Raw genomic sequence first — 57,671 nt, forward strand, 5'->3', positions numbered from 1 at the left:
CGACGTCGGAGTCCAGCCAGTGGACGACGTCGCCGCCGGAGGCTGCCAGTCCCGCGTTCCTGGCGTCCGCCCGGCCGGGCGTCTCGCACCTGATCAAGCGGGTGCCTGCGGGTCTCAGCTCGGGAAGGCGCAGCGCCGGGGTGGTGCCGTTGTCCACGACCAGGACCTCGGTGAGCTCCGCGGGATAGGTCTGGACGGCGAGCCCGGCCAGCACGAGGTCGAGCTTGTCCTGCCCGCCGTAGGCGGGGATGACGACGCTCACCCGCAGCCGAGGCGTCCAGGACCCCAGCTCGGGGGGCGTGAGGATCGAGTAGTCGTTCCCTCTGATCCGGGGGCGGGCCCCCGTACCGGCACTCTCGTCGATCAATGAGCCCGCTCCAGGATGCGGCTGGGCGTGCGGCCCCGCCATTGGTTGGTCGCGACCTTCAGGAAGTGCGCGAGCGGCAGCCGCCAGGTGTGCTGGGCCGCCGTCGACCGCCGGAGCATGTAGCCGAGGCCGTGTGTCCGGTAGATGCGGGCGCCCGCGGCCTCGGCCGCCTTGAGCATCCCCTCGTCGACCGCGCGCGGCACGGGCGGGAATCCGGTGAAGGCGGCGCGGTCGAGCAGGATGGTGCCGCCCGCGACGTGCCGGTGCCAGACCTCGCTCCTGTAGTCGGTGCGCCTGACGGTGAGGTTCAACGGTTCGAGGTAGAAGAATTCGGCCGTCGTGCCGACGATGTCCGCGCCCGAATAGGACCGGGCGAGCAGCAGGTCGGCGAGATGCTCGGGGCCGTACCAGTCGTCGTCGTCCCATTTGGCGAGGAAGTCTCCGCTCGCGCGGCGGGCCGCCTCGTTGAGCACGTCTCCGAACACGGTCCCTCCGTCCGCCTCGATCACCTCGACGGGGAAGGGCAGTCCCTGGGCCGCCCGCCGTACGACGTCGGCGGGATAGCCGTGGGCGGCGAAGACGACCTCGACGTCCACGTGCCGCTGCCCGGCGATCTGGGCCAGGGCCCACGCCGCCATCGACGGCCTCCTGCTGGCCAGGATCACGCTGACCGTCCCCGTCGTACGGTTCGCGGCGAGGGCGTGGCGGCGGAGCCGTACGCTGTGCTCCTCCCGGCGGAGGTCGGCGACGGAGACACCGGCGGTGTCGGTTTCCGGTTCCAGCCAGCCGGACGAGGTGAGCAGTCCGGCCAGCGCGGGGTCCTCGGCGGCGAGCCACCCCGGCACCGTCTCCGCGTGCAGCGGCACGCCCGCCGCCGCGAGCCGCGTCACGGCGTCAAGGGATCCGATGTCATACGGCTCGGCGCGGGCGGCTCCGGCGAGGTCGGCGTCGCCGCCGTGCGGGGCGCGTTCCGGCCAGGAGAAGCGGATGCCCTTGAACCCGCGCAGCCGCGTCACGGCCTCTCCGATCGGGCCGTCGGGAAAGGGAGTTCCGGCGATGAGCCACCGACTCCCGTCCCAGGTGGCGGCCGCCAGTTCGGCGTCTGCGCAGCTCAGGAACCCCTGGGGGCTCGTCATGGACCGTCCTATCAGCAAACTTTCAGGTATTACCCAAGATTTACCTACAAAGCACCGCTAGAACATACGTATATGCCGAAGATCGGATGATTCCGTACGCTCGGCATCAAAGAATTCCACTAAAGTTGTGACCACAACAGTCCCGTAGATCGATCGGGCACTGTTCCGCGGATCTGCCTCACGGGGCGGCGATCCCGCCGGATTCGCCGCGAGGGGAAGCGGATCCGAGGGGCATGGTCCGGCGCTCGCAGACGAGCTCTGGCGGCGTACCACGGAGGTAGACACCCGCATGCCCACCACCCGTCGGCTCGTCGTGGCCGCCGCGGCGGTCGGTGCGTTGACGCTGGCGGCGTTGACCGTGCTGATCCTGCTGGAGATCCTCGAACTGCTGGCCGGGCTGACGCTCGGCCTCCTCACCTGCGCGCTCGGCCTGATGCTCCTCGTCACCGTCGCCGTACGGCGGCTCGACGGCAAGGCCCTCCGGATCGACGGCCGGGTCAAGCGCCAGGAGGTCGTCCTCACCAAGGTCACGGACGCGCTGACCCGCGTCGCCGGAAGTCTGGACCAGGTCGCGGAGGCGACCGAGGCGCACGGCTCGCGGCGTGAGGAGGACCTGCGCGCGATCCGCGCCTCGCTCGGAGAGGACCGCGTCAACACGATGCTGGTCCGCCAGGAGATCGAGGGGGCCATCAGGGACCTCGGGGCGCTGGTGGACACCCGCCTCGACGGTGTCCAGTCGGCCCTGGCCAGGGAACTCAAGCAGGACTACCGCCAGATCGAGGCGTTCGTCGATCTCCGGTCGCTGATCGAGCCCAGGGCGCCCATGCCCGAGCTGAGAGGGTGGGCGGCCTCCCCCGACCTCATGCGACGGCTCGTGACGCACGTCTGCGAACACCGGCCCGGCCTCATCGTCGAGTGCGGCAGCGGCTCGTCGAGCGTCTGGCTCGGGTACGCCGTGGAACGCTTCGGGCGGGGCAGGGTCGTCTCGCTGGAACATGACGAGCGCTATCTGGCCCTCTCCCGCGACCTCGTGCGGGCGCACGGCCTGAGCCACATCGTCGAGGTACGGCACGCCCCGCTCCGCCCCTGGCGGCGCGGGGAGGAGTCCTGGGACTGGTACGACGAGGAGGCCACGCGGGACCTCGACGGGATCGGGCTGCTCCTGGTCGACGGGCCTCCCACGGCGACCGGGCCACAGGCACGCTATCCGGCGGTCCCCGCGCTGCTGGAGCGGTGCGCCAAGGACGTTTACATCCTCGTCGACGACGCCGCGCGGTCCGACGAACGGGCGGTGATCAGGCGTTGGCTGGAGGAGTTCCCCCTGGAAGCCGCCGACCACACCGCCGACCACAGGGCCGAGAAGGGTCTCGTGACCCTCACGCTCACCGCGCCATGACCGTTCCGCGTATCCGGCACAACGACTACGGCCGACTGCGACCGCCCGCGCCGGGCCGCTGGGAGCCCCGGCTGTCGGTCAGCGTCGTCATCCCCGCGTACGAGTGCCAGGAGGCGCTGGACCGGACGCTCGCCGGGCTGGCCGCGCAGACCTACCCGCGTCACCTGATGGACGTCGTGATCGCCGACGACGGCAGCAGCCCCGCGCTCCGCGTCCCCGCCATCGCCCCGGAGGCCACCCGGATCGTCCGCGTACCCGACGGGTGCTGGGGGCGCGGCTGGGCCAGGCAGACCGGCGCCGCGGCCGCGACCGGCGACGTCGTCCACTGGGTCGACTCCGACATGATCCTGGCGCGCGACCACGTCGAGGCGCACATGCGATGGCACCACCTGGCGAGCTACGTCGTGGTCCACGGCCGGGTCCGTTTCGTCGCCGACGACGTGCCCGCCCCCTCGCCCGAGGCCGTCTTCGCCGCGGAGTACGAAGGGACGGCGGCCTTCGAGGAGGCGAGAGAGCACCACTGGACCACCGAGGTGCTCCGGAAGACCCGGGAGTTGCGCGACGAGGTCAGCGGGGCGTACCGACTGCATTCGGGGGCGACCACGTCGGTACCGGCCCGGCTGCTGAAGGCGGCGGGCGGCGTCGACACGTCGCTGAACATGGCCGAGGACACCGACCTCGGGTACCGGCTCGCGCAGTCGGGCGCCGTGTTCGTCCCCGACTCCGAGGCGCGGGCCTGGCATCTCGGCACGTCCACCGTCATGCGGCGCGAGGATGACGTCCACCGGCACAACTGGTCGTTCCTCGGCGATCTGATCCCCGACCTGCGGTGGCTGCGCCGCCACCCCCGCCGCCAGTGGGCGGTGCCGTACGCCGAGTTGGTGGTCGACGCGTACGGCGCGTCGTACGAGCGGGTCCGGGCGAGCGTGGACGCCGCCCTGGCGGGGACCGTGGCGGACACCTCGGTGGTGCTCCTCGGGCCATGGAACCGGCTGCCCTCCGGGCGCCGCGCGTCGCTCGACGAGCCGATGCTCGACACGCGGCTGGCGTACAACCTGTACGCGCACGAGCCGAGGGTGCGCTTCGCCGAGGCGGCGGCGCGGAGCTGCGCGCCGACGCCGTTCCGGGTGATCTTCCCCGCCGGGTGGGTTCTCGGCCCCGACTCCCTCGCCCGGCTCGTCGAGCTGGCCCAGCGCGACGGGTACGGGCTGGTGTCGGTGGCCCTGGAGGAGACCCCGGCGGGCGTCACGGCGCTCAGGCTGGAACGGACCGCCGCGTTCGCGCGGGCCGCGCTGGTGGCCGAGGGTGAGCTGGGTGGCGCCGCGTCGCCGGACACACCGGTGGGCGAGCGCGGGCCGGGTGGCGCCGCGTCCCTGGACACGCTGGTGGACGAGATGTACGGGTCGATCTGGGTGGCGGCGGCCGAATACGGCATCGTCCCCGACGACCAGGCGGAACCGGTGGGCGGCGACCCGGCGAAGTGGCGGGCGAGCGCGAACAAGTGGCGGTCCGAGGCCACGAAACTGCGGGCGGAGGTGGCCAGGCTGGAGGCCGAACTCCGGCGCGACCGCACCGCCGGCACCGCCGGAGCCGCGGGCGATCCGCCGCGCAGGGGCAGGCTTCTTCGCGAGTTCAGGCGGCGGTGATGTTCGAGCGGATCATCGGGGAGGCCCTTGGGCGCGGCCCCGGCAATCGGATCGCCGTGTACTGCGCGGGCGTCGAGTCGCCGGAGAAGCTCGCCGCCGGCGGCGTACGTCACCTCGTCGACCTCGACGGCGACATAGGCGGCGATGACACCGGCGTCATCGGCGGCGCGCCGTCGCCGGAGGACCAGGTGACGGAGGTGCTCGTGTTGGCGCGCACCCCCACGGACCTGCGCCGCGCGGCCACCATGCACGCGCTGCTGCCCCGCGCCGAGCGGGTCGTCGTGGTCACGGCCGAGACCCCGCACTGGTATCCGGCGCCCGCGCCGTCGCTCACTCCGGCCCACCGCTGGCGCACGCTCGCGGAGTTGCGCGTGTACCGGCCGGCGAGCGGCGCCTGGGCGGTCGACGTCCGGTTCTCCGCCGCGACGCCCGCCGGCCGTACCGTCGCCGCGGCCGCCCGCGCGTTCGCGGGCAACCGCATCGACGGCATCGCGGCACCCGTGGCGGCGCTGACCGGGCCGGGCGCCGCGCACTGGCGGCCCGGGGACCCGAACGCGTCCCTGGTGGCGCCGGGCGGCCCGCTGCCCATCCGCGTCGGCGCGCCGGGAGGGGATCTCGTGCTGCGCACGTCCCTCGCGGACGGCCTTCCCGACTGGTCCGGGGACGAGATCCCCGTGGACCTCCCCGCGCCTGGCGAGCTGAGCTGGGAACGCCTCGGGGAGCCGGGAGGGGCGGTGAGCCTGACCATGGGCTCGGCCGTGGACGTGAACGACATACGGCTGGTGCCCCCGGTGGACGACCGTTCGGTGAACCCGATGGGTTTCGTCACGACCCCCACGCTCGGCCTCGGCCATCTGGAGCTGACCGACGGCCGGTGGAGCGTCGTGCACGCCGGGAAGGTCCTGACCCGCTTCGCCGACTCGGGATGCGTCACCGTCACGGACGTCGCGCGGCTCAGGCAGCTGCGCGGCCTGCGGCTCGACTGGCGGAACGGCCACACGGGGCCGCTGGCCGCCGTACGCGTGGTCGCGTCGCTGGCCGCTGCGGGCGTCCCCATGATCACCGATGAGCCGCCTCCGTGGGCGGGCGCGCTCGGTGACGGGCTCATCGGCCTGCTCCGCGCGGCGACGCCGGACGACCTGGACGACGACCTGCGGCGCGAGGAGCACAGCATCCGGCTGCGCAGGAGAGCGCTCCGCGACCACGGCGTCGAGGCCAGATGGGCGCAGCTCGGCACTCCCGCCCGTCCGCGCCCGCTCACGTCCGTGCTGCTGACCACCCGCCGTCCGGAGATGGTGCCCTTCGCGCTCGGCCAGGCGGCCCGCCAGCGGGACGCGGACCTGGAGGTGATCCTCGCCCTGCACGGGATCCCGCGCGACCATCCGGACGTGGCCTCGGCCGTCGCCGCGTTCGAGCGGCCGATCACGGTCGTGGAGGGCGAGGCGTCGCTCGCGTTCGGCGCGCTGCTCAACCGGGCGGCGGCGCACGCGTCGGGCTCGTTCCTGCTCAAGATGGACGACGACGACTGGTACGGCCCGGACTTCGTGGCCGATCTGCTGCTCGCGCACTCCTACTCCGGCGCGAACGTGCTGGGCACGGCCCTGGAGTTCGTCTACCTGTCGTCGATCGACGTCACCGTGCACCGCGAGCAGGTCACCGAGCAGATCACCAACTTCATCGCGGGCGGAACGATCTTCACCGAACGTACGGCGTTCGACGCGGTCGGCGGCTTCCGCCCGCTCCCCCGCGCGGTGGACACCCAGTTCCAGCACGCCGTGCAGAGCGCGGGCGGGCAGGTCTACCGCACCCACGGCCTGGGTTACGTCCTGCGGCGCGGCCCCGCGTCCCAGCACACCTGGCGCGAGCCGATCGGCACCTTCCTGCAGAAGAACAGGCGGCAGTGGCGCGGGTTCCGGCCGAGCGCCCTCATGGAGTCGCCGGAGGGCACGTCATGACCCCGTCGGCCCCGTTCACCGGTTCTGCCGCTCCGCGGATCCGGCGCAACGACTACGCGGTCCTCGACGTTCCCTCTCCGGGCGCGTGGGAGCCCCGCCTGTCGGTCAGCGTGGTCATCCCGGCGCGGAACTGCCAGGAGGAACTGGATCTCACGCTGGCGGCGCTGGCGGCGCAGAGCTACCCGGACCACCTTCTCGAAGTGATCGCCGTCGACGACGGCAGCGGCCCCCCGCTGCGGCTGCCGCGGATCGCGCCGAGCCGTACCCGCGTCGTGCCGGCCCGTCCCGGTGGCTGGGGCATCGCCTGGGCCCTCCAGACCGGTACGGCTCTCGCCGAGGGCGACGTCGTCCATCGCGTCGACGCGGACATCCTCCCTTACCGCGATCATGTCGAGTCGCACATGCGGTGGCACCACCTGGCCGACTACCTGGTCGTCCTCGGGACGCTGCGGTTCGCCGACGTGACGGGCGGGCTGCCCTCCCCCTCGGACGTACGGAACGCGGTGGACGCGCGGGACGAGGACGCGCTGTTCGACCTGCCGTCCAGCGCGGCGCACGACTGGTGGGAGGAGCTCGTCGACCAGTACGACGGCTTCAGGAAGGCCCCCAGCGCGGTCCTGCACCGCATCCACGTCGGGGCGACGGTGTCGCTTCCCGCGGACCTGCTGCGTACGGCGGGCGGGCTGGACACGTCGCTGGTCCTCGCCGAGGACACCGACCTGGGATACCGGCTCACCCAGACCGGGGCCGTGTTCGTTCCCGACCGAGCCGCCCGGAGCTGGCATCTCGGCAGGCCGACCGCCATGCTGCGCGGCGACGAGGTCCGGCGGTACAACTCGCCGTTCATCGCGGACCGCATCCCCTATCGGCGGTTCCTTCGCGTCGAGGGCGGGCGGCAGTGGCTCGTGCCGTACGTCGAGGTGCTCGTGGACGCGTCGGCGGGGGGCTACGAGCGCGTGTCGGGGACCGTCGACACGGCGCTCGTCAGCACCCTTCCCGACGTCCAGGTGACCCTGACCGGCCCGTGGGACACCCTGGAGAACGAACGGCGGGCGCCGCTGGACGACCCGCGGCTCGACCTCCGGCTCGTCCAGGGCCGGTACGCGAACGACGGGCGGGTCCGCTTCGCGGTGTCCGCGCCGCCCACGGCGGCCCCCGCGCCCTTCCGGCTGATCTGCCCGCCCGGCTGGGGCGTCGCGGCCGACACCCTGGACCGCCTGGTCAAGCACGCCGACGAGGGCGACCTCGGGCTGCTGTACGTGGCGCTGGACGAGGACGCCGACGGCGTACTGTGCGCCCGCCTGGAGCGGACGGCGTCCGTCGCGCGGGCGACGCGCCTGGTCAAGGACGGCGAGAACCTCGACGACGTGATCCACGAGACCTTCGGGTCCGAATGGCTCGACGGGGAGACCTGGGGCTTCACCCGGCTCGACCCGGCGGACCGGCTTCCCCGGAGCAGCCGCAACACCGAGGCCGCCTACTGGAAGGCCCTGGCCGTCCAGCGCAAGATCGACGGCGGGCGGTTGAAGTCGCGTCTGACGGCCCTCGAAAAGGAGATCGCCAAGCTGCGGAAGGAAGCCTCGAAGGGCAAGGGGGACACCGCGCGCTGGCGGGCCAAGGCGGAGCAGTGGCGGGTCGAGGCGGTACGGCTACGGCGCGAGCGGGATCTGACCATCCTGCGCCGGGCGGCCAGGAAGGCGCAGAACCTGCTCCGCAACCGCGACGAACCCCCATCACGCTGACATCCGGCCCGCCGATACCGCGCGCACGTCCTACGGGGTGACGCTTTCGGCGGGCACCGGGCGCACCTTGCCGCCCGTCACGTCCGCGATCGTGCGCACCGCGGTGCCTCGGCGCTCGCGCGTGGCCAGCCAGCCGAGGAACTGGTCGAGCACCTTCGTGCGGACCGAGTAGGAGCCGCATCCCTTCGCGCACACCATGTGGAAGGCGAGCGGGAGCAACCCGCCGCCGTTCTGCTCGGCACGGATCACATACCGCTTCATATCCGCGAGGCTCGTGTCGTCGTGCACCGATCCCGGCGTACGGATCTCATAGACCCTCTCGGGACGGGCCGGCTCGGCCACGACGCAGCCGCCGCAGGGCTTCATGGCGATGCCGCCGATCGTCCGCGCGGCGTTGTAGCCGCAGTCCCTGGCGGCCTGCCGGGCGCTCGCGTCCACCGCGCCGTACGGGTAGGCGAAGGTCCGCACCCGGTAGCCCATCCCGAGCAGGGCGCGCCGGTCGGAGCAGATCGTCGCCGCCTGCTCGTCCGGGCCGAGGTCGGTCAGCCGCTCGTGGTTCACGGTGTGCCCGCCGATCTCGTGGCCGGCCTTGGCGATCGCGCCCAGCTGGGCGCGGGTGAGCTTGCCCTTCTTCCCGAGGTCGCCGCTGTTGACGTAGAAGGTGCCGCGAAGCCCGTGCCTCTCCAGCAACCGCGCGGCCATCGCGTGGCTGCGGTCACCGTCGTCGAACGTGAGGGCGACGACCAGCTCGGGTGTCCTCGTCGTACGGGGCTTGGGGCGCGGCTCGGCCTGCGCGGCGGGCGCGTGCGGCAGCGTCGCGAGGACGAGCAGCGACACCAGCGACGACAGGCACAGCGTTCTCCCCAGGACCCTCATCGTGCGGACCTCCCCACAGGCGTTCCCGGACAGGAGATCTAGTTTGCCCTACTTTGAATGGCTTATGGGCGAATGTAGGTGCTCCACGTGGGCTCGGAGCCGTTCTTGCGGAGCACGAACCGCTGCCACTTCTCGGCTCCGATCGGGGGACGCTTCTTGGTGAGCACCGCGTAGACATGGCCCGGCTCCCGCTCGGGCAGGTCGTCCACCGACTCCCCCGCGCGCAGCGCGAGCGAGTCGCACCTGGCGATGAACGCCGCCGCCGGATTGACCTCCAACTGCCCGACGAGCGTGCACGGCTTGCGGACTCCGCGCTTCATCATGTCGCGCACCACGGCCGCCTGGTAGTTCCGTTCCTTCGCCTCGTCACCGGCCACCCGCGTCAGGGCGCCCCACTGCACCACGACGTGCGCCGCCAGGACCGCCGCCACCAGGATCGGCGCCACCGGCGCGGAGGCGGGTGACGCCCCACGGCTTCCCGCGAGGCGGACCAGGAACTCGGCGGCCGGGATCGCCAGCAGCGCGTACACCGGCAGCAGGAAACGGGAGGCGCTGTAGTCCAGCAGGAAGAGGTACGGCACGGCGACGCAGAACCCGGTGAGCGCGGCCACGGCGTGCGCGCGTTTCCTCGCGGCCACCACGCCGCAGACGGCCAGCACGGGCAGCACCAGCCACCAGAGCGCGAGATGCGGATCCTCAAGCGTGGGCGTGCACGGGCGGCAGAACGCGGGCCCGTTGGCCGTCTTGAACTGGTACAGGAAGCCCGGGGCCGGGGATATGCCGCCCTGGATCTCACCCGCCGCCCGCCAGCGGGCGATCGGCCCGCCGAAGTCCGTGTACGCCTCGATCACCCAGGGGACGAAGCCCGCCGCCACGGCCCCGGCGAGCAGGGCGATCGACCGGAGGTTCCTGCGCGCCACGGCCGCCAGCCCCAGGGGCAGGGCCAGCCACAGCGCGTCACCGGGCCGCAGCAGCGTGACGCCGGCGACCGCCAGAACGAGCCCGGCCCGGCAGAGCCATGCCCTCCGGCCGCTCGGACGGCGCTCCCCGGAGCCTTCCAGGAGGAGGAAGCACCCGGTCGCCAGCAGGCAGCCGTAGGCCACGTACAGGTTCGGCATGACCTGCGGGCCGTACCACACCGTGACCCACAGGGTGGCGAACAGGCCCGAGGCCAGCGCCAGAACGCCTCTGCGCAGGATCGCGCACCAGGGCAGGAACGCCAGGAAGAAGCCGGCGCCGGACACGGCGATCATCCACAGCCTGATGGCCGCGGGATCGACGGTGAACCGCACGACCGGCGCGACCAGCCAGGTGACGCCCCTGGCGCGCGGAGCGCTGAAGACGGCGTCCGGCACGCCGGGGGCGGCCTGGCTGGTGTAGACCGCCTCGTCCCATTCCAGTGGCAGGTCGTGCGGCACGGTGAGGAGCTGGATGACGACGTACGCGAGCGTGATCACGGCGAGCACCGTCGGTGCGCGCTGTGACCGCGCGGCCACAGCGCTCACTCTGGACCCGTTTGTACGGATATCGGCGATCACGTTGGGAGCATAGGTGAACCCCGCCCTGCGATCAGGGCGTCTCGTCTCCTTCGACGCGCATCACACCGGCCACCGCGCGGACGATGTCCATCTCGCGCAGGCTCTCGATCGTGGCCGAGAGAGCGGCGTCGCTGGCACGGTGCGTCACGAGGACGAGCTGGGCGTCGTCGCCCCTGCCCTCCTGGCGGACGGTCTGGATGGACACGTCGTGCTTGGCGAAGATGTCGGCCACCCTGGCCAGGACACCCGGCTTGTCCGCCACGTCCAGGGAGACGTGGCAGCGGGTGACACTCTCGCCCATCGGGTGGACCCGCAGGTCGGCGTAGGTGGACTCCTCGGGACCCCGGGTGTTCGCGATGCGGTTGCGCGCCACCGCGACGATGTCGCCGAGCACCGCCGAGGCGGTGGGAGCGCCACCGGCGCCGGCGCCGTAGAACATCAGGCGGCCGGCCGACTCGGCCTCCACGAACACCGCGTTGTACGCCTCGCGGACCCCGGCGAGGGGGTGCGACCTCGGGATCATCGCGGGGTGGACGCGGACGCCCACGGAACGGCCGTCGTCGGAGCGCGCGCAGATGGCGAGCAGCTTGATGACGTAGCCCATGGCCTTGGCCGAGGCGACGTCGGCGGCGGTGATCTCGGTGATGCCCTCGCGGTGCACGTCGGCCGCGGTCACCCGGCTGTGGAAGGCGATCCCCGCGAGGATCGCCGCCTTGGCCGCCGCGTCGAAGCCCTCGACGTCGGCGGTCGGGTCGGCCTCGGCGTAACCGAGCGCCTGGGCCTCCTCCAGGGCGTCGGTGAACGAGGCGCCGCTGGAGTCCATCTTGTCGAGGATGTAGTTGGTGGTGCCGTTGACGATGCCGAGCACCCGCTGCACCCGGTCACCGGCCATCGACTCGCGGAGCGGGCGCAGCAGCGGGATGGCGCCCGCGACGCTGGCCTCGAAGTACAGGTCGGCGCCGTTCTCGCGGGCGGCGCGGTGGATGGTCGCGCCGTCCTCGGCGAGCAGCGCCTTGTTGGCGGTGACCACGGACTTGCCCGAGGCCATCGCCGCGAGGATCAGTGACCTGGCCGGCTCGATGCCGCCGATCACCTCGACGACGATGTCCACGTCGTCGCGTGTCACCAGGCTCTCGGCGTCGGTGGTGAGGAGGGCCGGGTCGATCTCGGCGTCCCGCTTGCGGCCCGGCTTGCGCACCGCCACGCCGACGAGCTCCAGCGGAGCGCCCACACGGGCGGCGAGGTCGCTCTCCTGCTCGCGGAGGAGCCGGACGACCTGCGAGCCGACGACCCCGCAGCCGAGCAACGCGATTTTCAGAGGTTTAGTCACAGTTGTCCCCTCAGGAGGTCGTCCTCGGTCTCCCGGCGCACGATGACGCGCGACTGGCCGTGGGACACCGCCACCACGGCCGGCTTGGGCAGGTAGTTGTAGTTGTTGGCGAGCGAACGGCAGTAGGCCCCGGTCCCCGCCACGGCGACGAGGTCGCCGGGTGTGAGGTCGGCGGGGAACCACAGATCGCGCACGAGGATGTCGCCGCTCTCGCAGTGCTTGCCGACGAGGCGGGAGAGCCTCGGCTCCGCGTCGCTCTCACGCGAGGCGAGGACGGCCGTGTAGTCGGCGCCGTACAGGGCGGTGCGGATGTTGTCGCTGATGCCGCCGTCGACGCTGACGTAGCTGCGCAGGCTCTCCACGTCCTTGACCGTGCCGACCTCGTAGAGCGTGACTCCGGCGAGCCCGGCGATGGACCGGCCCGGCTCGACGGTCAGCCGGGGCACGGGCAGGCCGGCCGACTCGCACACCTTCACCACGATGTCGCGCAGACCGTCCGCGATGATCTTTACGTCGAGGACGTCGTCGCCGTGCACGTACGGGATGCCGTAGCCGCCGCCGAGGTCGAGCTCGGGGAGGACGACGCCGTGCTCCTCCTTGATCTCGACGAGCAGGGCGGCGAGGCGGCGCGCCGCGACCTCGAACCCGGCCGTGTCGGTGATCTGCGACCCGATGTGGGAGTGCAGGCCGACCAGTTCGAGCTGGGGCAGCGCCAGGATGCGGCGGACGGCCTCGGCGGCCGCGCCGCTGCTCAGCGACAGGCCGAACTTCTGGTCGTCGTGCGCGGTGGCGATGAACTCGTGCGTGTGGGCCTCGACGCCCACGGTGACACGGATCATGACCTTGGGCCGGGTGCCGTACTTGTCCGCGAGGAACCCGAGGCGGGCGATCTCCTCGTACGAGTCGACGACGATGTGACCGACGCCGACCTCGACGGCCCGCTCCAGCTCGGCGAGCGACTTGTTGTTGCCGTGCATGGTGATGCGCTCGGGGGGGAAGCCCACGCTGAGCGCGACCGCGAGCTCACCGGCGCTGCACACGTCGAGGCCGAGGTCCTCCTGCTGGATCCAGCGGGCGACCTCCTTGCACAGGAACGCCTTGCCCGCGTAGTGGACCTCGCCGTCGTGGAACGCCGCGCGGAAGTCGCGACAGCGGGACCGGAAGTCCTCCTCGTCGACGACGTAGAGCGGCGTGCCGTACTGCGCCGCGAGATCGCGCACGTCCACGCCGCCGATCGTGATCGCGCCGTCGATCCGGCCGGACGTTCGCGTCCAGATCGCCGGGTCGAGAAGGTTCAGGTCAGCGGGAACGTACGGCGGACGTTCCTCGGGCAGCGCTTCGGCATACCCGTCACCGGCGGAATGGGCGAATCGGCTCACCCGAACGAGGCTATCCGACCCCACCGGCACAGCGAGACGGATGACCAACTGGCGAGACACGCGACTATATGAAATGCGGAAATTCCATCGTTCCAACGAAAAATTCGTTGGAAAGCCTCGAAGATGACGAACCTCCTTTTCCGCGGCTCGGGAGCGCCCTCCCTCCCCCCGCGAGCTTCCCGACCGCCTCCGCCCCCGCCCCCGGCCGCGACGGCGATCATCCATCCGGTACGTCGCCGAGGAAGCACGGGCGAGCCGGCGCCCGACACCGTCACAACCGCTCGGGCAACTCGGGGGTGAGCACCGCGACGAGAACGGTCCGCACCGCCGTCGCCAGCCAGAGCCTGGCGGTGTGGACGCCGGTCACCGGCCGATCTCCCACGGGAACGGCCGGGGCGTGCTCATGGGCGTCGTGATAGGCGAGCGCGAGCTGCCCGGCGTACGACTCCCAGGCCGGGTCACGACCGGCCGCGCGCGTCGGGAGCTCGGCGAGCAGCCGGAGCACCGCCCGATCGTGCGGATCGTCCAGCAGCTCGGGCCGGAACCCCTCCTCCGGGACGCCGAGGTCACGCGCCCACCGCTGTACGGCCGCCGCCCGCGCGTGCGCGTACCGGACGACGAACCCGGGGTTGTCCCACGTACGGGGGAAGTCCGGGGCGAGAGCGGCACGCTCCCGGATCTCGGGTGGCCCCTTCCGCACGATCTCGCGGACGACCTCACCCGGACGGCCGACCGTGATCAGCAGGAAGCCGTCCGGCCGGACCCTGACCTCCTCGACGCCGCCGTGTCCGCGAAGCCGTACCGCGATCTCCTCGGCGACCTCGCGCGGCGGCCGTCCGGACGCGGTCCGGAACGCGACCGGCGAGCCGTACACCGCCTCCCGCGCCCACGAGCCCAGGGGGACGGGCGGCGCGCCGATCAGTTCGGCAAGCTGGTCAGGGGTCACCTCCGCAGCGTAGGCCGCCGGGGAGCGTCCGATGGAGCGTCCGATGGAATGCCGCGGAATGCCGCCGCTCACGGCCCCAGCCCCCGCCAAGCTGACGCGCGCCCGAGTGGGGGCAGCGGGTGGTCAGATCAGGGCGACGGGCTCCGGGGGGAAGTACCCCTGGAGCCGGGCGGAGCCGAGCAGGCGGCCGACCGCGGACTCGCGTACGCAGACGTAGGAGTACCGGTCACCGGAGTACACCCGCACACCGTCGGCGCGGCACTGCCGCATGAGCACCTCGTCCCATTCGTCGGAGACGTCGGCGAAGCCCAGGTCGGCGAGCACCTGGCGGCGGCCGAGCAGCGTCCCTCCACCGACCTCGGGCAGGAACCTGTGCTCCGCGCCCGGCTGGCGGAGGAGTGTGGCCCCCGACTCGGGCAGGTGCGCGTAGAACGACGCCTTCCCGACGATCTCGGCGTCGGTCGAGCCGAAGTAGCGGACGAGGTCGGACAGGTAGTGCTGGCCGTACACGTCCCGGGGGTCGACGACGGCGACGTAGTCGCCCTCGGCGAGCCGCAGCGCCCGGTCGAGCGCCGCACCGCGTGTCATCGGGACGTCCGCGACCCGGATGACGAGATCCTGCAGAACGCCCTGCGGGAGAGCCGGGCCGTCGGCCGGGTTCGCGGTGTCGCCGGTGACCCCGCCCGCGCCTCCGGCGCCGGAGGCGACCGATACGGCGGTCTTGAGCGGCGTGAGGATCTGGCGGGCGCTCTTCTCGACCAGTCCGGCGTCCACGCCCTCGGCGACGATGACGAGCTGCCCGGGTACGTGGGCCTGGCGTGCGACCTGGTCCAGGAGATGCTCCAGCTCGGCCTCGCCGTACACGGCCGCGATGACGGAGACGGTGCCGCTGTTGCGGACGTTCGGCAACCCGACCACGTCGAACACCGGGTCGAGCAGCGGGGTGACGGGAACGGTCCTGCGCCAGCCGAGATGGGCTTCGCGGTCGAGACCCCCGGCGTCCGCGAGCAGCGCCTCCGCCTGCGCGACCGTCACCTCCGGTTTGACGCCCGCGGCCAGCCGGAGCACGGGCGTGGCGCAGGCGGCGATCTCGGAGATGACGCGCGCGTCCGCGTCGGCCACGGCGACGACCAGCCCGGCCCGGCGATACGCGGTCAGGACGTCGTCATAGGACGTCTTGTCGTCGTCGTCCTGGCCGGGCAGCGGCTGCCAGACGCGCCCGCCGTGGAAGGACTCCGCGCCCTGCGGCTGCGGAGGGCCTCCGGCGGGGGCGGCACCGGCCCCCGCCGGAGCCTGAGCGGCGCCCGCCGGAACCTGGGCCGCGTCCGCGTCGGGCGCCTCGGCCGGCCGCGCGAGCGCGGGGAGGGCCACCGCGCCCAGCGTGAAGACCTCGGACGTACGGCCGCCGACGGCCGGGATCGGGTTGTGCACACGCGGCTGGACGGCAAGCGGCAGGATGCCGACCCTGTCGTGGCGCAGGGCGGCCTTCCATTCCCGGGCACGGGCCTCGGTCGTCGTCAGGACGTACTCGAAGTGCTCCGCCGCCGGGACCGCGCGCGAGATGGGGCCGCCGGAGTGCCAGAAGACGGTCTTGACGCCGCGCTTGCGACAGGCCTCCACGAGATCCCGCAGCGCCCGCGACTCTCCGGCCAGGGCCTCCAGCCAGCGGCCGCCGTTGCCCTGCCGGGGGCCGGGCCGTACGGACTCGACGAAGAGCAGGTGCGGCTGGTGCTGGTCGAGCATCGCGGCCCAGTTCTCCGGGCCGAAGTTCGTCACCTGCCGCCACTCGTAGCGCAGCAGCGCCTCGGTCTGCCGGTCCACGATCGCGGCGACGGTGAGGTACGGCCTGGCCAGCGGCCCCTTGGGTACCTCGAAGCCCTCGGCCATGGGAGCGGAGACCCGCGGCGCGTTCGGATCGGGCACGGCGGCGGTCGCCGGGGCCTCGGAGACCTCGGGAAGCTCCGGCTTGAAGTCCGAGCGCTTGGGCGCGGGCCGCTTCTTCACCGGTTCCTTCAGGGTCTTGGCGACCGTGCCGGGATTCTTGGTGTGCAGCGCGTCCCCCAGCTTGAGCCAGCGGCTGTCCTGCACCGACGCGAGCTTCCAGTTGGCGACCTCGGTCTGGTAGCGCTGTTCGGCCAGGTGCTTGGCGAGCTGGGTGTTCTGCCGTTCGGCCGTCCTCGCCCGGACCTCCGCCTCCCGCATCCGCGTCAGAGCCTCGGCCTCCGAGCGCGCCGCCTCGTCGAGCCGCCGCTGGTAGTCGGTGAGCAGCCGGGCCAGCTCCGCCGCCCCGGCGGCCTCCTCGACGGCCTGCGCCAACGCGCGCTTGACGCTCTCGAGGTCGCTCGTCTCGCTCATGGGTCACTCCGCGGTAGTCCGAAAAGGCGCAAGCCACAATATTCGCAGATCACCCGGATCGATCTCCGCTCCTCGAAGCGCACCGGAACCGCCGGCGCCGCTCGCCCCGGCGCATCCGGTGATCCACCCGCTCACCTGGGACCGATGAGCCACAGATCGCGCGTCGGATGCGCCGTCGAGTGGCGACGGACACGCCATGGAGTCGGCGCCCATCTGTCCATCCACCTGTCCGTCCACCTGTCCGGACGCGCCTCGGCCGATTCCGGGAGGGATTCGTCCTCATGAAGATCGCGGTGAGTTAGCCGTGGGAGATCGCCGGACCCGCGTGACGGGTGGCGGCGTCGCGGGTTTCGCGCGTCGTCTGTTGGGGGCGCGGATCCGTAGACTCTCCGGTCGAGGTAGAAGGAGGGCAAACCGGTGCGCAAAGGTGAGTGGCCGCGATACCAGGCCAGGCCGTACGTGTGTGGTGCCATCGGGCCCTTCGACCCCGCCAGGCTGGACGTCCTCGCCCGCTCCGGCCCCGACGTCCGCGTCGTGCACCGCGCCCAGGAGGCGGCACTCCTCAGCTCGGCGCCCATCACGCCGTACGGCCCGCGGACCACGGCGGGAGACGGCGCGGGAGACAACCTGGGAGGCGGCCGGGAACGCGCGGTCGCGGGCGTATCCGGCCCGGCGGCCTTCGCCTGGGGCGGGCGGGGGGCGTTCGCGGGCGCGCCGTCCGGGACGGGTGCGCGTCCGGGCTGGCTGACCGTCGCCGAGACCTACGAGACGCCCGGCCTCATCGACGAGCCGGACGACGTGACCCTGCACACCGGGGCGTTCGGCCTGGACGACGTCTACTACCTGACCGACGGGGACGCGATCTACTTCGCGGGTCTCATCGAGCCCCTGCTGGCCCTGGCGCGCACGCCGTACGAGGTGAACTGGGACGCCTGGGCCGCGATCCTGAAGCTGACCTATCCACTGCTGGAGGACACTCCGTACCGGCAGATCAAGCGGTTGCCCGGCTCCTCCGCGCTGATCTGGTCACGGAAGGACCGGCGGGCGCGCGTGGACCGGGCGGCCCCGCGCTGGGTGCGCGAGGAGCCGTTCGACCGGGGCGTGACGGGCGGTGACCTGGTCGCGCTGCTGCACGACGCGCTGAAGCCGTACGACAGCGTCCTGGTTCCGGTGAGCGGCGGGTACGACTCGCGGCTCCTGGCCAGCATCGCGGTGGCCAGGAAGATGGACGTCGAATCGTGGACGACCAGTCCGGACGACGGGCTGGACAACGACATCGACTTCGCCCGGTACATCACCCGCGAGCTCGGCCTTCCGCACCGGATCGTCCCGCAATATCCGGAAAAATACCCGGAAGAGGCGCTGTGGGCGGCGCGACGGCTCGAGTACCTCACCAGCCACCACGCCTGGTACTCCCCGTTCGCCCGCGAGGTCCACCGTGCGGGGAAGCCCGTGGTGGACGGCCTGGCCGGCGGACCGCTGATGAAGAACTTCCTCATCACCGCCGACGCCGTGGACGCCGGGACCGGCGCCTCCCGCCGCGAGGCGCTCCTGGCCGCGCTGGCGACCGGCGAGCCGCACCTGCCCGTGCTCGGCGAGTCCGCCCTGGCCTGGATGGACGACCGGGTCCGTACGGCCTTCGCGCGGGCGACGTCGATGCTGCACGGCCACCGCTCCGAGTTGCCGCTGAGCGTGCTGCACACGCGCACCGCCCGGGGCATCGCCCGTTCGCCGGTCAACCTGGTGGGTCCCGAGGCCACGCCGGTGTTCCCGTTCCTGCACCCGGAGTTCTTCGACGCGGCGCTCTCGGTGTCGGTGACCCGCAAGGAAGGCGGCAGGTTCTACCGGGAGATCCTGAAGGCGGCCGATCCCAAGGTGGCGGCACTGCCGTCCACGAACGGCGCGCTCCCCCACCGCCGGGTGCCGCTGCGTTCGAACGGCCCGGTCGCCCGCGAGTGGAACCACCGCATGCTGCTGCGGGCCGCGACCGTCCCCGGCCTGATGTCGCCCCAGATGCTGGAGGTCGTCTCCCAGGGGCCCGACGCCCTGGCGTCGTTCGGCTCGTGGAACTCGCGGTTCTGGCTGCGCGGCCTGGTGTTGTTCGGGGCGTGGCTGAGCGACTACGAGGACGTCCTCGGCGATCTCACTCCCCCGTGGTCCCCGCAGGGATGAGGCAGGCGCTCGGGCCCGAGCACCCGGCATGACCGTCCCCGCTCCGCACAAGTCGGATCAGCGACAGTGAGGTAACTGCGCGCGACCGCGCGGCAACAGACGAAAAGCACTTGTCAGGACGGAGTAACGACTCCTTGTCAGAGCCGGGTGGGTGGTAGTTTCTTGTTATGTATATGGCATGAGCTGGCATACAGCTGCGGAGTGTGACCAGGCCACCCCACCCCTTCCCTCATCAAGCGAGACCAGATGAACGCTGCTTCGCCATGCCCGGAATCCGTTTCCGAGGCTGCCGGCGATCTCACCTCGGAGATCACGGCGCCCAGCAACCTCATCCCGGCTTCAGAGCCGACTGCCGAGACCGCGAGCGACGGCGCCCCCGTGCCCGCTCGCGGGACCTCCAGTCATGGCACCCTCATGCCGACTTCCGAGATCGCGCGTCATGGCGATCTCATGCCGACTTCTGAGATCGCGCGTCATGGCGATCTCATGCCGACTTCTGAGATCGCCGACGACTTCACCTCCCAGGACCCCCACTGGTACAAGCGGGCGGTCTTCTACGAGGTGCTGGTACGCGGTTTCAAGGACTCGAACGGCGATGGCACCGGCGACCTGCGCGGGCTCATCGAGAAGATGGACTACCTCAAGTGGCTGGGCGTCGACTGCCTGTGGCTGCTGCCGTTGTACGAGTCGCCGCTGCGCGACGGCGGATACGACATCTCCGACTACCTGAAGATCCTCCCGGAGTTCGGCGACCTCAGCGACTTCATCCAGATGATCGAGGCGGCCCACGAACGCGGCCTTCGTGTCATCACGGACCTGGTCATGAACCACACCAGCGACAAGCACCCGTGGTTCCAGGCGTCCCGGCACGACCCCGAGGGCCCCTTCGGCGACTTCTACGTCTGGACGGACGACCCGACGCGGTACCCCGACGCCCCGATCATCTTCATCGGCGCCGAGGAGTCCAACTGGACCTACGACCCGGTCCGCGGGCAGTACTACTGGCACCGGTTCTTCCACCACCAGCCGGACCTCAACTACGACAACCCGGACGTGCAGGAGGCCATGCTGGAGGTCCTGCGCTTCTGGCTCGACCTCGGCGTCGACGGGTTCCGGCTGGACGCCGTGCCGTACCTCTTCGAGAGTGAGGGCACCTCCTGCTCCGGGCTGCCCGAGACGCACGCGTACCTCAGGCGGGTACGCGCCGAGGTGGACCGGCTCTACCCCGACCGGGTGCTGCTGGCCGAGGCGAACGGCTGGCCGGAGGACGTGGTCGAGTACTTCGGCGACCCCACGACCGGGGGCGACGAGTGCCACATGGCCTTCCACTTCCCGCTCATGCCGCGCATCTTCATGGCCGTGCGCAGGGAGAACCGGGAGCCCATCTCGGAGATCATGTCGCGCACGCCGAAGCTCCCGGAGAGCGCCCAGTGGGGCATCTTCCTCCGCAACCACGACGAGCTGACGCTCGAGACGGTCACCGAGGAGGAGCGCGACTACATGCACGCCGAGTACGCCAAGGACCCGCGGATGCGGGCCTACCTCGGCATCCGGCGCCGCCTGGCCCCGCTCCTGGAGAACGACAGGGACCAGATCGAGCTGTTCACCGCGCTGCTGCTCAGCATGCCGGGCTCGCCGGTCATGTACTACGGCGACGAGATCGGCATGGGCGACAACATCTGGCTGGAGGACCGCGACTCGGTCCGCACGCCGATGCAGTGGAGCCCGGACCGCAACGCCGGGTTCTCCCAGGCCGACCCCGGCCGGCTGTACCTCCCCGTCGTGATGGACCCGATCTACGGGTACCAGTCGGTCAACGTCGAGGCCCAGCTGAAGAGTGAGTCGTCGCTGCTCCACTTCACCCGCCGCATGCTGCAGATCAGGCGGGAGCACCCGGTGTTCGGCACCGGCGAGTACATCGAGCTGTGGTCGCCGAACCCCAGCGTGCTGGCCTTCCTCCGCGAGGAGGGCGGCGACCGGATGTTGTGTGTCAACAACCTGTCCAAGCATCCCCAGCCTGTCGAGCTCGACCTGCGCAGGTTCACCGGGATGACCCCGGTCGAATGCCGGGGCGGCGTCCCGTTCCCCGTCATCGGCGAGCTGCCGTACCTGCTGACCCTCCCGGGTCACGGCTTCTACTGGTTCTCGATCCGCCCCTGAGCGGCCCGGCACGGCGCCCGCCGGACCGCCTGCGGTCAGCGGGCGCTGTGCGGCACCCGGGCGCGTGCCGCCCGGCGTGCCGGGATCAGCGTGACGAGAAGTGACGCGCCTACCGCGACCAGCACGGAGGCGACGAGCATCCCCGGGGTGGGGGCGCGGCCGATCCCCGCCCCGACCCCGCTCTCCCGGCCCTCCAGGTCGATCAGGGCCGTCGACAGGGACGCCCCCGCGACGGTGCCGATGACCACCCCGGAGACGGCCAGCAGACCTGTGCCGGTCACCAGCGTCGCCATGACCTGGCGCGGGGTGAGCCCCATCGCCTTGAGCACCGCCAGGTCCGGCGCGTGGTCGCGCAGGCCGAGCGCGCTCGCGGTCAGCAGGTTCGCCAGGCCGATCAGGGCGAGCACGACGACCAGCGCGACGATGATCAGCCGGATGATCGACAGCCGGTCGGCCGGGTTCACCACCTGGGCGACCTCCAGCGCCCTGTCATGGAGCCGGTCCCGCACCTCCGCGGGGTCGGCCCCCGACCGCAGCACGAGGCTGTAGAACTGCGGCGGCTCCGCGTCCTTGGCCGCCAGGCTGTCGAGACCGAACGACAGCACCTCGCCGTCCTGCTCCGGCTCCACGACCCTGCCGACGATCCTGACGATCAGCGGGGTGCCGCCGATCGTCATCCGTACCCGGTCGCCGACGTGCACGCCGAGGAGGTCGAGCAGCCCCTGCCCGGCCACCGCCTCGCCCCGGTCCCGGAAGATCCGGCCCTCCACGACGGGGAACGGATAGGGGTCGGCCGACAGGCCGAGCGCGCGGGTGCGTACCGTCCTGGTCTGCCACGGCACGAGCGCGTCCAGCTCGGCGCCGGGATACAGCGCCGCCACGTCCGGGTCGGCCGCGGCCCGCCCGCGCGCCTCGTCCGCGCTCAGGTCTCCCGGGCGTACGGTCAACGCCGCCGCCTGGCCGACCCGCTCCGGATGGCGGATGAACTCGTCGAGCGTCGCCCATGAGCCGAGCCCGATGGAGATCATCATCATCGGGATGGCCACCCCCGACACCGTGAGCAGCGCGTGCGTCCTGCGGGTGAACGCGTCACGCGCGCCGAGCACCAGCGCGGGCGGCAGCCGTACGAGCAGGGCGACCCTGGCCAGGCGGGACAGGTGACCGCGCGGAGGCGCGGCGGGCGTGGCGGGGATCGGCGGCGTCCGCCCGCCCCGCCAGGCGGGCAGCCAGACCGAGCCCAGCACCACCAGACCGGTGCCGAGGGCGATCGCGGCGAACGGCCCGGACGACAGCGGGACGACCACGGTGTCCGGCAGCGCGTACGCGGTGATCAGGCGGCCGGCGACCAGCCCGACCACGATCCCGAACACGCCCAGGACGCCATGCTCCGCGACCAGCGTGCGGGTCACCTGGCCCCGGGTGAACCCGAGCGACTTGAGGGTGGCGATGTCGCGCACCTGGCCGAGCACGCGGCCGCCGGTGGCGTTGGCCAGGGCGAGAGCCGCGGCGACCAGTCCCGCCACACCGAACAGGGCGAGCAGCAGGCCGAGCAGCCGGTTGTCGAGCTCCATGGAGGCCCGGACCTCGCGCCACGTGGACACGCGCTGCACCTGGTTGTCGAGCGCGGTCACGGCCCGCTGCACCACGAGGTCGGTGTCGTCGGGGTCGGCGAGCCGCAGCCCGATCACCGTCTCCGTACGGCCGGGCGCCGGCTCGACCACGTTGAGCGTCCCCGCCAGGGTCCAGACCAGCCCGGGGGCCCAGTCGGGATAGAAGCCCTGGTCGCCGCTCTCCGCCACGCCGGCCACGATCAGCGTGTGGGAGGCGCCGTTCAGGCCGGTGACCGGGAACGGGCTGCCCGGCCGCAGCCCGAGCGCCCGCGCGAACGACCGCTCGACCACGACCGCGTCCGGGTCGCGTACGTCGAGCCAGCGCCCCTCACGCAGCAACGGGCGCGCGACCGCCTGGAACGCGGCGGGCGTCTCCTGCAGCGCGATGGGCACCTTGCGGCCGTGGCCGGTCAAGGTCGCCGGCGCGCTGCGGTACGGCCCGGCGATGTCCGCGACGCCGTCGAGCCCCTGCAGGGAGACGACGTCGGGGGTGTCCTTGGTGTGGATCCAGATGTGCGCGCCGTGCCCCCGGGTGAACAGGCCGCGCCAGGGGTTCGTGCCGTCTTCGAGCAGGGTGGCCGCGGTGACGAGCGCGGTGACGATCCCGGCGACCGTGAGGATCGTGAGCAGCGCCTGCCCCCGGCGGGCCCGCAGGTCGGCGCGGATCCATCGCAGCTCGGCCCGCACGGATCAGCCCCGCAGCTCGACGACGTCGCCGACCGTGCCCAACGGGCGGCGACGCGTCCTGGGCAGGGCTCCGTCGTCGACGATCTGTCCGTCGAGGAGGCTGACGACCCGGTCGGCCATGCTGGCCACCCGCGCGTCGTGCGTGACGAGGACGATCGTCTGGCCCTTCCTGTGTACGTCGGACAGCAGGCGCAGCACGTCCTTGGTGTTGCGGCTGTCCAGGTTGCCGGTCGGCTCGTCGGCGAGGAGCAGCCGGGGCTGGTTGGCCAGCGCGCGGGCCAGCGCGACCCGCTGCTGCTCGCCTCCTGAGAGCTGTGCGGGAGCGGCTGCGGCACGCTCGGTGAGCCCCAGTTCACCGAGCAGGTACTCGCGCCGCTCCCGAGCCTGCCGGGGCGACACCCCGCCCAGCAGCGCGGGCAGTTCCACGTTGTCGGCCACGGTCATGTTGGCGACCAGGTTGAAGAACTGGAAGACGAAGCCGACCTTCTGCCGCCTGAGCAGGGCCCATCCGCTCTCCGACAGCGTGTCGGCGCGGGTGCCGTCGATCCAGATCTCCCCGCTCGTACGGACGTCGAGCCCGCCGAGCATGTGGACGAGGGTCGACTTGCCCGAGCCCGACGGGCCCATGATGGCCACGAACTCGCCGCTCTCGACCCGCATGTCGATCCCGCGTACGGCCGGAACCGGCACTCCCCCCGACTGGTAGATCTTCACGAGGTTGATCGCTTTGATCGCGGGGGCGTCGGTCACGACCGGCCCCTCTCGGACGCCGGTGCGTGGCGGGGTTCGGGGGGTGTGGGGGGCATCAGGGAAGTTCCTCCTGGCAGCGTTCCAACCAGTCGAGGTCCGCCTGCAGATGGAGCATGGCGCCCTCGATCAGCAGCAGAGCCACCCGATTCCCCGGATCGGTTTGCTCGGCGAGTTCGTTGAGATCCCTCATCAGGGAGAGATAGTGGCGGCGCTGGCGGTTCACCAGCGCCATCCGGTCGGCGATCCCGGTCAGCGGGGCGAGCACGAGCTTCATGAAGAACTCGTCCCGGACCCGCGGCCCCTCCGTGGGCTCGTCGACCCAGTTCTCCAGCGCCTCGCGGCCGGCGGCCGTGAGGTAGTAGACCTTCTTGTTCGGCCGGTTCGACTGCTCGACGTCCACGGCGCGGACGTAACCGTCCTTCTCCAGACGTCCGAGCGTGACGTAGATCTGTCCGATGTTGGGCGACGGATACGCACTCCCGAACGTCTTCTCGAGAGCGTGTTTCAGTTCGTAGCCATGGGCAGGTTCCTTCGCGAGGAGCGCCAGCAGCGGCAGCCGCACGCGCACACCTCCCAGAGCGTAGTGACCGGAACGTTATCGAGCGGACTGGATACACCCGTTGACGCCCACATTATCGCTATGCATAACATGCATGCACCTACCTAACACGTATGTAACTCGGACTTAATGTGGAGGTCACGTCGTGTTCCGCCGAGGCTGCCTGCTCCTGGCCACCCTGCTCCTGGCAGGTTGTTCAGGGTTCGGCGGCGATCCCGGTGAGGAGCCGGGCAGCGGGACCGGCGGCACCGGCCCCATCACGCTCGTCATCGGACGGGACACGACGGCGTACCTTCGCCCGTTGCTCGACCGATGGAACCAGACCCACCCCGCCGAACGGGTGACGCTGCTCGAACTGCCGGAGGCGGCCGACGAGCAGCGCGCCCAGATGGTGGCCAACCTGCAGGCGCACAGCGACCGCTACGACGTGCTCGGGCTGGACGTGGTCTGGACGGCGGAGTTCGCCGACGCCGGCTGGATCGTCCCGCTGGACCGCAACCTGTTCCCCCTGAACAAGCTGCTGCCTCCGGTCGTGGACACCGCGGTCTACCGGGACCGGCTGTGGGCCGTGCCGTTCACGAGCAACGCCGGGCTGCTCTACTACCGGTCCGACATCCTCAAGAAGGAGCACCTCAAGCCGCCCACGACCTGGGCGGAGCTCCGCGATCAGGCACTTCGCCTAGGCAAGAAATACGACATAGGCGGATACGCGGGCCAGTTCCTCCCGTACGAGGGGCTGACCGTGAACTTCGCGGAGGCGGTCCACTCGGCCGGCGGCACGATCCTCGGGCCGGACGCGCGGACCGTGACCATGAACCCCGACACCACCCGGACCGCGCTCGGTTTCCTGGTCGGCGGCATCAAGGAGGGCTGGATCCCCCAGGAGGCGCTCGCCTACAAGGAGGAGGAGTCCCGGCTCGCCTTCCAGGAGGGCGAGCTGCTGTTCGCCCGCAACTGGCCGCACGCGTACGGCCCGGCCACCCACTCCGCGGTGGCCGGCAAGTTCCAGGTGACCCGGCTACCCGGGCTGAACGGCCCGGGGTCCAGCACGCTGGGCGGGCAGAACCTCGCCATCAGCGCATATTCGAAGCGGCAGAAGTCCGCACTCGACTTCATCCGCTACTTCACCGGACCGGACAACGAGCGGCTCGTCCTCACCGAGGGGTCCTTCCCCCCGGTGTGGGCCGACCTCTACGACGATCCGGAACTGATCAAGCGGTTCCCGTACCTGCCCGCGCTCAAGGAGGCGATCCTCTCCGCGCGGCCACGTCCGGTCACCGCGAACTACAACCAGGTCAGCCTGGTCATCTCCAGCGCCGTTTCCAGTGCGCTCAACCTCGGCAAACCCGTCGATGAGACCGTCACCGAGCTGAAACAGCAGCTCGGCGAGGTCATCCAGACTGGAGGATAGACAATGCGGAAACTCCCCCCGGTGGTCGCCGTCCTCGCCCTCGCGGCGGCCGCGTGCAGCAGCAACTCCGCGTCCGACACACCCGCCACCGACGGCAGCGCCGCCGCCACGGCGGCGGCCAAGCCCCTCGCCGGCGTCGCCATCGAGATCGCCGCGAAGTGGACCGGTGACGAGCAGGCCAGCTTCGAGAAGGTCCTCAGGGCGTTCGAGGAGAAGACCGGCGCCAAGGTCACCTACGCCTCCACGGGTGAGGACACCGGCGCCTACCTCGGCCCGCGCATCCAGGGCGGCAACCCGCCGGACGTCGCGGTCCTGCCGCAGCCCGGCCTGGTGCAGCAGTACGCCGACCAGAAGTCGCTCAAGCCGCTCTCCTCGGAGGTCCTGGCGCAGATCGACCAGAACTACACGCCGTACTGGAAGGAGCTCGGCTCCGCGGGCGGCCAGGTGTACGGCGTGCTCGTGAAGGCGGCGCACAAGTCGACGATCTGGTACCGCCAGTCGGCGTTCGACGACGCGGGCGCCCAGGAGGCCGCGACCTGGGACGACCTGATCGGCAAGACCGCGCAGACCCTGGCCGACTCCGGCACCGCCCCGTTCGCGCTGTGCGCCGCCTCGGGATGGACGCTCACCGACCTGTTCGAGAACGTCTACCTGTCGTCGGCCGGCCCGGAGAACTACGACAAGCTGGCCAAGCACGAGATCCCGTGGACGGACCCGTCGGTCACCACCGCGCTGGAGAAGATGGCCCAGATCTTCGGCAAGAAGGACTTCATGCTCGGCGGATCGTCCGGCGCGCTGCAGACCGACTTCCCGACCTGCGTCACCCAGGTCTACGGCCAGAAGAAGGCCGCGATGGTCATCGAGGCCGACTTCGTCGCCTCGTCCGCCGCCCAGTCCGGTGCGGCGATCGGCGAAGAGGCCAAGATCATGCCGTTCCCGAAGGCCGGGGACACCGAGCCGGTCGTGCTCGGCGGCGACGTCGCCGTCGCACTGAAGGACTCCAAGGGCGGCATGGCGCTGCTGGAGTTCCTCGCCTCCAAGGAGGGCGGCGACATCTGGGCGAAGGAGCCCGGCTACCTGTCCCCCAACCGCAACGTCTCGCCGGACAACTACCCGAGCGAGCTGACCAAGAAGCTCGCGCAGACGATCATCTCCGCGGGTGAGGCGGTCCGGTACGACATGTCCGACCTCGCGCCCAGCGCCTTCGGCGGCACCGACGGCAAGGGCGAGTGGAAGCACCTGCAGGACTTCCTGCGGGACCCCAAGGACATCAAGGGCATCCAGCAGAAGCTGGAAGCGGACGCCGCCAAGGCCTACGCGAAGTAAGGGGAGAAGGCCGTGACCGAACGGTTGGACGGCCAGCAGGCTCCCGGCGGCGGCCTCGCCGCCGGGGCCTCCCCCGGCCCGACAGAGACCGAACCCCAGATGACGCGGCCCCCGACCGCCGGCAAGGCGGCGATGCGACTGGGCCCGTCCCCCAAGATGGCGGTGCTCTTCCTGCTTCCGGCGCTCGTGCTGCTGGCCGCCTGGGTGATCTACCCCATCGTCTACTCGATCCTGCGCAGCCTGTACGACGCGGCAGGGGACCGATTCGTCGGCCTGGAGAACTACGCCGCGATCTTCACCGACACGAGCACGCTCACCACGATCAGGAACAACATCATCTGGGTCGTCGTGGCCCCGCTGATCGTGACCGTGCTCGGCCTGATCTTCGCGGTGCTGACCGAGCGCATCCGCTGGGCGACCGCGTTCAAGCTCGTCCTGTTCATGCCGATGGCGGTCTCGCTGCTCGCCGCCGGCGTCATCTTCCGGCTCGTCTACGAGCAGGACCCCGACAAGGGCGTGGCCAACGCCGTGATCACCACGGTGCACGACGCCTTCAGCAGCAGCCAGGGTTATCCCGGCGCCCGGCCGCGCGAGAACGACCAGGCGCCCGTGGTGGTGAAGGACGGCGCCGTCGTGACGAGGCAGCCGGCCCAGCCCGGCCAGCAGGTGCTGATCCCGCTCGTCGGCCTCAACCAGGACGCCGTCGCCGGCGCGGCGCCCGCCAAGGCCGCCGGCTCCGGCGGTCTCAGCGGCACGGTCTGGCTCGACGTCGTACGCGGAGGCGGCGGCACGGTCAACCAGATCGACGGCGTCGAGAAGGGCCTGGCCGGGATCACGGTGGAGGCGGTCGCGGACGGACAGGTCAAGGCCACCACCGAGACCTCCGCCGACGGCACCTTCTACTTCTCCGGGCTGGCGTCCGGTTCCTACGACATACGGCTCCCGCAGTCGAACTTCGAGGCGCCGTTCAACGGCCTGAGCTGGCTCGGCCCCACCCTGATCACGCCGGCGATCATCGGCGCGTACATCTGGGTGTGGGCGGGATTCGCGATGGTGCTGATCGCGGCCGGGCTCTCGGCGATCCCGCGTGACGCGCTGGAGGCGGCCCGCATCGACGGAGCCACCGAATGGCAGGTGTTCCGGCGGATCACCGTGCCGCTGCTCGCGCCGGTCCTGCTCGTCGTCTTCGTCACGATGGTCATCAACGTGTTGAAGGTGTTCGACCTGGTGTTCATCATCGCGCCGGGCTCGGTGCAACCGCAGGCGAACGTGATCGCGCTGGAGATGTGGCGCGTGTCGTTCGGCGGCGGCGGCAACCAGGGCATGGGTAGCGCCCTGGCCATCTTCCTGCTGGTCCTGGTGCTGCCGTTCATGATCTTCAACATCCGCCGGTTCAGGAGGGACGAGCGATGACAACCCTGACCGAGCCGAGGCACGCGCGCGCGATCGAGCGCGGCCTGCTCGGGCGCGTCGTCGACCGGATCGGCGGCGGCCTGATCCAGGTCGTCCTGATCCTCATCGCGATGTTCTGGCTGGTCCCCACGCTCGGGCTGCTGGTGGTCTCGCTGCGCGGCGAGAAGGAGAACAACTCCACCGGCTGGTGGACCCTCTTCACCAAGCCCGCCCAGATCACGTTCGAGAACTACGGCAACCTGCTGGCGTCCGGGTTCACGTCGTCGTTCTGGAACACCGTGATGATCACCGTGCCCGCGACGCTGCTGGTGATCGGGATCTCGGCCATGGCGGCGTACGCGTTCGCCTGGATCGAGTTCCCCGGCAGGGACGCCGTGTTCCTCCTGGTCATCGCCCTGCTGGTGGTGCCGATCCAGATCGCCCTGATCCCCATCGCCAAGATGTACGGGGCGCTGGACATCTTCGGCTCGATCGCCGGCGTGGTGCTGTTCCACGTGGCGTTCGGCCTGCCGTTCGCGATCTTCCTGCTCCGCAACTTCTTCGTGGGCATCCCCCGGGAGCTGCTGGAGGCGGCGCGGATGGACGGCGCGCCGGAATGGCGGATCTTCGCGACCGTGGTGTTCCCACTGGCCAAGCCCGCGATCGCGTCCCTCGGGATCTTCCAGTTCCTGTGGGTGTGGAACGACCTGTTGGTGGCCCTGGTTTTCGCTGACACCGCGAACCAGCCGATGACCAAGGCCCTACAGTCTCAGATGCGGCAGTTCGGCACCAACGTCGACATCCTCGCTCCCGGCGCCTTCCTGTCGCTGATCATCCCGCTGGTGCTCTTCTTTGCCTTCCAGCGGTACTTCGTCCAGGGCCTGCTCGCGGGGTCGGTGAAGTAGCGACCGGTCGGTCCGGACGGCCTACGGAGCCCGGACGCGTGCCTCTCGGGGGAGGGCACGCGTCCGGGTCCGCCGCACGACGACATGCGTGGATCACCGCGTGCGGACACGAGCGCGAGAAGACACGGGTCCGTCCCGAGAGCACGAGCCCCGAGGGCACGGGTCCCACCCGTCGTGGGAGGGCAGGAGGCTGAGCCGGCTTTGCGTTGTCGCGACACTTCAGCCTTGATCCCGAAAAGCCGATAGGCTTCCCGACCATGTCAGGGCGTCCCTTAAACGAAGTCATGGAAGCCGGATGGGCCACGGCCCTCGAACCGGTCGCCGAGCGGATCAGCGCTATGGGCGACTTCCTCCGGCAGGAAATTGCCGAAGACCGGCAGTATCTTCCCTCCGGGGCCAACGTGCTCCGCGCGTTCCAGCAGCCTCTGGACGAGGTACGGGTGCTGATCGTCGGCCAGGACCCCTATCCGACGCCCGGCCACCCGATCGGCCTGAGCTTCTCCGTCGCCGCGGATGTCCGCCCGCTGCCCGGCAGCCTGGTGAACATCTACAAGGAGTACATGGCCGACCTCGGCCATCCGCAGCCGAGCAACGGCGACCTCACGCCGTGGACCGAGCAGGGCGTGCTGCTTCTCAACAGGGTGCTGACCGTGATGCCCGGCAAGCCCGCCTCGCACCGGGGCAAGGGCTGGGAGCAGGTCACCGAACGCGCCATCACCGCACTCGTCGAGCGCGGCGGCCCGCTCGTGGCCATCCTGTGGGGCCGCGACGCCCGGAACCTGCGGCCCATGCTCGGGCAGGTGCCGTGTATCGAGTCGGCGCACCCGAGTCCCCTGTCGGCCCGCAGCGGCTTTTTCGGCTCCCGCCCGTTCAGCCGCGCCAACGAGCTCCTCGAACAGCAGGGCGCCGCCCCTGTCGAGTGGAAGCTCCCCTGACCTCAGCCACTAGGATCAACCACCATGAGCGATGAAACGGATACCGGACGCTACCTCCGTCTGACGGTCGACCTTGTCGTCGAGGTCCAGGATGTGAAGGCGTTGCAGGCGGCGGCCCTGGCGGAGATCCGCCATCCGGACGCCGAGCTGGACGATGACGAGCGCCAGGAGCAGATCGAGCTGGTCAACGCGGACGACACCGGCGCCGCGGCCCTCCAGTGGCTGATCGAGCCCGATCACGTCCTCGGCCTGGTCGAGCACGTCAGCGACGTGGAGCCGCGCGAGGCGATGCTCGGCGTCGAGCCGTCGGACGGCATCCTTGAGGACGAGGATGAGCATGACCACGACGATCACGACCACGCGCACTGAAAACCCCGGCAGGTAGGGACCTCCCCGACCACCGGTGAACGTGACGGGCCGTCCTCGACAGGCGGCCCGTTCCGATTTTCCGCGTTTCTCCGGTGGTCCCTCACGGTCCCTGCCATCCGGCGGCTGATCATCATGAGGTGCGGTCGTGGGACGCCGGTTCGTGGAGCGGTGGCGCGTCGCACCGGAGCGATCAGGCTTCGAGGAGGCGTTGCCGGTGGTCGGCCAGGGCCTCGCGCTCCCGCGCCAGCTCGTCGCAGCGGGCGGTGATCTCGCCGACCATGCCTTCGGCCCATTGGGCCATCTGCTGGATCTCCCGGCCGGTATTCATGATCTTCCGATGTTTGTAGATATCGACGATCACATTGTCGAAGATCATGTCGGCGAACCAGCGGGTGTCCACCCGCGGAAGCCGGGGACTCGTCTCCACACCGATGTCCGCCAGTTCCCGAGAGAACGCGTCGAGCGCGCGCTGCGCCTCCCATGCCGCCTCGTCCGCCCTCATGAGCTGACCATGCTCGATCATGTCGGCGATGGCCCCTCCGCCGAGCACGTCCCAGGTGGACGCTCCGCGCGCTCCGCCAAGAGACCGCAGGACCCTCGCGATGGCATGGCCCACAGCCATGCCCGCCCGCCGCGCCTCTTCGTATTCGCGCAGTTCGGCATCGACGTCGGCGAGCCGGACGGCGACTCTCTCGAACTCCCGTCCTCGCGGGTCATCGGACTCGATGAGCATCCGCTCCTTGCGGGCGAGCAGTGTGTCGAGCTCGCCCGGGGCCGTCGCCACCTCGGCCAGACTCGCGTCGATCGACCGGAGGTCCGCGGTCAGCCACTCCAGCCGGGTGCGCTGGCCGTGGACGCGTTGCCGTACGGCTTCCGCCTCGGCGCGCTCTTTGACGAGCCGATCCTCTTTCGTGCCGAAGAGAGAAGCGAAGAAGCCACCCTGCTCCAGCTTGACGACATCCCGATCTTCCTTGGCGAGCTGCTGTTCCAGCTCGGCCAGAAGCACCCTGACCTCGCCCATCTGCCCGGTGAGCGTGATGCGCTGCCGGGTCAGCCGCTCCCGGCGGCGAGCCCGCTCCTTGGCCTCACGAATCTTTCCATCAAGAGCATCAAAGGAGGTCATATTCGACAAGACGAACAATCAACATGCGACGTTCCCTGACCTATTCACCATCCCGCCCGAAATCCGGCTTTCATTCCATTCCTTATCCCGGCCCGCTACGCAATCCCGACTCCTGCGCCGCGCGCGAATCCTCCGCCTGCCCAAGCGGCCGCCCATCCGCTGTGAGCGGGGAGCGATCTCTCAGGCGGCGAGCAGTCCGGGGGTGCGGCAGAGCCAGTCGTTGAGCGTGCCGGTGAAGCCGGCCGGCGGACTGACGCTGAGACACGTGGTGTCGGCCGTGCGGCTGCCGATGCGGACGCGGAAGGGCTCGCGACCGAGATCAGGGGCGCCGGAGACCACGGCGAGCTCGGGGCCGCCGATCCACAGATGCTCGCCGATCGTGCGGCAACTCGCCTCGGGGCTTCCGGCCGTCCACGCGAGATGCCCGGCGAGCAGGCGTCGCGCGACCGTGCGGAGCACGGAGACGGTGCACAGGCTGTGCGCGCACGCGGCCCCCTCCAACATCACCTCCGGCAGGCCGAACCTCCGGAGGCCACGCGTCGCGATCGTGAGGCAGGTGCAGGCGTCGGTCGCGGCGGGATCCCATGGCGGGCAGGAACTGTCGGCGCCGACCTCGGTGGTCCAGCCGAGCCAGTCGTCTCCGAGCTGGAACTCCTGAGGCTCCTCCTGGCACCCCGTGCAGTGCGGGACGATCGCCCCGGTGAGCTGATCGACGATGATCCCGCGACAGGCGTCGGCCACACCGCGCGCCACCGCCCTGGCGACCTGCGCGGCCTCGGGTTGCTCGGTGACCGGCGCGGTGCTGGTGACCACGACATGATGGCGAGCCCGGCGCACGGCCTCGCGGCCCTCGTCCCCGACGGCCATCCGTCGCCAGGGTGACTGCGCGGCCCGGAACACCTGAAGCTCCAACCGCGACGTGCCCACCGCCTGCGCGGCGGCCCGCCTGTGGGACCCGCTCATCCGCCACGGGACGACCGAGTCCAGGTCGACCGGACGGCGGTCGACCGCGACGACGAACACCGAGGTGGTCTCGGCCGGCACGGAATAGGTGATCTTCATGGGTCCTCCTGTCGGTCGCTGGAGACCCCAGCTTGCGCGCGCCCCCGGACTCTCCACTCAACCGAACGCCCCTCTGTGGAAAACCCCGGTTATCCACAGCGGTGCTCCCCTCGCCTGCCAGGTACGTGCGCCATCAGCCGCTGTCGGGCCCGTCCACTTCGAAATCCGTCCACCCACACTCGGGAGGGGCGTCATCCTTCCGTTCCCTCCGCTGCGGCCGGAGTGAACCACCGTTTGATCCTCGGCCCGTGTCTGCGCCACCACGCCCAGCCCCAGAGTCCCTGGACGCCTGCCAGCACCAGGACCACGATCGCGGCGTCGATGACCGCGAGCCCGTCCCCGCCGTTCAGCAGCGTGCCGATCGCGGGCAGCGCGATGGCCGCGAGGGCGGGGATCACGATCGTCACGGCCACGGTCAGGCACACCACGGTGCCCAGCACGAGCAGCAGCGTGTACGACCGCACCGCGGAACGCTCACGGCGTGAGAAGGCCGTGAGCGGATTCACGCCTCCACGGCCGATCGCGCGACGGGCGAGAAACCGCCCGTACGCCGCGCCGTCGCCGTACAGGTTCCTGCATCCGGCGAGATCCTGCGCGACGAAGTAGAGGTCGGTACGCATGAAGACGAGGAGCTGGAAGCTCATCGCGTCGATCTGCGTCAGAACGACGATGGAGAGTGCGGTGTGGACGCCCGCCTCCGGCGGGACGATGGCGAGACCGACGAGTCCGGCCCCCATGATGGCCGCGTCCAGGGTCATGCCGGCGAGATAGACGGTCATCCGGACGCGTTTCTCCTCACCCCAGACTCCTGAGACGTCGGTCTGCACCACGAGGAACTGCAGGCGGGATCCCAGAGTCATCCGGCCGGGCACTCCGGCTGCTCGGGCGGTGCACAGGTGGGCGAGCTCGTGCAGCATGACGAGCGACCACGCGATGGCGATCTGGGTGACCAGGGAGACGGTGCCGAACTCGCTCCAGGCCATGATGCTCGGACTGGGCATGATCCCCGGCCTGACGGCGAGGGCGATCAGCCCGCAGAGAAAGATCGTCACGAGGCCGGCAAGGACCGCCGGGCGCAGAGTCCATCGAACATGGCGGGGCTTCAGCCAGGGAAGAGAGGGCCTTTCCCGCCGGGTGTCGTCCATCGGCCGGCCGTCTATTTCCGCGACGAATCCCACGCCCATAAGCGCCGTCACGAAGTCGGCCACATCGACGGCCGTCCCGGTTTCGGCGTTGAGGCGTTCCGCCACGTCGTCGATCGGCCCGCCGCCGGCCAGCAGGTCGATCGTTCTTCTGCCGATGTCCGGGAAGGAGACGAACTCTCCGGTCTCGACCCGTCCGACGATCCATTCCGCACCGTCGCGGCGCATGCGGAGTGGGTGAAGCCGTACTGTCGACGCTCCGGTCACGGCGTGCACGTGGCGCACCCCGCTTCACCGTGCGGGAACTCGGCGAAGATCGACTGGTGCGGGGCGACCAGATTGGTGCCCTGGATGAAACCGGCCGTGATCGGCGGCACTCCGGTGATGAGACGGAGCACCCCGTGCGCGACCAGGTTCCCGCACATCCCCGCCGACGTGGCGATCGCCCCCGGCCCGCCGAGGTCGACGGGACGGAACGCGGCGCCGGGAGGCCGGTCTCCGGACGGCGTACGCTTGCGGTCTTCGATCCGCTGCATGCACTCGTAGCAGGCGCCGCGGCCGGGCGCGAAGACGCCCGTCGTGACGAGGGGGCCGTTGTAGCCGCCCCCCACCCATGGGATGCCGGCGGCGAAGCAGGCCCGATTGGCCCACACCCGGATGCCGTCGTCTCCCTTGGGTTCGTCGGCGCACAGGGCGAGCACATCGAATCCCGGCAGCAGCTCCGTCAGATCCCGCTCGCGTCGGATGCGGGAGTACGCGCCGGTGATCTCGACATCGGAGTTCAACCTTCTCAACCTCTCCACGGCGACGTCGACTTTGGCGCGGCCGACGTCGCGTTCCGTGAAGATCAGTTGCCGGTTGAGGTTGGAGAGCTCGACCCGGTCGTCGTCGACCAGATGCAGGAATCCCACTCCGGACGCCGCCAGGGCCAGTGCGACGGAAGCGCCGGCGCCTCCGACGCCGATCAGCAGGACCCGCGCTCTTCGCAACCTGAGCTGGGCATCCCAGCCGTGTTCCCGTGGAGTCAGGTCCGCCCAGCGGAAGAACGCGTGGCCGCGACTGTAACGGTCGCGCTCGCGCTCGCTGAGTTCGGGCGCTTCCGTGGCTCCGGCGTCTTCGACGTGACCGGAGGCCACGAGCTGGGCGACGATCGCGACGGTGTCGCGCCGGGTCAGTTCGGGGAATCCCGATCGCACCAGCGCGGCGACGTCCGCGCACGTCCGGGTGCCGTTCATCGCCTCAAGGGCCGTCCACACCCAGCCATGCGGATCTTTGATCTCGTGGGCCAGCCCGTAGATGTCGCCTCCGATGCGGATACGGCCGTCTTCCAGCCTGTGCGCCGCGTGCTCGGGCTTAATTCTCGGCAACCGCAATCCGGCCTCCCGGCAGGGGCGTGGAAACCGCTTCGATGCAGCCGAACATCCGAAGCGGAACGCGCGGAGCCATGATCGGGCGCGGGAGAGCCGCCCGGTCCTGGCTCCGCTCGTGCGGGTACGGGTCAGTTTCCGCTGGAGTTGCTGAGACGCTCGGTGGTCTCGAGCCGGTCCAGCCGGCGAATCTCGATCTTGACCGTCCCGTCGGCGGCGGTCTTTTCCGCGGCCTTGTTCTTGTCGAGGTCCCTGAGCTCGCTCACGAGTTTCCTCTTCTCGTCGACATACTCGATTGACATGACTTGTAAATGTACGGCCGTAGCGATTGTCAGATTAGATCATCGGTAACGCGAGGGAAAGGTGGGAATTCCGGGAGCCGCAATCTCCGTCACGGCGCTTTGAGCGAAGTGGGCGTCGCCTCCTGCGCCTGGCCTCCGGTGATCGGAGTGACGCCGCTCTGGAAACGCGTCATTCCGCGGAAGAAGAGCGCGGCGAGCGGCACGGCGAATCCGGCGACCGTGGAGACCGCCAGCAGTGCGGGCCGGCCGAACACGGCGCCGACCGGCCCGGTCAGCGCGAGCCCCAGGGGCATCATGACCGAGGAGGCCAGCCAGTCGACGGACGTGACCCGCGCGAGGCGCTCGGACGGGATCTCCCGCTGGAGGTTCACCACCCATTGCACGGCGAAGATCTCCAGTCCCAGGCCGGCGACGATGTAGCAGGCGTACAGGAACCCCGGGGACACCGGCCAGCTCAGCGCCAGCGGCACGGCCCCGTACAACGCGAGCCCGATGATGCCGGTCAGACCGGGCCGCCCGGGTTTCCACCGCATGCTGATCACTCCGCCCGCCAGGCCGCCGACCGAGAGCAGGGCCAGAGCCGTGCCGTACACGGCGTCACCGCCGAAGGTGTCGCGGGAGATGAGGGGCAGCAGGACCTGCGCCGGCGCGACCGTGAACATCAACTGGAGCGCGACGGCGACGATGACCCCCGTCACCCACGGCCGTCGCCAGACTTCGGAGAGACCGTCCGCGATCTCCCGGACCGCCGACCTCCGCTGCGCCGGCGCGGCCGCGGGTTCGCGCAGTGGAAGGAGGAGGACGAGAGCGAGCAGGTAGGCGGCCAGCACGGCGAGGAACCCGACACGGGGAGACCAGACAGTCACCACGTACGCGCCGAGGCCCGGCCCGATGATGGCGCCGATCCGCCAGGAGACCGCGCCGAGCGCCACGCCCGCGGAGCGCTGGGCGGGCGTGAGCACCGACGACAGGCAGGCCTGGTACGCGGGCCGGTGGAAGGCCTCCGCCGATCCGACGAGGAAGACCAGGAAGGCGAGGAGCCACGCCGGAGCACTGCCGCGCGCCCCGATCGCGACCACACAGCACTGGAACGCCAAGGAGGCGATCATGACGGTCCGGCGCGGCAACCGATCCGCCCACAGCCCGCCGAGCAGCGCGAACAGGATCAACGCGATCCACCGCCCGGTGAAGATCGCGCCCACCGTCGAAGCGGTACCGCCCGCGTTGAGAGCGGCGATGGTCACCGCGACGGGGAAGATCTGGTCGGCCGCCACCGACATCGTGAAGCTGAGCCACAGCAGGCGGAACTCGCGGTTTCGGACCAGAGAACCGTCAGCGGGACGGGCCGAACGGATGAGCTTGCTCCAACGAGTGCGCATGCCACGAAATCATCCCTTCCCGGTTGAATCGCGCAAGGGAGATGAATGGACCGCCGAGGCATGCGACTTGTGCAGGTCCGTAATAAAGCCGTGCCGGTTCGCCGCGCGGAGGCGCATACAGGCGCATACAGGCGCGTGCGAGCGCGTGCGGGCGCGCGGAAAGGGCTCTCAGACGCCGGTGGTCACGCGGGTCCGGCGCACGATCGCGGAGGCCAGCAGATACTGGCCGACGATGTACGTCGACATGATGAGAAAGCCCCGGTACGGAAAATCGAGGTCGGCGATTCCGAGTGCGATAAGGGTGTCGGACAGGAAGAACAGCCCGCCGCCCAGCCCGGCACGCACGCCGTACCAGGACGAGGTGATCGCGGTGGTGGTGAGCACCAGGGAGTAGGCGGCGACCGGGATCCGCAACGCGCCGAGCCGGGGCCACAGCAGCGTGACCAGCACCAGCCACACGACTCCGTAGACGGCCACCGCCGCCCACGGCGCGCCGGGCCGCCGACCGCGCGCCGCACCCGGACCTGCGGCCCCGCTCGCGGTCTCGCCCGCGGAACCGACCTCGCCCCCAGCGGCGACCTCGACTCCAGAACCGACGACTCCGGATCCGGCCTCGGCGAGGTGTCCGGCCCGGGGCGCCTTCCGGAAGGCGGGCCTCTCCCGTACGAAGAACGTGATGTAGCAGACATGCGCGACGGCGAAGAACCCCATGCCAGGGACGAACATCCCGTCGATCTCCAGCGCGATGTCCCCGGCCGCCGACGCCAGGAGGGCCGCCACGATGATCCCCGGGCCGCGCCGGGCGAGCACCCAGAGCGCGAGAAGGGGCATCAGCAGGGCCTTGCTCACCGGGTCGAGCAGGCCCGGCTCAGTGAGCACCGCGACCAGATGGACCACCGAGCACACCCAGAACGCGATCAGAACCGGCCCGGCGAACCTCGCGGGACCGCCGGGCGCGCGATCCGACTGAACAACATTCGGTGACTCGTCCATGCCCGGGATCCTAGTGAGCGGGTCTCACGTTAGTAAGACTCCCGAAGGACCCACCGGCCCATGCCCCGGCACACCCCCGAACCCGGCGGAACGGCGGAGGCAGGTCAACAGGGCCAGGAATCCGGACACGGACGCGACGTGATCGCACGTCCGATGCCATTCGTACGTTTTCGCGCCGATGTGAGCGCTCTCCACGTTCGGTTGACATTGGACGTGCGATCGTCACACTCCGCCGGCCGCGCTCAGAGCATCGGCACGGCGAGGCGGCGTGCGCGGCTGCACAGCGAAGCTGCGTGCCGCGGCCGCGCGGCGGGCTACGCCTTGCGGCCGGTGGCGGTCAGTTGCAGTAGCTGGAGTCCTTGATGCCCTTGATTTGGTAGAACGTGTACTTCTTTCCATCAGTCAGGGTCAGGGGCAGCGTGCCGTTGCACGTCGACCGGCCGGCCCTGGTCAGATGGTGGTAGCGGTAGAGGACTTTCTTCCAGTTCCGCTTCGGAGTGGTCACCGTGAATTGCTCTCCGTCCGTCTTCTCCCACTTGCAGTGGGTGACGCCCTGGCAGGGGTTGCCGTACCTGACGGCAGCGTCAGCCGGAAGCTGGACGGCCCCCAGGAGCGCCATTCCTGCGATCGACATGACGGCGATCTTGGTAAATATCCTCATTTTTCCCCTCATCCCGTTGGCGGGTCAGAACGTAGCGCACGACATGAGAAAGATCCAGAGGGATGATCTACCGCCGGGAGCGCGTATTCCGGGTGACTCCCGTCGCCGCCGAAGGCGATGGAGATGGCCCCCTCCGGAGGCGCCGGGCTGGGCGCCGCGGTCCTCAGAGACGGAGTCGTCCCTGGCCACGATGGTTGGTCGGCGTGGTCGAGGCCGCTCGGAGAGCTCCGGGTGAGACATCGGGCAGGATCATCCGGGAGGGCGCTCGGGGCCATGCGCCGGATGACGAACCGACGTGACCCGACTGTGACCTTCCTCGCTCGAGGACGTCGCATATCGCAGTAAATCCATCACAACTTTCCGGCGATTCGCGGCATCCAACCCTCCGTGGGCGTGCTGATAGCGGGGGATCCGCAGCATCTGGGCGGTTACTGGTTGGCCGGAAGGCTGGGCGCGGGAGGCCAGGGTGTGGTCTACGAGGCCTATGCCGAGGACGGCGGCCGGGTGGCTATCAAGGTCCTCCACGGTGACCAGGCGGCGCAGTTGGCCAGAGAGGCCACGGCGGCGCAACGGGTCGCATCGTTCTGCACCGCGCGGGTGATCGCCACCGAACTGGAGGGGCCGCGACCCTACATCGTCAGTGAGTACGTGCCGGGACCGAGCCTGCGCAAGGCGGTCGGCGAGGGACGCCGGTTCACCGGCGGTGACCTGCATCGGCTGGCCACGGCGGTGGCCACGGCGCTGACCGCGATCCACGAGGCCGGCGTGATCCACCGGGACCTCAAGCCGGACAACGTGCTGCTGGGTCCCGACGGTCCCCGGGTCATCGATTTCGGCATCGCCAGGACCGCGGAGATGTCGCTGACCGCGACGGGGTTGGTGACCGGTACGCCCACCTACATGGCGCCGGAGGTGTTCACCGGGCAGCGGGCGGGCGCGCCCGCCGACGTGTTCGCGTGGGGCGGCATCATGCTCTACGCGGCTACGGGCGCCGATCCGTTCGAGGCCGAGAGCCTGGGCGGGGTGATGCATCGGGTGCTGTCCACCAATCCCGACCTCGGGGTGCTGCCGGAGGCGTTGCGCCCGCTGGTGGCCGCGGCACTCAGCAAGGAGCCGCTGGAGCGGCCCGCCGCGCGGCAACTACTGATCGCGCTGGTCAGCGGCGGCGTCGGGCTCGACACCGGGCGGCTGCTGGCCCAGGGGAACCGTGCGGCGGCCGACGTGGCCATGGCCGACGTCGACCCCGCGCTCGGCACGCTGGCGGAGGAGTCCTACGCGCTGCTCGGCCCGGCCGAGCGCGAACTGGCGGCCGAGTTCTTCCTGCGGCTGATCACCGTGAGCGAGCGCGGCGAGCTTTCGGCACGGCACGCGGACCTGGCCGAACTGGTGGAGGACAGGCCGCAGTCCGAGGTCGCGGCGATCACGCGGATCGTGAAGGTGTTCGGCTACCTGCTGGGCACGGACGACGAGCAGGTCTGGCTGGCGCGTCCTGCCCTGTCGCATGCCTGGCCCCGCCTGCGGCGCTGGATCGACGCGAACCGCGACGGTCTTGCCGTACACCACCAGATCCTCACCGCCGCGAAGCTGTGGGTGGCGTCCGGGCGCAGGGACGGGGACCTGTTCCAGGGCAGCAGCCTGGAGAACGGCCTGCGGTGGGCGGCCACCGGCCGCAAGCACATCACCCTGTCCCCGGCCGAGCGCGACTTCCTGGAGTCCTCGGAGCGGCTGAGCAGGCGCAGGGCCAAGCGCGCCAGGCTGGCTTCGCTGAGCCTGGCGGGGTTGCTCGTCATCGCGCTGGTCGCGGGTGGCCTGGCCATCTATCAGGGTGGGGTCGCCGACGCCCGGGCCGAGGAGTTGTCGGTTCAGCTGAGCAGGTCGGAGTCGATGCGGCTGGCCACGCTGGCGGACACGACCAGGCGCACCGACCCGCGCCTGGGCATGCTGTTCAGCGTGGCCGCCTGGCGGGTGGGCGGCACACCACAGGCCAGGGCGGCGCTGACCGCCTCGCTCGCCCAGCGCGAGCGGGCGATGTTCAAGGATCCGGCCGGTACGAGTGACACCCTGAGGGCGCTCGGCCGCGACGGGCGCACGCTGGTCAGCATCGACAAGGACCAGGCACGGCTGTGGGACGTGCGCACCGGTAGGCGGACCGCTCTGATCTCCGGGCTGGGGCTTGGCGGTGGGAAGGTGGTGAACGTCGGATTGTCCCCCTCCGGCCGCACGCTCATCGCGGCGACCGCCAAACGGGCGGGGGCGTGGGACACCCGCACCGGGAAGGCCATCAGAACCTGGACGTTCCGCCGGGATGCCGATCTGATCAACGGCTGGGTCGAGGCTGTCATGGAGCACGAGGGCCGGCGGGTGATCGTCGAGGCCGGTGAGAGCGGCCAACTCGATGTGATCGCCGCCGAGATCCCGGCAGCCCGGAGGGGCACCTTGAGCCCTGACGGCGCATGGCTCGCGCGGTACGGCTACGGGACGCTGAAGCTGACCAACATCAAGGACGGCCGGTTGGCGGTGATCGGCGAGAAGGACGGGGCCGAAACGACGGAGACCTGGAACAAGGGCGATCCGGTGTTCAACGCGGACGGGCGGCTGCTGGCGACGGTGGCACGCGAGAGCATCGAGTTCTGGCGGCTGCCCGGCGCCACCTCGCGCAGACAGGCCCCGGTGTTGCTCAGCGAGGTCCCGGTCCGGGGTTATGGGGACCTCGGCGTCATGCCCGTGGGCGCCTTCGACGGCTCGACGTTCCGGTATCGCATGGGAGATCAGGTCTTCTCCGTCGACGTCACCGACCTGATGGCCGAAGCTGAGCCGGAGCCGGTGGACAACGCGGCGTTCAGCCGGGACGGGCGTCACCTGGTGGTGGAGACGGCGGGCGCCAGGACGTTGTACGCGGCCCCGAGCGGAAAGCCGATCGGCTCTCTGCCCGCCGCCGAGAGCACCGAATTCAGTGGGGACGGGCGATGGGTGGCCCTCCTGTCCCGGGGCCGGGTCACCGTCCTGGACACGGCCACCAGGAAGGTCGCGGCCGAATTCACCACCGTCGAGCGCGACCTGAAAGCCGGGTCCTTACGCTTCAGTCCCGACGGCACCCGGCTCGCGTTCACCCTGGACACCCCCTTCACCGGACGTTCCCCGCGCAGGCACGCCGTGGAGCTCTGGGACTGGTCGGCCCGTCGCAGACTGTGGCAGGCGCCCACGGGCATGGTGGTGGACCTGGCGTTCTCACCCGACGGCCGTCGACTGGCCGTCGTCGGTCCCGAGCATCGACTTCTCGACGCCGCCAGTGGAAAGGGAATCGGCGAGCCCTTCGGCGCCAGCGGCAAGGACAGCCTAGGCAGCGGGGTGTACTTCACCCATTCAGGCACGGCCATCGTCGTGTTCGACACGCGCGGACGCATGACTCTGTGGGACCCCGCCACCCTACACATGATCGACACTCCCACCCGAAGTGTCTTCGCCGGGGGCGACGCCTACTCACCCACCGAGGATCTCATCGCGGTCAGCGAGGGCGAGGGCCGCGTGCGGTTGTTCGATCCGCTCACAGGAGACGACTTCGGCCTGTCCGCCGACACCGGCGGCGGACAGGACCCCGAGATCGGCGAGCTGACGTCCGTCGTCTTCTCCCCCGACGGGGCCGACGTCCTTACCGTGGACAGGAACGGGACGGTCAAACGCTTCCCGGCTGCGGCGGAGGCCGTCGCCACGGCCGTCTGCGCACGGGCCGGACGGTCGCTGACCCCGCAGGAGTGGAAGACCTACGTTCCCGCGCTGCCATACCGCAAAGTCTGCGGTTGACCCTGGGGCTTCATGCGTACTCAGCTCATCCGGAAGACCGGGCCTCGGGGACGGAAGGGGAGAAAGCCTCCGGCGGGGATCAGGAAGGCGTGCTCCCGCCGGATCCGTACGACGTCGCACTCGCCGTCGGTGATCACCAGGATCGGCCCCGTCACGGGGAAGTCGTCGGCCCGTTCCAGCAGGTTGACGCCGGGTTGCAGGATCGTGCCGCCGCGGCCCCGGACGCGGACCTTCGCGGCGATGTCCTCGACGGCCAGGTATCCGGCGTCGTACGCGGCGGCGTCGCAGAACACCACGCGAGCGCGCGGCACGTCCCGGGCGACGGCGTACGAGGCGATGGCGCCCAGCGCCTTTCCGAGCAGCTTCACGTCCATCGAGCCTGAGGTGTCCAGCACGACGCCGAAGGTGGCCCGCTGGACGAGATCCTCGGGACGGACCCAGCCGGGGCGCGGGATGTCGGGGGTGGCCGACTGCCGCCGGGACGCCCGGCCGTAGGAACGGCGCCGCTCGACGGCGGGCACGTGCTCCTCGAACCAGCGCGCGAGCGCGGCGTCCCACGGGAGCGGGGGCTGGTCGAGCGCGCGGATCTCCTGTTCGAGACCGGCCGGGATGTAGCCGCGCCCGCCGCTCCGGTGGTAGGCGAGGCCGGTCGTCAGGGCGTTCCGGTAGTAGTCGTCGAGATCGACGTAACGTCCGGGAGCACCGGGACGCGGCAGCGGCTCGCCCAGCACGTCCCCGAGCCCGCGCCCGCGCAGGGTCGAAAGCTTCCGCATCCGCCGCAGCTCGGTGGCGATCCGGTCGTAGACGGCCTCGCCGGACAGCCCTTTGAGCGAGGGGTCGTGGAGCAGCCCCTCCGGCATCGTCCCGACCTCCATCTCGACCAGCCATCCGTTGACGACGTAGTCGCAGGCGATGTTCCAGAGGTACGGATCACGCCATCCGGCGCGGTCGCCGTGGCGCAGCGCGGCGTGCAGCATCTCGTGGGCCAGCACGAACCGCCACTCCTGCGCCGACATCGAGCGGAGCGGGTTGACGTAGATCTCCGCGGCCTGGGCGTTGACCGCGGCCACGGAGATGTCCCAGGCGCGCGCGAGGTCGGCGTCCGCGACGATCTTCATGCCGGTCGCGAGGGCGCCCAGCAACGGGTACGACGACACGAACCAGCCCAGGGCGACGTCCCACGGCTTCTTGACGGCGTCGGTGAGCGAGCTCCGGGCGCCTCCCGCGACCTCGATCGCCTCGGTCGCGGCGGCCGACACCCCGATCGCGAACGCCCGCGGGAAGTCGACGCGCGTGGCGGTCTCCTCCGTCCCCACGAAGAAGTCCGGAAATTTCGTGCTCTGGAATTCGGCCGGCACCTCACCGGCCCGCCACCGGGCGGTCAGCACCCGCTCGTCCTCTTCGGGCAGCGGATGCGGGAGCGGCTCGGGAGGGTGGCCGATCTTCAGCGTGAGCAGGAACCGGTCGACGGCCACGCAGCACGCGGCCCGGTAGGCGGCTCCGGGCGCCCGCCTCGACTCCTGCGTGCGCGTGGCCTCCTCCGGTCCCAGGTCCTCCCAGGTCGCCGTACGCGGGTCGAGGTGGCCGAACCCGGCGTGCAGCAGGCAGTGGGCGAACACCCAGGCCCACTCGCCCGCGTCGGCGCGCCGCTTGGGGTGGTGGTACACGCTGCCGCCCGGCGTGATGTACGCCCACCCGTCCTTGGGCAGCCGCCCGTCCTGGGCCGCGTAGAGGTACCCGCCCAGCGACCGGAACAGCGGATGCCGCCGTACCAGCTCCCATCCCTTGAGTACGGCCTCGTGCCAGGGGTCCGCTTTCTGCCTGCGCGGCGGCATGTCAGCTCCGGGCGGCGGCGAGGCGGGGCAGGTCGCGGCTGACCTCGACGAGGAACCACGAGGGCAGCACCGGAGCGCCGTCGTCTCCCGTCGCGATGACGAGCTGGGCGCATTCGAGCGAGATCTCGGCGAGCTCGACGAGCAGGGCTTTGGCCCGGAAAGCGAGCTGCCTTCCGGACGGCGAGGCGTGGTCCTTCGAGTGCGGCAGCCCACGGACGAGTCGCGCGCGGAACGTCTCGGCCAGGAAGTAGAGCAGGTCGCGGTCCTCCGGACGCCGCGGCCAGGCCGCGTCCCCCTTGATGACGGCCTCCAGGTCGTAGGCGTGCCGCACGGTCTTGACGTACGCGCGAAACCCCGAGGCGTGCGGCGCGGAGAGGGTGCCGTACGCGAGGACGCCCAGGGTGTCCTCGTCGAGTGCCTCGCCGTATGAGTGGACGGCGTCGGACAGCATGTGCCAGCCGCGCGGTGTGGAGAACGGCTCCTCGGTCTTCGGCGGCGGGCTCCACAGGTGGTCGGGCCGCTGGATGAGGTAGTCGACGATCCACGGGTGGATGCCGTGCTCCGCCGCCCATTTCAGCCAGTCGGTGGCCGAGGCCCGCAGGTGGACGTGGACCATCCGGTTGACCAGGGCGGACGCCATGGGCCTCGCGAGGGCGTTGTCGGTCGCGCGGTTGCCCGCTCCGATGACGACCGAGCCCTCGGGCAGCTCGTACGCGCCGATCCGCCGGTCGAGGATCAGCGAGTAGAACGCCTTCTGCACCTCGGGGGCGGAGGCGTTGAGCTCGTCGAGGAACAGGCAGTACGGCTCGTCCCTGGCGATGGTCTCCGGCGGCGCGAACCTGCTCCGGTCGCCCACGATCTGCGGCACGCCGATGAGGTCCTCCGGCGCGAGCTGGGTGCCGAGCAGCGTGACGCAGTGCAGCCCGAGCGACGCGGCGAACGACTGGACCAGGGAGCTCTTCCCGATGCCCGGCGCTCCCCACAGGAACACCGGCCGTACGACGGCGACATGCAGCAACACGTCGGGAAGCTGCGCCGGGGTCACGGTGAGGGTGGCCTGCATGGCACCCAGGTTTCCGCACCCTCTACCGGAAAGCACCCGATTTATCGGGACATCGCGCGGACGGCTCCTCAGACCTGGGCGATGGCGAGGGACTGGGCGGGAAGGTAGAGGTCGCCGTCCATGGCCCGCACCGCCTCGTCGGAGGCGAGCAGCACCCGTTTCGCGCCCGGCGACAGCCGTACGGGAATGGGGAAGGCACCGAAGTTGGCCACCACGCGGAGCGAGCCGCGCTCCATCACCAGGTAGTGCCGCTGCTCGTCGAAGCGGACCCGGACCCGGTCGAGGCGGGGGTCGGCGAGGTCGGGGTGCGTCTTGCGCAGCGCGATGAGGTCGCGGTACCAGCCGAGCAGCGACATCGAGCCGTCGTCGAAGATCTCGCTCCAGTCGAGCTTGGAGCGCAGGAACGTGGACTCCTCCTGCGGGTCGGGGGCCTTCCAGTCGTAACCGAACCCCTCGAACTCGCGCCTGCGCCGCTCGGCCTCGCCGCCGGCCAGCACCGGGTCGTAATGGTCGGTGAAGAAGTAGAAGGGTGTCCCCGCCCCCCACTCCTCTCCCATGAACAGCATGGGCGTGAACGGCGAGGTCAGCAGCAGGCCGGCGGCGATCCAGAGCTGCTCGGGCTCCATCCGGTCGCCGAGGGGCCGGTTGCCGATCTGGTCGTGGTTCTGGACGCAGCAGACGAACCGGTAGCCGGGGACGCCGTTCGCCGGCCTGCCATGGCTGCGCCCGCGGAACGACGAATAGCTGCCGTCGTGGAAATATCCGGATGTGAGCACTTTGGCCAGCGCGGACAGCGGCGCGAAGTCCGCGTAGTAGGCGTGCCGCTCCCCCGTCACCGCCGAGTGGATGGCGTGGTGGACGTCGTCGTTCCAGGCCGCGTGCATCCCGAGCCCGCCCGCCTCGCGCGAGGTGACCATGCGCGGATCGTTCAGGTCGGACTCGGCGATCAGCGTGAGCGGGCGGCCGAGGTTGGTGGACAGCGCCTCCACCTCGCCCGACAACTCCTCCAGGAAGTGCACGGCGCGCCGGTCGTGCAGCGCGTGCACGGCGTCGAGCCGCAGGCCGTCGATGTGGTAGTCGCGCAGCCACTGCAACGCGTTGCCGATGAAGTAGCGCCGGACCTCGTCGGATCCGGGGCCGTCCAGGTTGATCGCGTCGCCCCAGTAGGAGCCCTTGAATCCGTGCAGGTACGGCCCGAACTTCGCGAGGTAGTTCCCCGACGGACCCAGGTGGTTGTAGACGACGTCGAGGATCACGCCGATCCCGGCCCGGTGGCACGCGTCGACGAAGTCCTTCAGGCCGTCGGGACCGCCGTACTCCTCGTTGACCGCGTAGAGGTCGACACCGTCGTACCCCCAGTTGCGCCGCCCCGGGACCGGGGCCACCGGCATGAGCTCGACGAAGTCGGCGCCGAGATCGACCAGGTGGCGCAGCCGCTCCGCGGCGGCGGCGAAGGTGCCCTCCGGGGTGAACGTGCCGACGTGCAGCTCGTAGATGACCGATCCGCGCAGGTCACGGCCGCGCCATTCCTGGTCGCCCCAGGTGAACCTGTCGTGGTCGTAGACGCGGCTCGGCCCCTCCACGCCGTACGGCTGGCGCCGCGTCCGCGGGTCGGGGAACGGACCCTCGCCGTCGACGTGGAAGGCGTAGTCGGCGCCGTGTTCCGCTCCGGCGGCGTGCCACCAGCCGCCGGCTCCCGCCCTCATGTCCCGCCTGGCGCCCCCCGACTCGACCTCTACACGTTCCGCCTCGGGTGCCCAGACCTCGAACATGCCACTCCCGTCGTCGTGATTGGTGTCGCCGTGCACACTTCACCGCCCGAGTATCGCGACCGGATAACGGGACAGGAGATGCCCCATCGGGACGCGTCCGGTGTATTCCCATTCGGTCAGCAGGTCGCGCCACCGTCCCGGAGGGAGCATGAGCGTCTCGCTCCCCCAGCCGCCGCGCCGTTCGAGCGCCACCGGCAGGCGGGTCGCCACCACCAGCGCCTCGTCCCCGCGCGAGAACGCGACCGCGTGCTCGCCCGCCTCCACCGGCGTGTACGACGCCTCCGGGTCGAGCCGTCTCCTGAGCCGCAGGGCGGTGGTGGTGACGAGCAGCTTCTGGCCGTCCCACGTATCGGGGCGAGTGCCGGGGGTCAGGATCTCGGCCAGCAGCGCCCGCCGCGCCCGGAAGTCGACCGGCCGCCGGTTGTCCGGGTCGACCAGGGAGAAGTCGGTGATCTCGTTGCCCTGGTAGACGTCGGGGATGCCCGGCATCAACAGTTGGACGGCCTTCTGGCCGAGGGAGTTGACCCGGGCGTACCTGTCCACGACCGCCGTGAACGCGGCGACCGATTCGCCGCAGACGTCGATCGCCTCCTGGGCGAACCGCCGGATGCCGCTCTCGTATCCGGGTTCGCGGTTCTGCCAGGAGATCGCAGTCTTCGCCTCTCGTGCCGCTTTGAGCAGATATTTCGTGAAACGTTCTGGGGTGATCGGCCAGGACGCCATCAACGTCTGCCAGCCCAGATAGTCGAGCCGGGGGTCGAAGAACACCTCGGCCGCCCAGGAATCCACGGCCAGCGCCCACTCGTCGGGCATCTCGGACAGCACCGCCAGCCGGGCGCGTACGTCCTCGGAGCGTTTCGTGTCATGCGTGGACAGGGTGGTCATGGTCCGGGGCGGCAGGGTCGCGCAGAACTCGTGGAACTCCCCGACGGACACGCCGAACCGGTCCGGCTCCCCGCCCACCTCGTTCAACGCGGCCAGGGGGTACCACCGGTAGAGGGCCGTGTCCTCGACCCCCTTCGCCATCACCGGGCCGCAGGTCTGCTGGAACCGCGTGACCGCCTCGGCGGGGCCGTACAGGACGAGGTCGGCGGCCCTGGCGACCGGGCCGGGATCGGTGTGGCGCGCCGCCTCCCGCGCCGCGCGCCGGACGACGCGGATCGACTCGGTGGACGGAGGCTCGCCCGGATCGACGTACGCGCGGTAGACCGGCATCGCGGTGAGCAGCTCGACCACCGCCTCGCGCAGCCCGCTCTCCTCGACGCGGCCGGTCATGGCCGCGACGAGCCGGTCGACCTCGCCGCGGAAGAACAGGTCGATGACGTGCCGCTTCGCCTCGCGGCGTACCGTCTCGTAGTCCTCGATGACACCGGTGTGGCGGGCGAACGTCTTGACCAGCTGGTCCTCGGACGCCGGGTCGACGAACAGGCGGGTCACCATGTTGAGCGCGTCGTACCCGGTCGTGCCGTCGCACCGCCAGTTCTCCGGCAGCCGCTCGCCGTCGATCAGGATCTTCTCGACCCACAGCGGTCCGGGGACGCGGGGACGCAACCGCTTGAGGTAGCCGCGTGGATCCGCCAGCCCGTCGGGGTGATCCACCCTCAGCCCCTGGAGCACCCCCTGGTCGAGCAGGGAGAGGATCACGGCGTGGGTGGCGTCGTAGACCTCGGGGTCCTCCACCCGCAGCCCGATCAGCGACGACACGTCGAAGAACCGCCGGTACCCGGGGCTGTCGCGCCAGCTGACCAGCCGGTAGTGCTGGGCCGCGAGCAACTCGGCCAGCGGGAGGCGCTCCGTGCCCGGTCTGATCGGGAACTCGTGCTCGTGACAGCGCAGCACGCTCCCGTCCGCTGAGAGGCCGCCGTTCCCGTCGCCGGTCTCGTCGCCGAGCACCGGCAGCGCGACGGGCCACTCCACGTCGAACCAGCGCGCGTACGGCGAGGCCGGGCCGTCCCTGAGCGCCGCCCACAGCGGGGCGTTCCGCGACTCGGGCACCGGCACGGTCATGTGGTTCGGCACGACGTCGGCGACCAGCGGGAGGCCCCGCGCCGCCAGGTCGCGCAGGGCGGGAAGCCCGCCGAACTCGGCCCGCACGGCGGTGTGGTCGGTGACGTCGTATCCGTGCCCAGACTCCGGCACGGCCTGCAGGATCGGCGAGAGGTAGACGGCCCCGACTCCGAGCTCCCGGAGGTAGCCGGTCAGCTCGGCCACGTCCGCGAACCCGAGATCGGGGGTCAGTTGCACTCGGTAGGTCGAGATCACGGCACCACCCTTCGGCGGATCTTCCGGCGCTGGATCGTGTTCCGCGGACCCTCTCGGCCCGCCGCGGTCGCCGGACGGGGCCACGGCGAAGACCCGTGGAACACTCCTTCGGTTTCCGTCTCATAGTGACGGCGCGAACACATCACCGCCAGATCGTCTCTCTAGGCACGGCGCAGAACCCGGACAGAACGGCCGGATACCGGCACCTCCTCGCCGGCCCGGCAGACGCGCGAGTCCGTCGTGACCGGCCGCGCCGTGTCGAGCGCGGTCGTCCACATCTCGCCGTAACCGGTCGGGATGGTGAACCTGATGACGTCATGATGGGCGTTGAACAGCAGCAGGAAGGAGTCGTCGGTGATCCTCCTGCCACGCCGGTCCGGCTCGGTGATGGCGTCGCCGTTGAGGAAGACCGCGAGCGCACGGGCGTAGCCGTTCCGCCAGTCCTGGTCCGTCATCTCCGTGCCGGACGGGGTGAGCCAGGCGATGTCGCTCAGCTCGTCGTGCGAACCGCGCTCGGGTCTGCCGTAGAAGAAGCGGCGGCGCCGGAAGACGGGATGGTCGCGACGCAGGCGGGAGAGCTTCCGGGTGAAGTCCAGGAGCAGCCGGTTCTCCCGGGTGTCCGACCAGTCGACCCAGCTCGTCTCGTTGTCCTGGCAGTAGGCGTTGTTGTTGCCGCCCTGGGTCCGGCCCATCTCGTCGCCGTGGGACAACATCGGCACGCCCTGGGAGAGGAACAGCGTGGTGAGGAGGTTGCGCTTCTGCCGTTCCCTGAGCTGCGCGACGGGCCCGCTCGCCGGCCCCTCGACCCCGCAGTTCCACGACCGGTTGTCGTCCGCGCCGTCCCTGCCGTCCTCGCCGTTGGCCTCGTTGTGCTTGACGTTGTACGACACCAGGTCCTGGAGGGTGAACCCGTCGTGGCAGGTGACGAAGTTGATCGAGGCGGCCGGGCGGCGGCTGTCGTCCTGGTAGAGGTCGCTCGACCCGGTCAGCCGTGAGGCGAACTCGGGCAGCGCGGCCGGCTCGCCCCGCCACAGGTCGCGGATCGTGTCGCGGTAGCGGCCGTTCCACTCGGTCCATCTGGCCGGGAAGTTGCCCACCTGGTAGCCGCCCGGCCCGACGTCCCACGGCTCGGCGATGAGCTTGACCTGCGAGAGGACGGGGTCCTGCTGGACGAGGTCGAAGAAGACGCTCAGCCGGTCCACCGCGTGCAGTTCCCGAGCGAGCGAGGAGGCGAGGTCGAAGCGGAAGCCGTCCACGTGCATGTCGCTCACCCAGTAGCGCAGGGAGTCCATGATGAGCTGCAGTGCGTGCGGGCTCCGCATGAGCAGGCTGTTTCCGGTGCCCGTGGTGTCCATGTAGTAGGCGGGGTGGTCCTCCACCAGCCGGTAGTAGTTGGCGTTGTCGATGCCCCGCATCGACAGGGTCGGCCCGAGATGGCTGCCCTCGGCGGTGTGGTTGTAGACCACGTCGAGGATCACCTCGATGTCGGCCTCGTGCAGGGCCTTCACCATCGCCTTGAACTCCAGCACCTGCTCGCCGCGCTGGCCCGAGCTGGAGTACTCGTTGTGCGGCGCGAAGAACCCGATGGTGTTGTAGCCCCAGTAGTTACTCAGGCCGCGTTTCTCCAGCACGTGGTCGGTGACGAACTGGTGTACCGGCATCAGCTCGATCGCGGTCACCCCGAGCCCGGTCAGATGGTCGATGATCTCGGGGTGACCGAGCGCGGCGTAGGTCCCCCTGATCCGCTCGGGGATCCGCGGATTGTCGATCGTCAGGCCGCGCACGTGCGCCTCGTAGATCACCGTGTCGTGGTACGGCGTGGCCGGGGGCCGGTCGTGTCCCCACCCGAAGAACGGGTTCGTCACGACGGCCCGCGGCATGTACGCCGCCGAGTCGCTGTCGTCGCGGCTGTCCGGCTCGCCGAAGCGATAGCCGTACACCGCCTGGTCCCAGCGGACGGCGCCGTCCACCGCCTTCGCGTACGGATCGATCAGCAGCTTGGCCGGGTTGCACCGCTGCCCCCTGGCGGGCTCGTATGGCCCGTGCACGCGGTAGCCGTACCGCTGCCCGGGGCCGACGCCCGGCAGGTAGCAGTGCCACACGAACCCCTCGACCTCGGTGAGGAGCACCCGCTCCTCGGCGTCCTCCTCGTCGAACAGGCAGAGTTCGACGCTGTCCGCGACCTCGGTGAAGAGTGCGAAGTTCGTGCCCGCACCGTCGTACGTGGCCCCCAGCGGATAGGGGTCACCCGGCCAAATGTCCCTGCGGTCGTTCACTCACGCCATCGTTCCCACCCTCGGCCGACTTTGACAGTTCCGCCGTGTTAAAGACACGTGTCCTGGATTTGTCCCTTCCCCCGTCAGGCGTCTCCGGCGGCCTTGCGTGACTCCTCGGCAGCCCAGGCGAACACACCCTTCGCCATCAGGGACACCTCCGACGCGGCCCGCGCGGCGAACACCCGGGCGCGCACGCGGTGTGCTCCGGGGTCGCCCGGCGCGGCCTGCACGGCCATCTCCGCGAGGTGCCCCGCCAGCCGCTCGTCGCCGTCGGCCAGCGCTCTGAGCGCGGCGTCGCACAGTCGCTCCGCGCCTCCCGCCAGTTCGGCCACGGAGGCGGCGAGCACGGCGTCGGGCGCGGGCTTCAGGTGGGCGGGGTTGCCGTCGTACCAGCCGCCGTACAACCGCCAGATGTTGCGCACCACGAACTCCGGCTCGTCGTAGTGCGGCCGAAGGTAGGGCCGGTCCGCCAGCCGCGCCGGAGGCCGTACGGCCCGGACGATGTCGTCCAGCCTGGCCCCCTCGTTGAGCATCTCCAGGCAACGTCCGACGATGGCCTCCAGCCATTCCGCCGTCTCGGTCAGCGCCTGCTCGACCCGGTCGGCGCCGAAGATCGGGGCGCCGTGGCTCGGCAGCATGGTCTCGGCGCCGAGTGCGGCCATCCGGCGCAGCGCGACGGCCCACTCACGTGGGTAGCGCTGCACCTTCTGGGGATTGCCGCAGTTGGGGCTCACCCAGATGAACAGGTCGCCGGGAAGCAGGATGCGTCGCGACGGCACCCACCCAACGCTCGCGTCGTCGGTCTCGCCCTTGGCGTGGAAGAGCTCGACGGGGCCGACCGTCAGCTCGTCGCGGTACGTCACGTCGGGGTAGCGGTACTCGGTCGGCCAGGTCAGGTCCGGAGCCTGGAACTGCCGCTGGTTGATGACGGCGTTGTAGCCGTTGGTGAGGACGTAACGCTCGAAGCGGGCGGGGATCGCCTCGTGCCCCACCACCGTGGGCCTGGACCGCCCCGCCGCGTCGGCCTCCGCGTCGAACGGGCCCACGCCGGAGACGTGGTCGATGTGCCCGTGCGAGTAGATCGCGGTCGTCACCGGCTCGCCGGTCCACGCCCGCAGTTCGGCGTGCAGCCGCTCCGCGTCGAACGGGTTGCCGGTGTCGAACAGCGTCACCTCCCCGCCGGTGCGAAGCGCGATCGTGTTGCCGAACCCGCTGCGGAAGCCGACGCCGTCGGCGACCTCGACGAAGCCCTGCCCGGCGAGTCCGGTGTGCACGATGCTGTCGGGGACCTCGCCCCGCCAGACGGCGTCGGCGTACTCGGTGATGTTCATCGGGAAGCCAGCCTTTCCTTGTCCAGCTCAGGGCGGATGGCCAGCGCGGCCAGCGCGCCTCCCCCCAGCATGAGCAGTCCGGCGACGGTCAACGCCGTGCCGTACCCCTCGGCCGGATCCGCCGCTCGCTGTACCAATGCCCCCGTGACCACCGGAGCCAGCACGCCGGCCACGGTGGCGACCGCGGTGACGGTGCCGAGGACCGCGCCGCGCTGGGCGGCCGGGGCGATCTCGGCGGCGACCGCGGTGGCCAGCGGGAAGATGACATAGCCGAAGGACGCGGCGACGGTGAGCAGCACCAGATGGGTCGCCGCATCGCCGACGTGAGGCAGCGCCGTCATCGCCGCCCCGGCCACGACCACGGCGACGCCGCCGACCACCCCTCGGGCGATCCGGGTCGAGACCCCGCGCGCCAACAGCCGCTGGGTGAGCACGCCGACGACGACGATGACCACGAACCCGGCGACGTGCCAGACGATCGAGAGCGGCCCGACCTGGGCGAGGCTGTATCCCCTGACCTTCTGGAGATACTGCGGGAACCAGGTGAGCGCCAGTGCGAGCGTCCAGTAGACGGCGAAGCTCGCCGCGACGCCGCCCAGCACGGTCCCGCTGCAGAACAGCCTCCTGTACGGCACGCGCCCTTCGGCCGGCGCCGTCTCGCTCCGTGCGCCGTACGGGCCTTCGCCGCCGCGGCGCAGCCAGAACGGGAGCCAGGCGAGGCCGGCCAGGGCGGTGAAGCCGAACGCCCAGCGCCAGCCGTAGTTCGTGATGATAAAGATGAGAATCGGCGCGCCCAGCGCGACGCCCATACCCGAGCCGAGCGTGAGCACGCTGCTGGGAAGGTTCCGCATCCTGTCGGGGAACCATGTGAAGGCGGCGTGGTTGGCGACGGCGTAGGCCGGTCCCTCGGCCGCGCCGAGGACGACCCGGGTGACCACCAGCGTCCCGAACCCGGCCGCCGGGAACAGCAGCGGGAACTGTGACAGGCACCAGCCCGCCATCATCGCGACGAGGATCCATGTGGAGTCGAACCGGGTCGTCAACCCGCCGACGACGATCCCGGAGAGGCTGAACAGCAGATAGAAGGCGCTGCCCACGGCGCCGAACTCGGTGGAGGTGAGACCGAGTTCGGTCGTGATCGCCTCGCCGGCCAGGCCGAGCACCGCCTTGTCCATGAAGTTCACCATCATGAACAGCAGCAACATCGTGACGACGCCCCAGGCACGCCGCTGGGCGGCGACCGGAACATCGGGTTCCGCGATCGTGGTCATCGACACGCTCCGGGGTGAGGGGTGATCTCACTGTGCAGCCGGGCCGCCGATGCGCACAATCGACCGGAGCCCCAGCCCCGTGGACGCCGAACTATGACATGTCACAATCCGTGGAATGGAACAAGACGGCCCCTCGCTCCTCGCCGCCCGGATCGCGGCCCGCTGCGCGACACAGGTGAACCGGCTCACCCGGCAGATCGTCGCCGAGCAGGAGGCGGTCGTGCCCGGGCTCGCCACACTCCCCGACGCGATCAAGGAACTGGAGATCGCCTCGACCACCCGGCACGGACTCCGCCTCTTCCTGCGCATGGCGCGAGGAGAGGCCGTCACCGACGCCGACATGCGCCTGTTCCGGGAGCGCGCCGCACAGCGGGTCGGCGACGGCGTGCCGCTGGCGTACCTGCTCAGCGGGTACATGGTCGCCCACCGGGCACTGTGGCGGGCTCTCTGCGCGGCCACGCGCCCCGGGGAGGACGCCGGGCTGCACCGGCTCGGCGAGCTGATCCTCACGGCGCTGGAGCGAACGACCACCGCGGCGAGTGAGGCGTATCTGAAAGAGGTCATGCTGGCCGAACGCGGTAAGTCGCTGCGGGCCGTCGCCAGGACTCTGCTCTCCGGCCGACCGGCGGGCGACGTGGCCGCCCGGCACGGAGTGGTGCTCGAACCCGGTTACTACGTGCTCGCCTTCGCGCTCGGTGATCCCTCTCCGGGACCGGGGGGCCGCCGCCGCGCGCGGGCGATCCAAGCGACGCTCGACCGGCTCGCCGACGAACCGGTGCTCAGCTCGCTCGACACCGACGGCGGGCACGCGCTGCTCCCGCTGCGAATCGCCGTACCGGCCTCCCGGCTGTCCCGCCGCCTCGTGGACGCCGCCGCCCCGGTCCATACGGGGATGGCCGTCGCCGGGGACATCGCGGAGATCCCCGGCGCGGCCCGCCAGGCGACCAGAATCGCCGAGGTGGCCCGCGCGGGTGGGCGGCCCAGTGGCGTGTACGGACTCCGCGACGTGCTGCTCGACTATCACCTCGGCGCTCCGGGCGACAGCGGGACCGAGTTGGCGGGGCTGCTCGACATCCTGGAACCCGCGCTGGTCGGGACCCTCGACGCCTACTTCGCCGCCGACTTCGACCGGCGCTCCACGGCCCGCGCGCTCGGCGTCCACCCCAATACCGTGGACAACCGCCTGGCCAGGGTCAGCACCCTGATCGGCGCCGATCCCCGTACCTCGCGGGGCGTCATGTTGATCGGCGCCGCTCTGACCGCCCGCAGACTCAACACCGCCGCCGTCGCGGATCCGTGATGCTCCCTTGGGCGCTTCCGCTGAGACGAGAGGGCGCCTCGGCAGGCGTCGTCAGGGTTTGACCGCGACGGTACACCAGGTGCGCAGCGCGTCCGCCTCGAACGGAACGGCCACGCCCGGGCTCCAGGCACGGCAGTCAACCATGCCGGGCTCGCGCCGGTTCTCTGATCACACGGGGGAACGGGGTCGTCTCAGGCGCCGGATCCGGCGAGGGCGCGGACGGCGTCGATCACCTGGGGGATGCGCGATCCCGTGACGGTCGGGCCGTGCGCGGTCGTGATGGCGGTGATGTCAAGCGCCGCGACCACGTCCACGGACGGCCCGAACTTCCGGGGATCGAGCCACGCGTGCCAGGGACTCATGCCACTGCCGAACGCCCGCACCGACTCCAGATAGCGGGTCAGCGGAAGGTCCTCCGCGTCCGCGGTGATGCTCGGGACCAGCGCGCCGAAGCAGTCGGCGGCCCAGTAGACCCCGCTCCGGTCGTCATAGAGCCCGTACGTCCCCGAGGCGTCGTACAGCGGAGGCCGTACGGCGGTGAGCGTCCGGTCCCCCGCGTCGAACGACCCGCCGTCGGCGATCCACCGCGTACGGCCCGGGGGCGGCTCGAACGAGTGCCGCAGCCGCAGGGCCGTCTCGGTTCCGGTGACCAGCGTGGCCGCCGGGCACAGGTCCAAGGTCGTGAGGAGGTTGCCCACGTGATCGGCGTCGCCGTGGCTGATGAAGATCCACCGGACGTCCTCCGGTTCGACGACGGAGAACACGTCCTGGAGCCACCGGTCGCGGTGGATCGGAGCGCCGGTGTCCACGATGACCGGCTCACGGCCCGTGATCACCATCGAGTTGGTGTGGCGGAACCCCGCTCCGGCCTGGTCGACGCATGGGATGAGCACGACGTCCGGAGCCACCCGGCGCGGCCCGAGCAGGACTTCCGGGCGGGACTCATCCGATCGGTGGGCGGGGACGTCCTTCGGCACCGGCCGCGTCTCCGGGTACCCGTCGTTGTTTCCTGTCATGACGACAGGGTCTCCGGATGGTCTTGTCCACACCTTGGCGCGCGCTTGCTCGGCCGCGCGTCAGCCCACCCGGGCGAGGAGTTCGCGTACGGGGGCCTCGTAGAGCACGGCCCCCGACCTGGCGACGAGGTCGAGCGCGGCCCCCAGGTGCCGGGACGCGGCCTCGTCGTCGCCCAGTCCGAGCGCCAACCTGCCGAGGCACAGGTCGGCCACCGACCAGCCGAGCAGGCGCCCCCCACTCGGAGCGAGCCGCCGGTAAAGCGCCCGGGAGGCGGCGGCGTCCCCCAGCTCCAGACACGCCTCGCTCAACAGGTCGGGGATGAACCGGTAGGCGAGGTCGCCCTCGATGGCGGCGAAATCGGCACGCGACAGGTCCGCGAGGACACCGGCGGCCTCGGCACGCCTGCCGACGTCCAGCAGTGCGGCACATCGCAGGACCATCCACCCCGCCTGGCCCGGCCGGATGGCCAGCATCTCCTCGGAAAGGGCGAGCGCCCGCCCCGCCTCACCCCGTACGCGGAGCACGAGGCAGCGGAACACCTGCTCGCGTACCGCCGCGTCGTCCCTGCCCAGGGCACCTTCGGGATGGACGCGGGCCGACTCCTCCGCCTCGGCGAGTGCATCGTCCAGATCGCCCCGCATGTACGCGCGGATGGCGGCGAGCCACGCGGCCAGGCTGAGCAGCGCCGGCTGGCGGATCCGCCTGGCGGTCTCGCGCAGCCAGGCGAGAAGCGGCTCCGCCGTCTCCGACTCACCCTGTTTGACCAGCTCGT

General features: G+C 70.7%; 42 protein-coding genes (2 of these 42 running past the window's edge). 14 read left to right on the forward strand and 28 right to left on the reverse strand.

Annotated elements, in window-relative coordinates; all coding sequences use genetic code 11:
- Both AB0I59_RS14110 and AB0I59_RS14115 read right to left on the reverse strand, forming a co-directional pair.
- On the reverse strand, window positions 1–367 hold the 5' portion of the coding sequence (locus tag AB0I59_RS14110) for a glycosyltransferase (RefSeq protein ID WP_358132754.1). 1,475 nt of this gene lie to the left of the window's left edge; the window shows 367 of its 1,842 coding nt (coding positions 1–367); its start codon is at window positions 365–367; its stop codon lies beyond the left edge, outside the window.
- A complete protein-coding gene (locus AB0I59_RS14115; protein WP_358132756.1) occupies window positions 364–1,503 on the reverse strand; it encodes a glycosyltransferase family 2 protein in 1,140 nt (379 codons plus the stop codon). The genes AB0I59_RS14110 and AB0I59_RS14115 overlap by 4 nt, the downstream gene beginning before the upstream one ends.
- Before the next feature lie 289 nt (window positions 1,504–1,792).
- Between AB0I59_RS14115 and AB0I59_RS14120 the strand changes: the two genes are divergently transcribed.
- The 4 genes from AB0I59_RS14120 to AB0I59_RS14135 are packed head-to-tail and all read left to right on the forward strand — an operon-like array spanning window position 1,793 to window position 8,242.
- A complete protein-coding gene (locus AB0I59_RS14120; RefSeq protein ID WP_358132758.1) occupies window positions 1,793–2,899 on the forward strand; it encodes a class I SAM-dependent methyltransferase in 1,107 nt (368 codons plus the stop codon).
- The gene (locus tag AB0I59_RS14125) at window positions 2,896–4,545 is read left to right on the forward strand and encodes a glycosyltransferase family 2 protein (RefSeq protein ID WP_358132760.1); all 1,650 of its coding nucleotides are present in this window, start codon (window positions 2,896–2,898) and stop codon (window positions 4,543–4,545) included. The genes AB0I59_RS14120 and AB0I59_RS14125 overlap by 4 nt, the downstream gene beginning before the upstream one ends.
- A complete protein-coding gene (locus tag AB0I59_RS14130) occupies window positions 4,545–6,500 on the forward strand; it encodes a glycosyltransferase family 2 protein (protein ID WP_358132762.1) in 1,956 nt (651 codons plus the stop codon). The genes AB0I59_RS14125 and AB0I59_RS14130 overlap by 1 nt, the downstream gene beginning before the upstream one ends.
- On the forward strand, window positions 6,497–8,242 hold the full coding sequence (locus tag AB0I59_RS14135) for a glycosyltransferase family 2 protein (RefSeq protein WP_358132764.1): 1,746 nt from the start codon (window positions 6,497–6,499) through the stop codon (window positions 8,240–8,242). The genes AB0I59_RS14130 and AB0I59_RS14135 overlap by 4 nt, the downstream gene beginning before the upstream one ends.
- A 30-nt stretch (window positions 8,243–8,272) precedes the next feature.
- On the opposite strand, the gene AB0I59_RS14140 is transcribed toward AB0I59_RS14135, so the two are convergent.
- The 6 genes from AB0I59_RS14140 to AB0I59_RS14165 all read right to left on the reverse strand — a co-directional run bounded on the left by AB0I59_RS14140 (window position 8,273) and on the right by AB0I59_RS14165 (window position 16,666).
- Window positions 8,273–9,118 carry a polysaccharide deacetylase family protein gene (locus AB0I59_RS14140; protein WP_358132766.1) on the reverse strand — a complete coding sequence of 282 codons (846 nt, stop codon included), beginning with the start codon at window positions 9,116–9,118 and terminating at the stop codon, window positions 8,273–8,275.
- Between the two features lie 62 nt (window positions 9,119–9,180).
- The gene (locus tag AB0I59_RS14145) at window positions 9,181–10,614 is read right to left on the reverse strand and encodes a hypothetical protein (protein WP_358132768.1); all 1,434 of its coding nucleotides are present in this window, start codon (window positions 10,612–10,614) and stop codon (window positions 9,181–9,183) included.
- Between the two features lie 73 nt (window positions 10,615–10,687).
- On the reverse strand, window positions 10,688–11,968 hold the full coding sequence (locus AB0I59_RS14150) for a homoserine dehydrogenase (RefSeq protein ID WP_435830962.1): 1,281 nt from the start codon (window positions 11,966–11,968) through the stop codon (window positions 10,688–10,690).
- Between the two features lie 14 nt (window positions 11,969–11,982).
- Window positions 11,983–13,365 carry a diaminopimelate decarboxylase gene (gene lysA / locus AB0I59_RS14155; protein WP_061254913.1) on the reverse strand — a complete coding sequence of 461 codons (1,383 nt, stop codon included), beginning with the start codon at window positions 13,363–13,365 and terminating at the stop codon, window positions 11,983–11,985.
- 271 nt (window positions 13,366–13,636) lie between these two features.
- Window positions 13,637–14,311: an anticodon-binding protein gene (locus AB0I59_RS14160; protein WP_358132772.1), complete on the reverse strand. Its 675-nt coding sequence runs from the start codon at window positions 14,309–14,311 to the stop codon at window positions 13,637–13,639.
- A gap of 123 nt (window positions 14,312–14,434) precedes the next feature.
- Window positions 14,435–16,666: a hypothetical protein gene (locus AB0I59_RS14165; RefSeq protein WP_358132774.1), complete on the reverse strand. Its 2,232-nt coding sequence runs from the start codon at window positions 16,664–16,666 to the stop codon at window positions 14,435–14,437.
- 417 nt (window positions 16,667–17,083) lie between these two features.
- Between AB0I59_RS14165 and AB0I59_RS14170 the strand changes: the two genes are divergently transcribed.
- Both AB0I59_RS14170 and treS read left to right on the forward strand, forming a co-directional pair.
- Window positions 17,084–18,838, forward strand: a complete 1,755-nt coding sequence (locus tag AB0I59_RS14170; RefSeq protein WP_358132776.1) for an asparagine synthetase B family protein — start codon at window positions 17,084–17,086, stop codon at window positions 18,836–18,838.
- A gap of 486 nt (window positions 18,839–19,324) precedes the next feature.
- Window positions 19,325–20,998 carry a maltose alpha-D-glucosyltransferase gene (gene treS, locus AB0I59_RS14175; RefSeq protein ID WP_061254917.1) on the forward strand — a complete coding sequence of 558 codons (1,674 nt, stop codon included), beginning with the start codon at window positions 19,325–19,327 and terminating at the stop codon, window positions 20,996–20,998.
- Window positions 20,999–21,033: 35 nt separating this feature from the next.
- Here the strand turns inward: treS and AB0I59_RS14180 are convergent, their stop codons facing one another.
- The 3 genes from AB0I59_RS14180 to AB0I59_RS14190 are packed head-to-tail and all read right to left on the reverse strand — an operon-like array spanning window position 21,034 to window position 24,607.
- Window positions 21,034–23,295 (reverse strand): ABC transporter permease, encoded by a 2,262-nt coding sequence (locus AB0I59_RS14180; protein ID WP_061254918.1) that lies wholly within the window; start codon window positions 23,293–23,295, stop codon window positions 21,034–21,036.
- Between the two features lie 3 nt (window positions 23,296–23,298).
- Entirely contained in the window at window positions 23,299–24,045 is a 747-nt protein-coding gene (locus AB0I59_RS14185) for an ABC transporter ATP-binding protein (protein ID WP_061254919.1), read from the reverse strand.
- 55 nt (window positions 24,046–24,100) lie between these two features.
- A complete protein-coding gene (locus tag AB0I59_RS14190) occupies window positions 24,101–24,607 on the reverse strand; it encodes a PadR family transcriptional regulator (protein ID WP_061254920.1) in 507 nt (168 codons plus the stop codon).
- 142 nt (window positions 24,608–24,749) lie between these two features.
- Here AB0I59_RS14190 and AB0I59_RS14195 point away from each other — a divergent pair, with 142 nt between their 5' ends.
- The 6 genes from AB0I59_RS14195 (at window position 24,750) to AB0I59_RS14220 (ending at window position 30,942) form a co-directional block, all read left to right on the forward strand.
- Complete coding sequence (locus AB0I59_RS14195; RefSeq protein WP_061254921.1) at window positions 24,750–26,015, forward strand: ABC transporter substrate-binding protein; 1,266 nt, start codon at window positions 24,750–24,752, stop codon at window positions 26,013–26,015.
- 3 nt (window positions 26,016–26,018) lie between these two features.
- Window positions 26,019–27,341 (forward strand): ABC transporter substrate-binding protein, encoded by a 1,323-nt coding sequence (locus AB0I59_RS14200; RefSeq protein WP_358132780.1) that lies wholly within the window; start codon window positions 26,019–26,021, stop codon window positions 27,339–27,341.
- 12 nt (window positions 27,342–27,353) lie between these two features.
- A complete protein-coding gene (locus tag AB0I59_RS14205) occupies window positions 27,354–28,754 on the forward strand; it encodes an ABC transporter permease (RefSeq protein ID WP_061254923.1) in 1,401 nt (466 codons plus the stop codon).
- On the forward strand, window positions 28,751–29,638 hold the full coding sequence (locus AB0I59_RS14210; RefSeq protein WP_061254924.1) for a carbohydrate ABC transporter permease: 888 nt from the start codon (window positions 28,751–28,753) through the stop codon (window positions 29,636–29,638). Before AB0I59_RS14205 ends, AB0I59_RS14210 begins: the two co-directional genes overlap by 4 nt.
- A gap of 257 nt (window positions 29,639–29,895) precedes the next feature.
- Window positions 29,896–30,573: a uracil-DNA glycosylase gene (locus tag AB0I59_RS14215; RefSeq protein ID WP_228636746.1), complete on the forward strand. Its 678-nt coding sequence runs from the start codon at window positions 29,896–29,898 to the stop codon at window positions 30,571–30,573.
- Window positions 30,574–30,597: 24 nt separating this feature from the next.
- Entirely contained in the window at window positions 30,598–30,942 is a 345-nt protein-coding gene (locus AB0I59_RS14220; RefSeq protein ID WP_061254926.1) for a hypothetical protein, read from the forward strand.
- A 190-nt stretch (window positions 30,943–31,132) separates the two neighbouring features.
- Here the strand turns inward: AB0I59_RS14220 and AB0I59_RS14225 are convergent, their stop codons facing one another.
- From AB0I59_RS14225 to AB0I59_RS14260, 8 genes are all read right to left on the reverse strand, one after another.
- Window positions 31,133–32,065: a hypothetical protein gene (locus AB0I59_RS14225; RefSeq protein WP_358132783.1), complete on the reverse strand. Its 933-nt coding sequence runs from the start codon at window positions 32,063–32,065 to the stop codon at window positions 31,133–31,135.
- A 180-nt stretch (window positions 32,066–32,245) separates the two neighbouring features.
- Window positions 32,246–33,127, reverse strand: coding sequence for a hypothetical protein (locus AB0I59_RS14230; protein ID WP_358132785.1), 882 nt, complete (start codon window positions 33,125–33,127; stop codon window positions 32,246–32,248).
- Window positions 33,128–33,318: 191 nt separating this feature from the next.
- The gene (locus AB0I59_RS14235) at window positions 33,319–34,497 is read right to left on the reverse strand and encodes a hypothetical protein (protein WP_358132787.1); all 1,179 of its coding nucleotides are present in this window, start codon (window positions 34,495–34,497) and stop codon (window positions 33,319–33,321) included.
- A 35-nt stretch (window positions 34,498–34,532) separates the two neighbouring features.
- The gene (locus tag AB0I59_RS14240; RefSeq protein ID WP_358132789.1) at window positions 34,533–35,636 is read right to left on the reverse strand and encodes a HesA/MoeB/ThiF family protein; all 1,104 of its coding nucleotides are present in this window, start codon (window positions 35,634–35,636) and stop codon (window positions 34,533–34,535) included.
- Between the two features lie 131 nt (window positions 35,637–35,767).
- Window positions 35,768–35,938, reverse strand: coding sequence for a hypothetical protein (locus AB0I59_RS14245; RefSeq protein ID WP_358132791.1), 171 nt, complete (start codon window positions 35,936–35,938; stop codon window positions 35,768–35,770).
- 89 nt (window positions 35,939–36,027) lie between these two features.
- On the reverse strand, window positions 36,028–37,317 hold the full coding sequence (locus AB0I59_RS14250; protein WP_061254931.1) for an MFS transporter: 1,290 nt from the start codon (window positions 37,315–37,317) through the stop codon (window positions 36,028–36,030).
- Window positions 37,318–37,485: 168 nt separating this feature from the next.
- On the reverse strand, window positions 37,486–38,310 hold the full coding sequence (locus AB0I59_RS14255) for a lysoplasmalogenase (protein WP_358132793.1): 825 nt from the start codon (window positions 38,308–38,310) through the stop codon (window positions 37,486–37,488).
- 337 nt (window positions 38,311–38,647) lie between these two features.
- Window positions 38,648–38,944 carry a hypothetical protein gene (locus AB0I59_RS14260; protein ID WP_358132795.1) on the reverse strand — a complete coding sequence of 99 codons (297 nt, stop codon included), beginning with the start codon at window positions 38,942–38,944 and terminating at the stop codon, window positions 38,648–38,650.
- Between the two features lie 414 nt (window positions 38,945–39,358).
- Here AB0I59_RS14260 and AB0I59_RS14265 point away from each other — a divergent pair, with 414 nt between their 5' ends.
- The gene (locus AB0I59_RS14265) at window positions 39,359–42,772 is read left to right on the forward strand and encodes a serine/threonine-protein kinase (protein WP_358132797.1); all 3,414 of its coding nucleotides are present in this window, start codon (window positions 39,359–39,361) and stop codon (window positions 42,770–42,772) included.
- Between the two features lie 20 nt (window positions 42,773–42,792).
- On the opposite strand, the gene AB0I59_RS14270 is transcribed toward AB0I59_RS14265, so the two are convergent.
- From AB0I59_RS14270 to AB0I59_RS14300, 7 genes are all read right to left on the reverse strand, one after another.
- A complete protein-coding gene (locus AB0I59_RS14270) occupies window positions 42,793–44,607 on the reverse strand; it encodes a vWA domain-containing protein (protein ID WP_358132798.1) in 1,815 nt (604 codons plus the stop codon).
- A 1-nt stretch (window position 44,608) separates the two neighbouring features.
- A complete protein-coding gene (locus AB0I59_RS14275; protein WP_358132800.1) occupies window positions 44,609–45,670 on the reverse strand; it encodes an ATP-binding protein in 1,062 nt (353 codons plus the stop codon).
- 68 nt (window positions 45,671–45,738) lie between these two features.
- Window positions 45,739–47,442, reverse strand: coding sequence for a malto-oligosyltrehalose trehalohydrolase (gene treZ, locus AB0I59_RS14280; protein ID WP_061255221.1), 1,704 nt, complete (start codon window positions 47,440–47,442; stop codon window positions 45,739–45,741).
- Window positions 47,443–47,481: 39 nt separating this feature from the next.
- A complete protein-coding gene (gene treY, locus AB0I59_RS14285) occupies window positions 47,482–49,704 on the reverse strand; it encodes a malto-oligosyltrehalose synthase (RefSeq protein WP_358132802.1) in 2,223 nt (740 codons plus the stop codon).
- A 161-nt stretch (window positions 49,705–49,865) separates the two neighbouring features.
- A complete protein-coding gene (gene glgX, locus AB0I59_RS14290; protein WP_358132804.1) occupies window positions 49,866–51,980 on the reverse strand; it encodes a glycogen debranching protein GlgX in 2,115 nt (704 codons plus the stop codon).
- An 83-nt stretch (window positions 51,981–52,063) separates the two neighbouring features.
- On the reverse strand, window positions 52,064–53,311 hold the full coding sequence (locus AB0I59_RS14295; protein ID WP_358132806.1) for an alkyl sulfatase dimerization domain-containing protein: 1,248 nt from the start codon (window positions 53,309–53,311) through the stop codon (window positions 52,064–52,066).
- Entirely contained in the window at window positions 53,308–54,582 is a 1,275-nt protein-coding gene (locus AB0I59_RS14300; RefSeq protein ID WP_358132808.1) for an MFS transporter, read from the reverse strand. Before AB0I59_RS14300 ends, AB0I59_RS14295 begins: the two co-directional genes overlap by 4 nt.
- A 115-nt stretch (window positions 54,583–54,697) precedes the next feature.
- Here AB0I59_RS14300 and AB0I59_RS14305 point away from each other — a divergent pair, with 115 nt between their 5' ends.
- On the forward strand, window positions 54,698–55,882 hold the full coding sequence (locus AB0I59_RS14305; protein WP_061254940.1) for a PucR family transcriptional regulator: 1,185 nt from the start codon (window positions 54,698–54,700) through the stop codon (window positions 55,880–55,882).
- A gap of 191 nt (window positions 55,883–56,073) precedes the next feature.
- Here the strand turns inward: AB0I59_RS14305 and AB0I59_RS14310 are convergent, their stop codons facing one another.
- Window positions 56,074–56,898, reverse strand: coding sequence for an oxygen-binding di-iron domain-containing protein (locus AB0I59_RS14310; protein WP_358132810.1), 825 nt, complete (start codon window positions 56,896–56,898; stop codon window positions 56,074–56,076).
- Window positions 56,899–56,958: 60 nt separating this feature from the next.
- Window positions 56,959–57,671: the 3' end of an ATP-binding protein gene (locus tag AB0I59_RS14315; RefSeq protein WP_358132812.1), read on the reverse strand. It continues 2,587 nt past the right edge of the window; only the last 713 of its 3,300 coding nucleotides appear in the window; its start codon lies off the right edge, out of view — the gene reads right to left on this strand; the stop codon is at window positions 56,959–56,961.

Origin of the sequence: Microtetraspora glauca (assembly GCF_040656155.1) — a bacterium.
In the GTDB taxonomy this organism is placed as follows: Bacteria; Actinomycetota; Actinomycetes; order Streptosporangiales; family Streptosporangiaceae; genus Microtetraspora; species Microtetraspora glauca.

Bases quoted from the DNA above. Each gene is read 5' to 3' on its own strand.
- AB0I59_RS14275 (WP_358132800.1), bottom strand. From the start codon at position 45,670: ATGCAGGCCACCCTCACCGTGACCCCGGCGCAGCTTCCCGACGTGTTG.
- AB0I59_RS14120 (WP_358132758.1), top strand. From the start codon at position 1,793: ATGCCCACCACCCGTCGGCTCGTCGTGGCCGCCGCGGCGGTCGGTGCG.
- AB0I59_RS14125 (WP_358132760.1), top strand. From the start codon at position 2,896: ATGACCGTTCCGCGTATCCGGCACAACGACTACGGCCGACTGCGACCG.
- AB0I59_RS14215 (WP_228636746.1), top strand. From the start codon at position 29,896: ATGTCAGGGCGTCCCTTAAACGAAGTCATGGAAGCCGGATGGGCCACG.
- AB0I59_RS14235 (WP_358132787.1), bottom strand. From the start codon at position 34,497: ATGCGCCGCGACGGTGCGGAATGGATCGTCGGACGGGTCGAGACCGGA.
- AB0I59_RS14200 (WP_358132780.1), top strand. From the start codon at position 26,019: ATGCGGAAACTCCCCCCGGTGGTCGCCGTCCTCGCCCTCGCGGCGGCC.
- AB0I59_RS14310 (WP_358132810.1), bottom strand. From the start codon at position 56,898: ATGACAGGAAACAACGACGGGTACCCGGAGACGCGGCCGGTGCCGAAG.
- treZ (WP_061255221.1), bottom strand. From the start codon at position 47,442: ATGTTCGAGGTCTGGGCACCCGAGGCGGAACGTGTAGAGGTCGAGTCG.
- AB0I59_RS14130 (WP_358132762.1), top strand. From the start codon at position 4,545: ATGTTCGAGCGGATCATCGGGGAGGCCCTTGGGCGCGGCCCCGGCAAT.
- AB0I59_RS14245 (WP_358132791.1), bottom strand. From the start codon at position 35,938: ATGTCAATCGAGTATGTCGACGAGAAGAGGAAACTCGTGAGCGAGCTC.
- AB0I59_RS14270 (WP_358132798.1), bottom strand. From the start codon at position 44,607: ATGCCGCCGCGCAGGCAGAAAGCGGACCCCTGGCACGAGGCCGTACTC.
- AB0I59_RS14255 (WP_358132793.1), bottom strand. From the start codon at position 38,310: ATGGACGAGTCACCGAATGTTGTTCAGTCGGATCGCGCGCCCGGCGGT.
- AB0I59_RS14230 (WP_358132785.1), bottom strand. From the start codon at position 33,127: ATGAAGATCACCTATTCCGTGCCGGCCGAGACCACCTCGGTGTTCGTC.
- AB0I59_RS14260 (WP_358132795.1), bottom strand. From the start codon at position 38,944: ATGTCGATCGCAGGAATGGCGCTCCTGGGGGCCGTCCAGCTTCCGGCT.
- AB0I59_RS14165 (WP_358132774.1), bottom strand. From the start codon at position 16,666: ATGAGCGAGACGAGCGACCTCGAGAGCGTCAAGCGCGCGTTGGCGCAG.
- AB0I59_RS14210 (WP_061254924.1), top strand. From the start codon at position 28,751: ATGACAACCCTGACCGAGCCGAGGCACGCGCGCGCGATCGAGCGCGGC.
- AB0I59_RS14250 (WP_061254931.1), bottom strand. From the start codon at position 37,317: ATGCGCACTCGTTGGAGCAAGCTCATCCGTTCGGCCCGTCCCGCTGAC.
- AB0I59_RS14220 (WP_061254926.1), top strand. From the start codon at position 30,598: ATGAGCGATGAAACGGATACCGGACGCTACCTCCGTCTGACGGTCGAC.
- AB0I59_RS14305 (WP_061254940.1), top strand. From the start codon at position 54,698: ATGGAACAAGACGGCCCCTCGCTCCTCGCCGCCCGGATCGCGGCCCGC.
- treS (WP_061254917.1), top strand. From the start codon at position 19,325: ATGCCGACTTCTGAGATCGCCGACGACTTCACCTCCCAGGACCCCCAC.
- AB0I59_RS14300 (WP_358132808.1), bottom strand. From the start codon at position 54,582: ATGACCACGATCGCGGAACCCGATGTTCCGGTCGCCGCCCAGCGGCGT.
- AB0I59_RS14225 (WP_358132783.1), bottom strand. From the start codon at position 32,065: ATGACCTCCTTTGATGCTCTTGATGGAAAGATTCGTGAGGCCAAGGAG.
- AB0I59_RS14115 (WP_358132756.1), bottom strand. From the start codon at position 1,503: ATGACGAGCCCCCAGGGGTTCCTGAGCTGCGCAGACGCCGAACTGGCG.
- AB0I59_RS14295 (WP_358132806.1), bottom strand. From the start codon at position 53,311: ATGAACATCACCGAGTACGCCGACGCCGTCTGGCGGGGCGAGGTCCCC.
- AB0I59_RS14135 (WP_358132764.1), top strand. From the start codon at position 6,497: ATGACCCCGTCGGCCCCGTTCACCGGTTCTGCCGCTCCGCGGATCCGG.
- AB0I59_RS14140 (WP_358132766.1), bottom strand. From the start codon at position 9,118: ATGAGGGTCCTGGGGAGAACGCTGTGCCTGTCGTCGCTGGTGTCGCTG.